Here is a 48,598-nt window from a genome sequence, read left to right as displayed (position 1 = left end):
TGCACGCGCTGGCCGGTCGGCTGGCCGGACTGCGGGTCGCGCGGGATGATCACTTCGTGGTTGAAGCCCTGGACCATCACCTGGTCCTCGTGGCCTTCCTGGTAGGTGTTGCCGACCGAATCCTCGGTGAAGGCGCCGGCGGTGATCAGGCCCTGCTTGGTGCCGGTGATGGACATATAGGCGGGGGTTGCCATGGATGCTCTCCTTGCGTGAGTAGGAAATCCCGCGGGTTGGACCACCCCTCGGGCAACTTCACCTAACAATTCTCATGCCAGTGTTTTAACTATCCTTATAAATCAAACGCATCCGACGGATAATTGTTATCCATGTCTCGTTTTGAATGAAAAATAACAAGTGAATTGAGCAAGAAGTTGCGCAGTGCTGTGCAACTTTTTGCGCAGTAGTGTCCAGGCCAGTATTTTCAAGGGCTGTGGGCTGTTATTGGGGATGTTTCTTGGTTTTCATTGTGCAACTTCTTGCACAATCGCTATTACGCTCTAAATCAGCTGTTGGTCCGCTTGGAAGGCCTATGTTTCGAGGCTCTCCAGAGGAATCCACTGTTGTCTGCCTTATTTTTTATAAATTGTTAACTACCTGTTTTGGTAGGGTTTTCCAAATGGCCATCAATGTCGTTATGATGGCTATAGCCAAGCCGTAAAGGGCATGGACGCAGACGCCTGACGTTTGGCTGAAAATCTTTCATTGATTCGTATCAATGAATAGGAAAATTCCCAAAGAGGGAATGTCCTGTTGCTTGCCAGTTTTTATGTTGTTTTCATGGAAAAGGCAAAGAGCTCTTCAGACTATTGGGATTTTCGTTCGGTTTTTATGCCAACTAGTTGAATTGTTAAGATATTCATTGGCGCACATGGTGTGCATTGAAGGGTTAGGATGACCTATTCGAGCAAGCTCTCCTCGCATTATCTGGAACTCGCGGAACAGCCGATTTCAAAGGATGTCTTTGCGGGTGAGGATGTGCGTTTTTCCAGCGAATACGAGGCGCTGGAAAATGAGCTGGGTAAGGCGCTCTCGCTCCATGAGAACGGCCAGACCGACTGGTTGAAAATCCTGGAAAACAGCGAAGCGCTGCTTCGTGCCCAATCCAAGGACCTGCGTGTTGCAGCCTGGTTGACCTGGGCCCTCTACCAACGGGAATCCTTTCCCGGTTTGCTGGCCGGACTGGGATTGCTGGAACGTCTGTGCAGCCGGCATTGGGTCGAGATCCATCCGCTCAAGGCGCGCACTCGCGCCGCGGCCATTGCCTGGCTGGTGCCCCGGCTGGAGCAGGCGCTGAACGAAAACGTACCGATCAAGGAGCAACTCCCCCTGTTCCGGCGTCTCGCCGAGCACCTGGAAAAACTCGATACCGCGCTGACCGCGCAACTGGGCGACGACGCGCCCTTGTTGCTGCCGATCAGCCGACGCCTTTCGGGCATGCTCCAGCGCGCCGCCGACAACCAGCCCGAACCTGGCGTGGTCGGCGCCGTGGTGGCCCAGGTCAAGCAGGCGGCCAGCCAGTTGCTGGCGCCGGGTGCGCCCATCGACAACGAGCGCGACGCCCACAAGGCCATGCGCGCCCAGCAGGAGGCCGCACGCCCCCTGTGCGCCTGGTGGCTGAAGCAGAAAGCCACCGATCTGCGCGCGCTGCGCCTCAACCGGACGATGCTCTGGCTGCCCATCGAGTCCATGCCCGAGCGCAATGCCGAACAGGTCACTGCGCTAAGGGGAGTGCCGGCGGACAAGCTGAAAAGCTACCAGGAGCGTTTCGCCCAGGGCCTGTACGCCGATCTCCTGGTGGAGCTGGAGGCGAGCCTGGCACGGGCGCCGTTCTGGTTCGACGGCCAGCGCCTGGTCTGGGAGTGCCTGCAAGGGCTCAACGCCGAGCAGGCGATGCGGGAAGTCGAAATGCATTTCGCCTTGCTCCTGCAGCGTCTGCCGGGGCTGGTGGAGCTGCGTTTCCACGACGGCAGCGCATTCGCCGATGCGGCCACCCGTGGCTGGATCAGCGCCCATGTCATGCCCCATCTCCAGAACGACAGTGCGCCGCGCAAGGTCGAGACCGTGGCCCTGCAGGCCGAATGGGACGTCGCCCTGGACGAGGTCCAGCCGGTGTTGCGCAAGGACGGCCTGAAGGCGGCGGTACAGGTGTTGAAGCAGGGCATGAAGCGCGCCCACGGCGGGCGAGCCCGGTTCTTCTGGCAACTGAGCCTCGCGCGACTGTGCTTCCTGGCGAAGAAGTACGAGCTGGCCAAGACCCAGCTGGAGAGCCTCGACCATCAGTTGCACGAATCGGGATTGCACGCCTGGGAGCCCGATCTGGCGCTGGATGTACTGCACCTGCTGCATAGCTGCTGCGAGCTGTTGCCGCAGAACCACGCCGTGCGAGAACGCAAGGAAGACATTTATCGCAGGCTGTGCCACCTCGATCTCGAGGTGGTGCTCGAATAGGGCTTCGCGCCCTCAATTCTCAAGGAGAAAAAGCCATGGCCAAAGAAGGCTCGGTAGCCCCAAAGGAACGCATCAACGTCACCTTCAAGCCCGCCACCGGCGGTGCCCAGGAAGAAATCGAACTGCCGTTGAAGCTACTGGCGATCGGCGATTACACCCAGCGCGCGGATGAGCGCAAGGTGGAGGACCGCAAGCCGATCGGCATCGACAAGATGACCTTCGACGAGGTCCTGGCCAAGCAGGAGCTGGGGCTGACGCTGAGCGTACCCAATCGTCTCCAGGAGGAGGGCGGCAGCGACGAGCTGGCGGTGGGGCTGCAGATCAACTCGATGAAGGACTTCAACCCGGCCAGCATCGTCGAGCAGGTGCCCGAGCTGAAGAAGCTGATGGAGTTGCGCGATGCGCTGGTGGCCCTCAAGGGCCCGCTGGGCAACGCCCCGGCGTTCCGCAAGGCCATCGAAAGCGTACTCGCCGACGACGAGTCCCGTAGCCGTGTGCTGGGCGAGCTGGGGCTGAGCGCCGCCCCCTCCCAGGACGCCTGAGCCACCCCTAGCCAAGGAAGCAGATACATGAGCACCAGTGCCGCACAGCAAGGCCGGAACCAGAACGGCGAATACAACATTCTCGACAGCATCATCGCCGAGACCCGCCTGAGCCCGGACGACGAGGCCTACGACATCGCCAAGCGCGGCGTCTCCGCCTTCATCGAGGAATTGCTCAAGCCGCAGAACGACGGCGAGCCGGTGAAGAAGGCGATGGTCGACCGGATGATCGCCGAGATCGATGCCAAGCTCAGCACGCAGATGGACGAGATCCTCCATCATCCCGATTTCCAGGCGCTGGAGTCGGCCTGGCGCGGCCTGCAACTGCTGGTCGACCGCACCAACTTCCGCGAGAACATCAAGATCGAGATTCTCAGCGTTTCCAAGCAGGACCTGCTGGACGATTTCGAGGACTCGCCCGAGGTGATGCAGTCCGGCCTGTACAAGCACATCTACACCGCCGAATACGGCCAGTTCGGTGGCCAGCCGGTCGGCGCCATCATCGCCAACTACTACATGTCGCCCAGTTCGCCTGACGTCAAGCTGATGCAATACGTCTCCAGCGTGGCCTGCATGGCCCATGCGCCGTTCGTGGCGGCCGCCGGTCCGAAGTTCTTCGGCCTGGAAAGCTTCACCGGCCTGCCGGACCTGAAGGACCTGAAGGATCATTTCGAAGGCCCGCAGTTCGCCAAGTGGCAGAGCTTCCGCCAGTCCGAGGATTCCCGCTACGTGGCGCTGACCGTACCGCGCTTCCTGCTGCGCACGCCCTACGATCCGGAAGAGAATCCGGTCAAGTCGTTCGCCTACAAGGAGACCGTGGCCAACAGCCACGAGCATTACCTGTGGGGCAACACCGCCTATGCCTTCGGCACCAAGCTGACCGACAGCTTCGCCAAGTATCGCTGGTGCCCGAACATCATCGGGCCGCAGAGCGGCGGTGCGGTGGAGGACCTGCCTTTGCACCACTTCGAGAGCATGGGCGAGATCGAGACCAAGATCCCCACCGAGGTGCTGGTGTCCGATCGCCGCGAGTACGAACTGGCCGAGGAAGGCTTCATTTCCCTGACCATGCGCAAGGGCAGCGACAACGCCGCGTTCTTCTCCGCCAGCTCGGTGCAGAAGCCGAAGTTCTTCGGCATCAGCGCCGAAGGCAAGGCCGCGGAGCTGAACTACAAGCTCGGCACCCAGCTGCCGTACATGATGATCGTCAACCGCCTGGCCCATTACCTGAAGGTCCTGCAACGCGAACAGCTTGGATCGTGGAAGGAGCGTACCGACCTCGAACTGGAGCTGAACAAGTGGATCCGCCAGTACGTCGCCGACCAGGAAAACCCCAGCGCCGAAGTACGCGGCCGTCGCCCGCTGCGCGCTGCGCAGATCATCGTCAGCGACGTCGAGGGCGAGCCGGGCTGGTACCGCGTCAGCCTGAACGTGCGCCCGCACTTCAAGTACATGGGGGCGGACTTCACCCTGTCGCTGGTCGGCAAGCTGGACAAAGAGTAAGCGGAGCTTTCCATGACCGGATACGGCAGCCTGTTCGAGCGCCTGAACGGCGACGCGGATAAGCGCGTCGGCTGGAGCCGCGAGGTTTCCGCCATGGCGTCGGTGGCTGCCCATCTGGGCAAGATGCTCAGCACCCGGGCGGGCAGCGTGCAGACGCTGTCCGACTACGGGTTGCCCGATCTCAACGACATGCGCCTGAGCCTGCACGACTCCCTGAGCCAGGCCCGCTCGGCCATCGAAGGTTTCATCGAGGCTTACGAACCGCGCTTGAGCGACGTGCGTGTCGTTTCCCTGCCACGCGACAACGACCAGCTCCGCCTGGCCTTCAGCATCGAAGGGTTGCTGGAGGTGGAAGGTTTCAAGCGCCAGGTGAGTTTTTCCGCATGCCTGGATGGCAGCGGCCAAGTGACGGTCAGCTAAGGAGGTTTCGATGTCCGGCAAACCCGCAGCCCGCGTTTCCGATCCTACCGCTTGTCCGCTCCCCGGGCATGGCAGCAATCCCATCGTCGTCGGTTCCGCCGACGTGTTCTTCGACGGCCTCGCGGCGGCCCGCCAGGGTGACGCCTCGGCCTGGCGCTGTACCGCTTCGATGCCTGGTTCGTCCATGAGGTCTTCTGAGATGGGCGCGAATCGGGTCGATTACGGAAAGACAACGGACACCGTGGGTTTCCGATCTTCAGGCCAGAAATGTCATTGCGGTTTTGGCGGCAGCGGTCAGACGACTGCCATCAGTGAAACGATATCCAGCAGGTAAGCCGTGTCCTTCAATCATTACTACCAGAGCGAACTCACCGCACTGCGCCAGCTGGGGCGCCGTTTCGCCGAGCGTAGCCCGGCCCTGGCCCCGTTTCTCGGACAGGTCGGACGCGATCCGGATGTCGAGCGCCTGCTCGAGGGCTTTGCCTTCCTGACCGGGCGGTTGCGGCAGAAGCTGGACGACGAGTTGCCGGAACTCAGCCACTCGATGATGCACCTGCTGTGGCCGAACTATATGCGCCCGCTGCCGGCTTTCAGCATTCTCCAGTTCGACCCCCTGACCCGCCCGGGCGGGGCGCTGCGCGTGGAGCGCGATACGCCGGTCGAGAGCCGGCCGGTGGGCGAGGTCGCCTGTCGCTTCCGTACCTGCTACGCCACCGAAGTCCTGCCGCTGGTGCTGGAGGCGCTCAACTATTCGGTGACCGGCGAGGGTGCGCTGCTCGGCCTGCGCCTGGCGGTGAACTGCGACGGGCATCTCGGCGAGCTGGGCCTGAGTCGGCTGCGCCTGCACCTGGCCGGCGAGCGCTACATCAGCCAGATGCTCTATCTGTGCCTGCTGCGCAACCTGGAGAGCATCCAACTGATTCCGCTGGACGCCCATGGGCGGCCACTGGATGGCGTGGCCGGCAAGCCGATGTCGTTCCGCCTGACGGGCGAGCGGGTGCAGCCGGTGGGGTTCGCCGAAGACGAGGCGTTGATTCCCTATCCGCTGAATACCTTCCGTGGCTATCGCTACCTGCAGGAATACTTCGCGTTCCAGGACAAGTTCCTGTTCGTCGACGTGGATGGCCTTGACCTGCTCGGCGCTCTGCCCGAGGAAACCCTCAAGCAGGTCCGCGGCCTTGAGTTGCGCTTCGATATCCGCAAGAGCGGCATCCAGCGCCTGCACCCGACGCTGGAGAACGTCAAGCTGTACTGTACGCCGGTGGCCAACCTGTTCCGCCACGATGCGCTGCCGATCCGCCTCGACGGCAAGCAGGACGAGTACCTGCTGATGCCGGCCGAATACAGCCTGGAGGACTGCGGGGTGTTCTCGGTAGAGGGCGTCACCGGCTGGCGGCCGGGCGGGCTCGGCTACCAGGCCTACGTGCCGTTCGAGTCCTTCGAGCACGATCCCAGCTTCGACGTTCCCGAAGCACGGCCCCACTACAGCGTCCGGCAACGTACCTCGTTGCTGCACGATGGCCTGGACACCTACCTGAGCTTCGGCATCCGCCATCCCGAGCAGATCGAGACGCTGTCGGTGGAACTGACCTGCACCAACCAGAACCTGCCCCAACGGCTGCGCCTGGGCGATATCTGCGTCGCCTGCGAAGGCACGCCGGAGTTCCTCGGTTTCCGCAATATCACCCCGGCGACGCCGAGCTATGCGCCGCCGCTGAACCGCGATTTCCTCTGGAAACTGATCAGCAACATGTCGCTCAACTACCTGTCGCTGGCCAACGTCGACGCGCTCAAGGTGATCCTCGAAACCTACGACCTGCCGCGCTACTACGACCAGCATGCGGCGAAGGTCAGCAAGCGCCTGCTGGGCGGGCTCAAGGCGGTCCGCCACGAGCATGTCGACCGCCTGCATCGGGGCCTGCCGCTGCGCGGCTTGCGTACCGAGCTGACGATCGATCCGGAAGGCTACATCGGCGAGGGCGACCTGTTCGTGTTCGCTTCGGTTCTGAACGAATTTTTCGCGCTTTACGCCAGCATCAACTCCTACCACGAGTTGCGGGTGAGGAGCACACAGGGAGACGTGTACCAATGGAAACCGCGCATGGGTTTGCAGCCCCTGCTGTAAGCGCGCTGGCCCGGGGCATTCGCGAGTACTCGCTGTTCCAGGCGGTCCTGCTGGTCATGGATCGCCTGCGCGAGGAACATCCCGGCCTGGGAGACGAGGCGCTCTACGATCAGTTGGAATTCCAGGCCAATCCTAGCCTCGGCTTCCCGGGCAGCGATGTCGATCGGGTGGAGTTCTTCGAAGAGCGCGGCATGCTGCGGGCGCGGCTGCGTTTCAACCTGATCGGCTTGTTCGGTGCCAGTTCGCCGTTGCCGGCGTTCTACAGCGAACAGGCCCTGGGCGACAGCGAGGAGGGCAATCCTACGCGGAACTTCCTCGATCTCTTCCATCACCGCCTGCATCGGCTGCTGTTGCCGATCTGGCGCAAGTACCGTTACCGGGTGAGCTTCCAGAGCGGCGCGAGCGATGCGTTCTCCGCTCAGTTGTTCGCCCTCGTCGGATTGGGCGGGGAAGAGATCCGCAAGGCCAGGGAACTGAACTGGAAACGCCTGCTGCCCTACCTGGGCCTGCTCAGCCTGCGGGCGCACTCGGCGGCCTTGATCGAGTCGGTGCTGCGCTACTACTTCAAGCATGCCGAACTGGTCGCCGAGCAGTGTATCGAACGGCGCGTCGCGATCCTCGAAGAGCAGCGCAACCGACTCGGCCTGTTCAACAGCCAGCTTGGCGAAGACGCGGTGCTGGGCGAACGGGTCCGCGACCGCAGCGGCAAGTTCCGCATTCATATCCGCCAGCTCGACTGGCAGCGCTTCCACGAGTTCCTGCCGATCGGTCCCGGCTACCAGCCGCTTTGCGCGCTGGTCCGCTTCACCCTGCGCGACCCGCTCGACTACGACATCCGGCTGGTCTTGCGCCACGAGGAAATCCGCGAGTTCCGCATCGGCGCGCAGAACGCCTGCCGCCTTGGCTGGACCAGCTGGCTGGGCCGGGAGCGCGCCGATGGCGTGGTGACGCTGGGCAGCAAGATTCATTAAGGATGGATGAGCATGATCAACGTAGACCTGCAACAACTGATTCAGGCGCTGGATGCCGACACCCGGCGCGACCTCGAAGGCTCGGCCGAGCGCTGCGTAGCCCGTGGCGGCAGCAAGGTACTGGTGGAGGACCTGTTGCTGGGCCTGCTGGAGCGTCCCCAGGGACTGCTGGCGCGCGCCCTGCAGGATGCCGCGGTGGACGCTGGCGAACTCAACGCCGCGTTGCAAGCGCGGGGCGAGCACAGCGCCTCGCGCAATCCGGTGTTCGCGCCCGAGCTGGTGCAGTGGCTGCAGGATGCGCTGTTGCTGGCCAACCTCGAACTGGGCCGTAGCCAGATCGACCAGGCGGCATTGATCCTGGCCCTGCTACGCAACCCGTTGCGCTATGCCGGCAGCCGCTACCAGCCGCTGCTGGCGCGGCTCGACATCGAGCGGTTGAAGGATTTCGCGCTCTCGCAGCCGCTGGAGGGCGCGCCCAGCGGCAAGCCGGGCGGTGGCGAGTCCCTGTTGCAGCGTTTCACCCACAACCTTACCCAGCAGGCGCGCGACGGCAAGCTCGATCCGGTGCTCTGTCGCGACGGGGCTATTCGCCAGATGGTCGACATCCTGGCCCGTCGGCGGAAAAACAACCCCATCGTGGTCGGCGAGGCTGGCGTCGGCAAGACCGCCATCGTCGAAGGCCTGGCCTCGCGGATCGCCGCAGGGGAAGTGCCGCTGGCGCTGAGGGACGTCGAGCTGTTGTCCCTCGACATGGGCCTGTTGCAGGCCGGTGCCAGCGTGAAGGGCGAGTTCGAGCGGCGCCTGAAAGGCGTCATCGACGAAGTGAAGGCAGCGCTCAGGCCGACCATCCTGTTCATCGACGAGGCCCATACGCTGATCGGCGCGGGCGGTCAGGCCGGCGGCTCGGATGCCGCCAACCTGCTCAAGCCGGCCCTGGCTCGTGGCGAGTTGCGCACCATCGCGGCGACGACCTGGGCCGAATACAAGAAGTATTTCGAGAAGGACCCGGCGCTGGCCCGGCGCTTCCAGCCCGTGCAGTTGCATGAGCCGAGCGTTGCCGAGGCGGTGACGATCCTGCGTGGCCTGGCCCGGGTTTACGAGGAAAGCCACGGTATCTACCTGCGCGACGACGCGGTGGTGGCCGCCGCCGAACTGTCCGCCCGCTACCTGGCGGGTCGCCAGTTGCCGGACAAGGCCGTCGACGTCCTCGACACCGCCTGTGCGCGGGTGCGCATCAGCCTGGCGGCGGCGCCGGAGAGTCTCGAGCGCCTGCGCGGCGAGCTGGCCGAAGGCGAGCGCCAGCGCCAGGCCCTGCGCCGCGATGCCGAGGCAGGCCTGCCGATCGACCACGATGCCCTGCAGGCGCTGGAGGAGCGCCTGGCCCAGGTGGAAAGCGAGCGGCACGTACAGGAGGACCAGTGGAGCCGCCAGCGCGAACTCGCCGAGCGCCTGCTCGCCCTGCGCCAGCAATTGGCCAGGGCCCGCGAGGCGAACCGGGAAGAGCAGGGCGGCGAGGCGGACGCGGAGACTTTCCCGGCCGACCAGCATGGCGGTGTCGAAGCCCTGGAAAAGGCCCTTCACGAAACCCGCCAGGCACTCGCCGATGCCCAGGCCCAGGGGCGGCTGGTCAGCTTCGAGGTCTGCCCGCGCCTGGTTGCCGAGGTGATCGGCGCCTGGACCGGCGTACCGGTGGAACAACTGGCGCGGGAACACAACGCCAAGGTGGTGGGGTTCGCCGACGACCTGCGGACGCGGATCCGTGGCCAGGAACAGGCGGTCAGCGCCCTGGACCGCGCGATGCGCGCCACCGCGGCCGGGCTGAACAAGCCCGATGCGCCGGTCGGCGTGTTCCTGCTGGTGGGCCCGAGCGGGGTGGGCAAGACCGAGACCGCGCTGGCGCTGGCCGACCTGCTGTATGGCGGCGAGCGTTTCATCACCACCATCAACATGTCCGAGTTCCAGGAGAAGCACACCGTCTCGCGCCTGATCGGCGCGCCGCCCGGCTATGTCGGCTATGGCGAGGGTGGCATGCTCACCGAGGCGGTACGCCAGAAGCCCTATTCGGTGATATTGCTGGACGAGGTGGAGAAGGCCGATCCGGACGTGCTCAACCTGTTCTACCAGATCTTCGACAAGGGCGTGGCCAACGATGGCGAAGGGCGCGAGATCGATTTCCGCAATACCTTGATCCTGATGACCTCCAACCTCGCCAGCGAGCACATCGCCGCGCTTTGCCAGGACGGCGCGCGGCCTTCCGCCGAACTCCTGGAGGAAACCATCCGGCCGGCGCTCAGCCGGCATTTCAAGCCGGCGCTGCTGGCGCGCATGCGCGTGGTGCCTTACTACCCGGTGGGCGGCCCGGTACTGCGCGAGCTGATCGAGATCAAGCTGGAACGCCTCGGCGAGCGTCTGGCCCGCCGTCAACTGGCTTTCGACTACAGCCAGGCGCTGGTGGACCACCTGGCCGTGCGTTGCACCCAGAGCGACAGCGGCGCACGGTTGATCGACCACCTGCTGGACACGCACCTGCTGCCGCTGGTGGCCGACCGTTTGCTGGAAGCGATGGCGCGCGACGAGCGTCTCGAGCGGGTCCATGCGACGCTGGGCGAGCACGGCCGCGTGCTCTGCGAGTTCGCCTGAGGTGGGTGCGATGTTCAGCCGCGTACCGCAACCCCTGGCCTTCGCCGAAGCCCTGCTCGCTCAGTTCGGCGCGCTGTCGCGGGAAACCGACATCGCGGCCCTGCTGGGCGGTTTCGCACGCGCAGTCGGCGAACTCAGCGGCTGCGAGCTGAGCCAGCTGTATCTGCTCGACCAGACCCATACCGCGCTCACCCTCAACGCCGAATGCCGGGACGGCCTGTTGCAGGCGCTGGAGCCGTCGAGCCTGCCGGCGGACTACACCGGCGAGCAGTTGCTGCAGTTCGCCCTGTGCCAGAACCGCGTGGTCAGTCTCGTCGACCTGCCGTCGCGGCTGCACGAGACCGGCTTCCTGCCGGCAGGGGAGCAGCCCTGGCTGTCCCTGCTCTGCGTTCCGCTGGTGAGCCCGGAGAAAACGGTCGAGGGCATGGTGGTCTGCGCTACCCGGCGCCCACTGGACCTGCAGGGATTCGCCCATCCACTGGGCCAGCTGGGCGCGTTCGTGCTGGCCCAGCTGCATCTGCTGCAACGCCTCTCGCAACCCTCCGGCGAGCCGCAGGGACCGTCCAGCGCACCGGTGGTCAGCGGCTACGGGCTGATCGGCAGGAGCGCGGCGATGCGTGAGACCTGCCGCCTGATCAGCAAGGTCCTGCACAACCCCTATACCGTGTTGCTGCAGGGCGAGACCGGCACCGGCAAGGAGGTGGTCGCACGGGCGATCCACGAGTACGGCCCGCGGCGTGCACAGGCGTTCGTGGTGCAGAACTGCGCGGCGTTTCCGGAAAACCTGCTGGAAAGCGAGCTGTTCGGCTACCGCAAGGGCGCCTTTACCGGTGCCGAGCGCGATCGTCCCGGGTTGTTCGATGCCGCGGATGGCGGGACCCTGCTGCTCGACGAAATCGGCGACATGCCCCTGTCGCTCCAGGCCAAGCTGTTGCGCGTGTTGCAGGAAGGCGAGATTCGCCCGCTCGGCGGCAACGACACGCACAAGGTCGATGTACGCATCATCGCCGCTACCCACCGTGACCTCGCCCTGCTGGTACGCGATGGCAAGTTCCGCGAAGACCTCTACTACCGGCTGGCGCAGTTTCCCATCGAGTTGCCGCCGTTGCGCCAGCGCGAGGGCGACGCCCTCGAACTGGCCCGGCATTTCGCTGAGCGCGCCTGCGTGTTCCTGCGCCGCGCGCCGCTGGGCTGGTCCGCGGAAGCGCTGGAACTGCTCGACGGCTATGGCTTTCCCGGCAACGTTCGGGAACTGAAGGGACTGGTGGAATGCGCGGTACTGCTCTGCGAAGGCGATGTGCTGCTGGCCGAACACTTTTCCCTGCGCGCGCCCCCGGAAGCGGAGGCGCCGCTCAAGCTGCGCGAGCACCTGGAGCAGATCGAGCGCGACCTGCTGCTCGCCTGCCTGCGCAGGAACGCTGGCAACCAGACCCTCGCCGCACGCGAACTGGGCCTGCCGCGCCGAACCCTGATCTATCGCATGGGACGCCTGAACGTTCATTTCGGCGATCCCCGGACCTGAAGCCCATGATCGAGATTTCCTTCCATCCAGCCCTGCCGGGCGCGCGCCTGGAGCGCGGCGTCCGCGGCCCTTCCATGGAGACTCCCTGATGCCTGTTCGTCACTGGCCCGCCGTGCTTCTGGCCCTGGCCGTCCTCTGCGGCCTCGCCGGTTGCAGCGGCAACTACAAATTCAACGACGGCGACTATCGCCCGCTTGGCGATCCGCAGGCGATCAATCGCGGCAAGTGACCGCAAGGAGCGATCTCATGGAACTGGTATTGGAAATGCTCAGCGCCAAGCAATTCGTACCGACGGAGCTGTGCAGCAAGACCTTCGGCAGGAACGGCGGCCTCATCGGCCGCGGCGGTGAGTGCGACTGGGCGATTCCCGATCGCAAGCGGCACCTGTCCAAGCAGCATGCGCGGGTCAGCTATCGCAACGGCGCGTTCTACCTGACCGACACCAGCAGCAACGGCATCCGCGCCGGCAACGGCAGCCGCCTGCCGCATGGCGAGCCGCAGCGCATCGAGCAGGACAGCGTCTTCCTGCTCGGCGACTTCGAGATCCGCGCGCGGCTGCTGCGCGAGCCCGACGAGTTCGCCATGGACGTCGGGCGGCCGCAGCCGGCGGGCAGCATCATTCCGGACGATGCCTTCCTGGCCCTCGATCCGTTGCAGGCGCTCGACCAGGACGGTGCAGATGCCTACGAACTCGACGACCTGAGCGCGATCGCCCAGCCCAGCCAGGAGGCCGGGGCGCGTGCGGACTACGCGCGGATCGACATGGAAAGCCTGGTCGTACCGGAGCTGGTGCCCGCCCCGGCGGCTCCGCAGGAACCCGTGGACAGTCCGCGTCCGGGTCGCGACGAAGCCTTCTGGCAGCGTTTCGGCCAGGCCCTGGGAGTGGACCTCGAAGGCCTCGACGGCGCTGCGCGCGAAGCGCTGGCGATCAACGCCGCCGGTTTGCTGCGGCAGTGCATCGGCGGCTTGCAGCAGAGCCTGCGGACCCGCAGCGAACTGAAGAACGAACTGCGCCTGTCGCTGAGCACGTTGCGCGATACCGGCAAGAATCCCTTGCGCTTCAGCGCCGATGCCGGCGAGGCGCTGGGTCATCTGCTACGGGATGGCAAGCCTGGCCAGTTGAGTGGCGAACAGGCCGTCGCACGCAGTTTCCGCGACCTCCAGGCGCACCAGGTGGCGCTGCTCGGCGCCAGCCGGGCGGCGGTGCGCGCGACCCTCGAGCATTTCTCGCCGCAGCAACTGACCCTGCGTTTCGAGCGCGACGGCCGCCGGCCGTTGCTGGCCACCTCGGGCAGCCGCTGGCGTGCCTACGGTCGCTACCACCAGTCGCTATGCCAGGACGACGACTGGAGCGAGCGCCTGCTGGCACGTGATTTCGCCCAGGCCTACGAAGAGCAGGTTCGCCTGATTTCCACCCTCTACACCGAGCACCAAGGATGATCGCCATGTCTCGTCGCCCGATTCCGCCAGCCAGGGCGCTGGCCATGCTCGCCGTCCTGGCGCTGCTGGCCGGCTGTTCCACGCTGTCGCCGTATTCCAGACTGACCAAGCTCGACCTCGCCCTGAGCGCCGGCGAGCGGGTCAATCCCGACCTCAATGGCCGGCCGTCGCCGGTGGTAGTGCGGCTGTTCGAGCTGAAGCACCCGGTGGCGTTCGAGAACGCCGACTTCTTCAGCCTCTACGAACGTCCCAAGGAGACCCTGGACCCCGACCTGGTGACCAGCGAGGAGCTGGAGCTGCGTCCCGGCGAGCGGGTCGAACTCAAGCTCAGCGTGGAGGAGGGGAGCCGCTACGTGGGCGTGCTCGCCGCCTACCGCGATCTCGGCGAGGCAAGCTGGCGCTACGTGGTGCCGGTCACGGCGAAAGAGCTGACCCGGGTAGAGCTGAAGCTGGGCCGGAAGGGCATCCTGAATGCCGGCGAATTGCTCGGCAAGGCGGGTGACGCGCGATGAACGTGCACAAGATCGTCTGGCAGGAAGGCATGCTGCTGCGCCCGCAGCACCTGCAACACAACGACCGCTACTACGACAACCAGATGAAGGCCCGGACCCAGTTGCTGGGCAGCTACAACTGGGGCTTCCTCGCCCTGGAGCTGGACCGCCAGTTCCTCAACATGGGCAAGCTGGTGATCAGCCAGGCCTCCGGCGTACTGCCCGACGGCAGCCTGTTCGAACTCGGCGGCAACACCGAGCCGCTCGCCCTCGACGTGCTGCCCAATACCTCGAACGTGCCGATCTACCTGGCCCTGCCGCTGGTCACCGGCAACCACATCGAGGCGCGCCGGCCGGAGCAGGCCGAGGTCCTGGCGCGCTATACCGCCTACGACCTGGAGGTGGCGGACTCCAACGCCGGCGAGGATTCCATGGTGCAGGTCAGCTGCGCGCGGCCGGATTTTCGCCTGCTGCTCGGCGAGCAGCAGAGCGACCAGGCCTACGTCAAACTGAAGGTGGCGGTGGTGCTGGATACCACGCCGGACGGGGTGATCAGCCTCGATCCCGACTTCGTGCCGAGCTACCTCCATGCCCACGCATCCGCCTACCTGCTGTCCTGCCTGAAGGAAGTGATCAGCATGCTCGGCCATCGCGGCGACACCATCGCCGAGCGTATCCGGTCCAATGGCAAGGTCGGCGGCGCGGAGGTCGGCGATTTCATGATGCTGCAACTGATCAATCGCACCGAGTTGCTGCTGCGCCACTACCTGGGATTGGAGCAGGTGCATCCGGAGCAGTTGTACCGGGTGCTGCTGACCATGCTCGGCGACCTCGCCACCTTCGGCAGCGAGAGCAAGCGTCCGCGCCTGGACAGCCGTTACCAGCACAGCGACCAGGGCGCCAGCTTCCGCAGGCTGATGGAGGCGATCCGCCAGGTCCTGTCGATGGTGCTCGAGCAGCATGCCATCGAACTGCCTCTCCAGGCCCGCCAGTACGGCATTCTGGTCTCGCCCCTGCACGACCACAAGCTGCTCGGCAGCGCCTCGTTCGTCCTCGCTGCCAGTGCCAATTGCGAGTCGGAGGAACTGCGCCAGCGCCTGCCCGCGCATCTCAAGGTGGGTGCGGTCGAGCACATTCGCCAGTTGGTCAACCTGCACCTGCCGGGGATCCGGGTCAAGCCGCTGCCGGTGGCGCCGCGGCAGATCCCGTTCCACTCCAACAAGACCTATTTCATTCTCGAACCCAACGCCGAGGACATGACCCAGCTGGAGCGCTCCGGCGGTTTCGCGTTCCACGTATCCGGCGAGTTCTCCGAGCTTGAACTGAAATTCTGGGCCATCAGGAACTGAACATGATCAAGGAAAGGGAATACCACGAGGACGAGAAGACCGTCCTCCTCGATCACCAGGGACAGGTACCGGCCCAGGGGCCGCTGACCGATTTCGCCGAACCGCCGCGCTTCGAGCAGCTCGAGGAGCGGATGATCTACGCGGCGCGCCTGCGTCCGGGCGAGGCCTTCAACGTCAGCCTGAACCCGCTGGTGGCGGCGGCTTCCGAACTGCTTTCGGAAGTGGTCCGGCTCAAGCACAGCAGCGTGCTGGAGAACCTTGCGGCGCTCAAGGAGCGGTTGACCTCCGCCATGAAGCTCTTCGAATTCCGCGCGGTGCAGGATGGCGTGGAAAACAGCCAGGTCATGGCGGCGCGCTACGTGCTGTGCACGGTGGTCGACGAGGCGGTGGTGACCACCCCGTGGGGCAACGAAAGCGAATGGTCGAAGATCAGCCTGCTGAGCAGCTTCCATAACGAGACCTTCGGCGGCGAGAAGTTCTTCCAGTTGCTCGACCGGCTGTCGAAGAACCCGGTCAAGCATCTGCCGATGCTGGAGCTGATGTACCTCTGCCTGGCCCTAGGCTTCGAGGGCAAGTACCGGGTGATGGCCCGCGGCGTGCTCGACCTGGACGGTATTTCCGATGCGCTCTACCGGCAGATCCGCCAGTTGCGCGGCGACGTGCCGCGCGAACTGTCGCCGCACTGGCAGGGGCTCAGCGACCAGCGTCGCGGCCTGGTGCGGATCGTGCCCTGGTGGATGGTGGCGCTGTTCACCCTGGTCTGCCTGGTGGTGATGTATTCGGGATTCGCCTGGGTTCTCGGCGAGCAACGCGACACGGTGCTGCAGCCTTACCAGTCGCTCGATGCGGCGGCAGGACAGCCCGGTTCGTAAACACAGGGACGCGAAATGAAAAACTTCTTCAAGAAAGTCGGCGCCTTCCTGCGCAAGACGTGGGTCTGGACGCTGCTGCTGGTACTCCTGGCGACATTGCTGGTGTGGTTCGTCGGGCCACTGCTGGCGGTCGCCGACTACAAGTTCTGGGAAAGCCCGACCTCGCGGTTGCTGAGCATCAGTCTGATGTTCCTGGTCTGGGGGCTGGCGATGGTCTTCGTCAGCTGGCGCGCCGGAGTGCGGCGCAAGGCCGTCGAGGACAGCGACGAGGGCCAGGAGCGCCTGCGCCGCGACGGTCTGATCGAAGACGAACAGAAGGAATTGCGCAGCCGCTTCAAGGATGCCTTGCGCACCCTGAAGACCTCCAGCCTGTACCGCGGCCGCAGCGAGCGCTGGCGCAACGAGCTGCCCTGGTACCTGCTGATCGGCCCGCAGGGAAGCGGCAAGACCAGCCTTCTGGACTTTTCCGGACTGGAATTCCCGATCAACCGGATCGACCGCAAGCTGACCCGCGATACCGCCGGCACGCGCTACTGCGACTGGTACTTCGCCGACCACGGCGTCCTGATCGACACCGCCGGGCGCTACCTGACCCAAGCCGACGGCGAGGTCGACGGGGGCGCCTGGGCGACCCTGCTCGGCCTATTGCGCAAGCGCCGCCGCGCACGGCCGTTGAATGGCGTGATGGTGTCGATTCCGGTGGAGACGTTGCTCAGCGACGACGAGATGGCGCTGGATACGCTGGCTCGCCAGGTGCGCGCGCGCTTGCAGGAAATCCAGCAGACCCTGCACCTCGACCTGCCGGTCTACCTGGTGCTGAGCAAGGCCGACCAGTTGCTCGGCTTCGACGAGTTCTTCGACCAGTTGAGCCGCGAGGAGAGCGACCAGGTTCTGGGCACCAGCTTCGGCAAGGAGCAGAACGGCACCGATGTGACGGTCCTGCGCCAGGCGTTCGAGGACCTCCTGCGACGCCTGAACAGCCAGGTGATCATGCGCATCCACCAGGAGCGCGATACCCTGCGTCGCGGTCGCATCCTCGACTTCCCGCACCAGCTTGGCCAGATCGGCGAGCGGTTGTGCCTGTTCGTCGAACTCGCCTTCACCGGCAACCGCTACCAGCGCGCCAGCCGCCTGCGCGGTTTCTACCTGACCAGCGCGCCGCACCTGGCCCAGCAGCTGGACGAGGACACCGCCGGCATCGGCGCCAACCTGGGGATCGCCAGCGGCCTGCTGCCGACCCTGCGCAACGGGCGCTCGCGCTTCATCCATCACCTGCTGAGCCAGGTGATCTTCCCCGAGGCCAACCTGGCAGGTCTCGATCGCCGCGAACGCACGCGCATCCACTGGGGCCAGCGCGCCCTGTACGTCGGTTCGCTGGCGCTCCTTCTGCTATTCGGCCTGCTCTGGGCTGGCGGTTTCTCGGCCAACCACGAGCGCCTGGAGCGGGTCCGCGAGCTGGCGCAGCAATGGACCCAGCAGCGCCAGGCGCTTGGCGAGCGCGATGACGCCATGGCGGCGCTGAAGACGCTGGATAGCAGCTATGCGGCGACCACCGTGTTTCCGCCCAAAGGCGAAGTCTCGCTGCACGAGCGCGCCGGGCTGTACCAGGGCAACGAGGTCAACCCGTCGCTGGCCGCTGCCTATCGCCGCGAGCTGGAGACGCAACTGCTGCCGCGCGTGGCGCGGATGCTCGAAGCGCAGATCCGCGGCAACATGCAGAATCGCGAACGCCTGCTCAACAGCCTGCGGGCCTACCTGATGCTGAATCTGCGCGAGCGCCGCGAGAACGGATGGCTCAAGGACTGGGTGGCTACCGACTGGTCGCAGCGCTATGCCGGCAACGGCACGGTGCAGAATGGCCTGAACACGCATTTCGCCCGTCTGCTCGAGCAACCGTTCAGCTATCCGCTGAACGAGACCCTGGTGGCCCAGGCGCGCCAGGTGCTGCGCAGCGAGTCCCTGGCCAACGTGGTCTACCGGGTGCTGCGCGAACAGGCGCGAAGCCTGCCCGAGTATCGCTTCGGCCAGCACCTGGGGCCGCAGGCCGGTCTGTTCGTCGGCACCGACTACGTGATCCCGGGGTTCTACACCCAGCAGGGCTACCAGCAGTACTTCGTGGTCCAGGGCGCCAGCCTGGTCAACGACATCCTTCGCGACAACTGGGTCCTAGGCGAGGGCAGCGGGATCAGCGACATGGACCTGCGGCGCCTGATGGTCGAACTCGAGCAGTTGTATTTCCGCGACTACGCGAACTTCTGGAGCGAGGCGGTCGGACGCCTGGGCCTGCTGCCGTTCAACGATGCCGGCGAGGGCGCCGACCAGGTTTCCGGGCTGCTCGCCGCCAACTCGCCGATCCTCCAGTTGTTGCTGGAGGTCCGTGAGAACACCCGTTTCCCGGTCCTGGCGGAGAGCGCCGAGGCGCTGGCAGAGGCCAGCGACAAGGCCGCGGAAAAGGGCGGCAAGCTGGGCAAGGCGGCCGCCGCGGCGGCCGTCAAGGCCAGGGACGCGTTGGCGAAGAACCTGCCGGATACCGCGAAGAAGTCCCTGCAACGCCGCTTCGAGCCCCTGCATCGCCTGCTCGACGATAACAACGGCCCGGCGGCCGACCTCACCCCGCTGTTGCAGGCGCTCAACGAGTTGCAGTTGCAACTCGCCGGACTGGCGCGCGCCAGCCAGCCGGAGCAGGCGGCTTTCGACATGGCGAAGAGCCGCATGGGCGGCCAGCGCGATGCCCTGAGCAACCTGCGCAACGCCTCCGCGCGACTGCCGCGACCGCTCGGCGGATGGTTCAGCGTGCTGGCCGAAGACGCCTGGCGGCTGGTCCTCGGCGATGCCTACCTGTACCTCAACCAGCGCTACCAGAGCGAGCTGTACGGTTTCTACAGCAAGGCGATCAACAAGCGCTACCCGTTCAACGCGCACAGCGCCAGCGATGTCGCCGTCAGCGATTTCCGCGAGTTCTTCAAGGCGCAGGGCGTCGCCGAACGCTTCTTCGAAACCTACATGCGGCCCTTCGTCAGCGGCGACCCGGGCAGCTACCGCCTGCGCAGCGTGGACGGCTACAGCCTGCCGATGTCCAAGGTCTATCTCGACCAGATGGGCACGGCCCAGGTGATCCGCCAGAGCTTCTTCGCCGAGAACCCGGCCGAGCCACAGGTGCGCTTCCGCCTGGAGCCCTATACCCTCGATCCTGGCGTCAGCCGCGCCGAGTTCCGTTTCGACGGTCAGTCCATGGAGTACCGCCACGGCCCGATCGTGCCGATGTCGTTCAAGTGGCCCAGCGACGCCGACGGCGGCCGCACCAGCCTGGTGCTGGAGAAGATGGCCGGACGACCGGTGGGAATCGAACGCAATACCGGGCCCTGGTCTCTGTTCAGGCTGTTCGACCTGATGCAGACCGAGTACCTCAGCGGGCGTGACGTGATGGTGCTCAAGGCCGACCTGGGCGGCCTGCGCGCCAACTACCTGCTGCTCGCCCAGCGCACGCCGAATCCGTTCGATCTCGCGGTCCTGCGCAGCTTCCGCATGCCGGTGCAGCTCTGATGCAACGCACCGAGGCCTGGCGCAGCGCGGCGCGCACGGATCGCGGCAAGGTCCGCGCGCGCAACGAGGATGCCTTCCTGGACTGCCCGGATCGCGGGCTCTGGGCGGTCGCCGATGGCATGGGCGGGCACCAGGCCGGCGACCTGGCCAGCCGGATGATCGTCACCAGCCTGGCGGAACTGCCGGCCCGGGCGGGATTCGACGAGCGCCTGAACGCGATGCGCCAGTGCCTGCACTGGCTCAACCGGCGCCTGGGCGAGGAACTCACCCTCAGCGCCGAACGCGGCGACAGGATCATCGGCAGTACGGTGGTGGCGCTGGTCGTGGAGGGGTCGCGGGCGGCCTGCGTGTGGGTCGGCGACAGCCGCTGCTACCTGTGGCGCGGCCAGCGGCTGTACCAGCTGTCCCGCGACCACTCGCTGTTGCAGCGACTGGTCGACGAACGGCGGATGGATATCGAGCAGGCCCGCGCCTATCCCTCGGCGCGCGCGCTGACCCGTGCCGTCGGCGCCAGCGAACAACTGGTGCTGGACGTGCTGGAACTGGAGGTGCATCCCGGTGACGTCTTCCTGCTCTGCAGCGACGGACTCTACGAAGAGCTGAGCGCCGATGCACTGGGCCGCGCGTTGAGCCTGGCATCGCCGCAGGTGGCGGTGGAGCGGCTGTTCGACGGCGCCTTGAGCGGCGCCGCGCGGGACAACCTGACGGCCGTGGTGATCCGCCAATGAACGAACCGCTGTCGTCGCTGGAGCTGCTGCCGGAGGAGGAGGGCGGCGCGAACCTGACCTATTTCGCCTTCGCCGCCCCGACCGCCTCGGCGCCGGACCTGCCGGCGGTGTTGCCCGGTCCGCTGCCGGACGTTCTTTCCGGGCGCTACCGTCTGGAGCGGATGCTCGGCGCCGGCGGCATGGGCACGGTATACCGTGCCCGGGACCTGCTCCATGAGCAGTTCGGCGACCCGGCGCCGCTGGTAGCGTTGAAGCTGCTCAACGAATCGGTCGCCGAGTCACCCGACGCCAGCGCCTTGCTCTATAGCGAGTTCGCCCTGACCCGGCGCTTGCGCCATCCGAACGTCGTGCGTCTGTTCACCTTCGACGTCGACACCGCCTGCCAGCGCGCCTACATCGTCATGGAACTCATGCCTGGCCTGCCGCTCGATCGCCTGCTCTGCGAGCGTCCCGAAGGCCTGCCCTGGTCCGAGTTGAGCGCGATCGCCCGGCCGTTGCTGGACGCCCTGGCCTATGTCCACGAACAAGGGGTGCTGCATGGCGACCTGAAGCCGAGCAACGTGATGCTCGGCGAGGAGGGCGTGCGGCTCTTCGACTTCGGCCTCGGCCAGGCGCAGGCAGGCATCCTGGACGGCCTGCCGCAGCTCAGCCGGGGCCGCATCGACGCCTGGACCCCGGGCTACGCCGCTCCCGAACTGCTCGAGGGTGCGCCGTTGTCGCCGGCAGCCGACCTGTATGCGCTGGCCTGCGTCCTCTACGAACTGGCCGACGGTCGCCATCCGTTCCGCCGCCTGCCCTCGAACCAGGCCCGGGAGCAGGGGCTGGAGCGCCAGCTGCGCGCGCCCGGACACCTGCCTCGGCGCTGCTGGCCGGCGCTGCGTACCGCCCTGAGCCTCGATCCCGAACGGCGCTGCATCGGCGTCCGCGAATTGCAGGAAGCGCTGGGCGCGCGGCGTTCCTGGCTGGCCGGCGTTCTTGCCCGTTGAGCCGGCGGCGCTCGGTTTGCATGGCCTCTACGGCCGCACTCCGCAAGCGCTCTGCAGGGCGATACGGTTGCCTTCGCTGTCCCTGATCTCGGCGATGAACACGCCGTCGCCAAGCGGCGTCTTCGGGAAGAGGATTTCGCTGCCTTCGCTGAGGGCCCGGGCAAGGACGGCATCCAGGTCCGCGACATTCAGGTAGATGATCGCCCCATGTAGCGTAGGCACGTAGACGTCGCCCTCGGCGAGTGCGCCGCTGGCACCGTCACGGCCTTCCTCGAAGGGGAAATGCGCCATTCTGCTTCCGTGCAGGGTGGCTACCTCGCCGAACGCCACTCCGAACACCGAGGCGTAGAAACGCATCGCCCTCTCCAGGTCGGACACCGGTATTTCCACGTGCGCGATCAGGTTCATTTCCTTCCTGTCCTGTCGGGACCACTGGTGACGCCGCTTTCCGGCGACGATGGCGGATGTTCAGCCGCGCGAAACCGAGCGGATCGAGCGGGCATGCCGCCGCGAGGGGGGCGAATGAATTCATGCGAAATTCATTAACATCTTGTCCCGCTTGACCGGCGTCAATACCCGTACTGCGTCACAAAAATACCCTGGCCCCAGGCCGTTCGGAAAGGCCGTTCGCTGTTCGCTTGGGGGAAGTCATCATGGCGCATCTGGTCTGGCAGGATGACCTGAATACCGGTATTCAGGTCATCGACAATCAACACAAACGCATCGTCGAGATGATCAATCACCTGCACGACGCCCAGCAAGGCAAGGAACACGCGGCGATCGCCGAGGTGATCGAGGAGCTGGTGGACTACACGCTGTCGCACTTCGCCTTCGAGGAAACCCTGATGGAGGATGCCGGCTACCAGTTTTCCCGGGCGCACAAGAAGATCCACGAGCTGTTCATCCGCCGGGTCTCCGAATACCGGGTGCGCTTCCAGGCCGGCGAGGATGTCGGCGATGAACTCAAGGGCTTGCTCTCGCGCTGGCTGTTCAACCACATCCGCAACGACGACGCCGGATATGTGGATGCGGTACGCCACAGCATGTCCGAACTGGTCAAGGACAAGAGCGAGGGCGGTTGGTTGTCGCGCTCGATGAAGCGCTTCTTCGGCTGATCGCCGGGGAAGGAAACGCAAAACCGGCCCAGTGGGGCCGGTTCTTTCGCCAGCGGACCTGGCCTCAGCGGATCAGGCTGAGGAATTCGCTGCGGGTGGCTGCGTTGTCGCGGAATTCGCCGAGCATCACCGAAGTGACCATGGACGAGTTCTGCTTCTCCACGCCGCGCATCATCATGCACATGTGCTGGGCCTGGATCACCACCGCGACGCCGAGGGCGCCGGTGACCTGCTGGACCGCCTCGGCGATCTGCCGGCTCATGTTCTCCTGGATCTGCAGGCGGCGGGCGTACATGTCGACGATCCGCGCGACCTTCGACAGGCCGAGCACCTTGCCGTTCGGGATATAGGCCACGTGGGCCTTGCCGATGAAGGGCAGCAGGTGGTGCTCGCAGAGCGAGTACAGCTCGATGTCCTTGACCAATACCATTTCGCTGTTATCGGAGCTGAACAGGGCACCGTTGACGACTTCTTCCAGGCTCTGTTGGTAGCCGCGGCACAGGTACTTCATGGCCTTGGCGGCACGCTTGGGCGTGTCCAGCAGACCTTCGCGGTTAACGTCCTCGCCGAGCTGGGTGAGGATCGAGGAGTAGTGTTGTTCCAGGGACATGGGCGTTCCAGTCAGACGATTACCAGCGCGGAGGGTAGGACGTCGCCGGGCCGCTGGCAAGACTCGGCGCTTGCCGGCTACTCGTCGCGGCCTTCGAGCATGGTCCTGCGCAGCATCACGTAGACCGAGCCGGTGCCGCCGTGGCGTGGCAGGCAGGAGGTGAAACCGAGCACCTGCGGGTGCTGGCGCAACCAGGTATTGACGTGGCTTTTCACCAGCGGGCTGCGTCCGTCCTTGCGCGCGGCCTTGCCATGGGTCACGCGCACGCAGCGGATTTCCAGGCGGGTGGCCTCGGCAAGGAAGTCCCATAGCGTCTGCCGGGCCTTCTCCACGCTCATGCCGTGCAGGTCGAGGCTACCGTCGAAGGGCACCAGGCCCTGCTTGAGCTTGCGCAACTGGCTTTCCTGGACGCCGTCGCGGGCCCAGGACAGCTCGTCCTCGGGGCCGACGTCGATGACGAACTGGTCGGACAGGCCGTCGACGCGGATTTCGTCGTTGCGCACGCAGGCATTGAGCTGGCGCTGCTTGAGTTGCTGGCGGTCGTTGCGAGGTTTGCCGGTATCGGCTCGATCGACCGAGATGCGCTTGACGCCGCGCATCTCGCTCTTGAACAGGGAAAAGTCGTCGTCTTGCATGGGAGCCTCCGCGAAGCGGCGCAGTTTACCGGATCGGCCGCACGCCGGCAGCCCGCTCAGTCGCGCTTTTTCATCAGGTTCGGCGACAGGCTCAGGTCGCTGTTGCGGCGGCTGCGACGGCGGCTGAAACGCCAGAAGAACACGCCGAGGCAGAGCGACAGCAGGCCAAGGGCCAGCAATACGCCGCCGGCGGCGGGTTCGATATGCAGCATGCCGACAGCCGGCTGGCGGCCGATCAAGGCCGAGGTGCCGGCCAGCGACAGCAGCACGCCCAGGCTCGCCACCAGGGCCGCGAACGCCGCCGCCAGGCGCCAGCGCCAGACTCTCGGCCGGCGCGGGCGCAGCCGGCGCGCATCGAAACTATCGGACAGCTTCATCCCGACTTCCTCGTGTGTCATCGGGGCTAGGACCGGAACCTTCCGGCCGGGTTCCCGGATTCCCGGGAGCCGTGGGCAAACCGTGCGCCGCTCGTCTTCTCGCCGCAAGCCATGGCCCTGCAGGCAGACTAGTCCTCCGCAGGGCGGGGCGGGAGGGCGGCTGGATGGGCGGTCAGAGCAGGTCCCGGGCCTGGGCGACGATCGCCGCGAAGTTGTCGCCGAGGGCGGCGATCTCGGCGCGTTGCAGGTCCGCGGCGCTCAGGACCCCGCCGTTCAGGGTGGGTATGTCGCGGGTGGCGCAGGCGCTGTCGGCGAGGGTGCAGCGGTAGCCGTAGTCCTTGGCCGCGCGCACGGTGGTGCTGACGCTGGAATGGGTCATGAAACCGCAGACGATCAGGTCGAGACGGCCGTGGTTCTGCAGCAGGTCGTGCAGCTCGGTGCCGGAGAAGGCATTGGGCAGGCGTTTCTCCACGACCTTTTCCCCGGCTTCCGGTTGCAGTTCCGGGAGGAACTGGCCGCGCGGACCCTGCGGATCGAACAGGCCACCCTGGATACCCAGGTGGCGCACATGCACGATGGGCGTACCGTTGGCGCGGGCTGCCTGCACCAGCACGCCGATTTCCGCGGCGGCAGCGTCCAGGCCTGGCAGGCTCAGGGCGCCGCTGCGGTACTCTTCCTGGGCATCGATGATCAGCAAGGTGCTCTGCCGAAGGGGGGCTGGCGGGTAGCCGCGTCCGCTGATCTGCAAAAGGGTGAGCGGATGAGGCATGTCACTACTCCTGAGAAGGCACATGCCTTTCATTCTGGCCCCTATCGGCGAGCCTGTGAACCTTTGCCGCATGCGCACTAAAGTGGTATGGACTTCCCGCGCTGGAGGCCAGCTCCGGCGCGATCGGCTAGAATGTCGCCCTTTTGTGCGTTGCGAGGAGCAATTCCGTCATGTCCGAGTCCCGTCTGCTCACCCTGCGCGACTACATCCGCTGGGCTGTCAGCCGTTTCCACGCCGCCGGCCTGTTCTTCGGTCACGGCACCGACAATGCCTGGGACGAGGCGCGCCACCTGGTTCTGGGCTCCCTGCACCTTCCCTGGGAAATTTCTGACAGCTACCTGGATTGCCGCCTGGAAGACGATGAACGCGCCGAGTTGGCGGAGATCCTCCGGCGGCGCATCGAGGAACGGATTCCGGCGGCCTACCTGCTGGGCGAAGCCTGGTTCTGCGGGATTCCCTTCAGCGTCGACGAACGCGTGCTGGTGCCGCGCTCGCCTATCGCCGAACTTATCGAACAGCGCTTCGCGCCCTGGCTGCCGGCCGAGCCGGCGCGAATCCTCGACCTCTGCACCGGTTCCGGCTGCATCGGCATCGCCTGCGCCTATGCGTTCGAGCAGGCGGAGGTGGTGCTCGCCGACCTGTCCTTCGATGCGCTGGAGGTGGCCAACGTCAATATCGAGCGCCACGACCTCGGCGAGCGGGTCTACACCGTCCAGGGCGACGGTTTCGCCGGGCTTCCCGGCCAGCGCTTCGACCTGATCGTGTCCAATCCGCCCTACGTGGATGCCGAGGATTTCGCCGACATGCCGGCGGAGTTCCATCATGAGCCTGAACTCGGCCTGGCCTGCGGCGACGACGGCCTGGACCTGGTGCGACGGATGCTCGCCGAGGCGGCCGACCACCTCAGCGAGAAAGGCCTGCTGATCGTCGAGGTGGGCAACAGCGAGGTCCATGTGCAGGCGCTGTATCCGGAAGTGGACTTCACCTGGCTGGAGTTCGAGCACGGCGGCCACGGGGTGTTCATGCTGTCCGCCGCGCAGTGCCGCGAGCACCGGGAACTGTTCCGTTCGCGCTTGGAAAAGTGATCGGAGGCGGCTGGTGCCGCCGGTTCAGTGAGTGGCGATCCAGATCAGCAGGCCGGCCTGGAACACCGCGAAGGCGGTCAGGCAGGCGATGGTGAAGCGCAAGCTGGTGTCGTCGCGGCGGTAGTGGTTGATGCGCTGTTCCAGTTGGCGGATCTCCGCATCCTGGGCCTGCAGGGTCTGCTCGGCCTGTTCCAGCATCGCCGCGGCGTCCAGCAGCGGCACGATCTGCACCTTGTCCTTGTGCCAATCGCTGTGCAGCTCGCTGACCCGGCCGGCGCTGTAGCGGGCCTTGAGCAACCGCTGGTCCTCATAGCTGACGTCGAAGCCCTGGGCGCGGATGAAATGGTCGCGGCGCAGGCGTGCGTCTTCGGTCAGGCCATCCTTCAGCGCCAGTGCGCCGCCTTCCACCTTGTAGTGGGCCCAGCGTCGTTGCGCCCAGGCGATCGCCTGGGCCAGCAGGAAACGGCCCAGCCCGCGGTTCAAGGGTTCAAGGCTGAGCCCGGCGTCCGAGCCGAAACGCACTTCCTTGTTGCGATGATCGGCCCAGACCTCCAGCAGGTTCTGCTCCTTGCGCAGCATCAGGCCTGGCACCTGGATGCTCAGGCGCAGCAGGCTCTGGTCCGCGCTGTGCCGTTCGACCCTGCCGAGCTGGACGAAGCGCAGGGGGCGGGCGCCGGTCGCGCGGTCGGTGGGCAGCGGCGCCAGGCGGAGCAGGCGGAAATGCTCCGGCGCCAGTTCGGCCCAGGGGTGCGGCGGTTTCTTCTCGGCTTCTTCTGCGGCCGGTTGGGTATCGCTATCGATCATCGGACATCCTCTGGCCGGCCGCCTTCACGGGCCGGCTTTCAGAACTTGTCGGCGCGGGAAGCGATTTCTGTAGCGGCTCAGCGGCCTTTTTCCGCGTCTGCGCCGCGCAGGATGAAGCGGCTGACCGCCTCGACCAGTTGCCGGGCCAGCGGCAGGTTCGGGTCGTTGTAGGCGGAAAGCTGCTGCAGACCGGTGCTCGGGGCGATCCGCAGGATGTGGTTCATGCCGTCGATGAGCACCAGTTGCGAGTCGGGCTTGGCCCGCTGGAGCGCCTTGGCGTCGGCGACGCCGACCTGGATGTCATTGCGGCCCTGGACGATCAGGGTCGGGATGCGCAGGCGGCCGAACGCGCGGGCCGGGTCTTCGCGGAACAGCGAGATCAGGTACGGCTGCACGCTGGGTCGGAGCAGGCTGGAGAGCGCCGGCGGGATATCGCTGCGGGTCTCGCCGGCCTTCAGCGAAGCCAGCACCGAGTCGGCCTGGCGCAGTTGCGCCGGCGGCAGGCGACCGCGCAGTTGCTCGCGCAACACCCGGTCGATGGGTTGGCCGCTGCCGGCGATGGCGATCAATTCCTCGGCCGGCGTGCGAGGCGCCGCCAGGCTGGCGATCAGCGCGCCTTCGCTATGGCCGACCAGGATCAGCCGGGAGAAGCGCGGGTCGCGGGCCAGCCGCTCGCTCCAGGCGACCACGTCGTCGACATAGGCGCCGACGCTGAGGTCTTCCTCGCGCGGCGCCGCCGCCAGGCTGCGGGCGACTCCCCGCTTGTCGTAGCGCACGCTGGCGATTCCGCGTTCGGCCAGGGCCTCGGCGAGACGCAGCAGGTAGCGGTTGTTGCCGCCGAAGGGGTTGTTGCCGTCGCGGTCGGTGGGACCGGAGCCGGCGACCAGCAGGACCACCGGCGGCGGCACGGCGCTGCGCGGCAGCAGCAAGGAGCCGCGCAGCACGCCGTGCCCGGTGTCCAGGTCGTAGGGGCGGTGCAGGATGCTGTTGGGAGCGGCGTGGGCCAGGCTGGCGAGCAGGCAGAACAGGGCGAGGAGGGCGCGCGGCATGGAGGTCTTCATGGGCCGATGATAGCGCTTTGATCGCGTCCTCCGGGGAAGGTTCGCAGGCCCGTCCTTGACGGGTATACTCCGCTGTCTTTCCCTCTCGTCCTCACGCGGAGCCTCGCATGTCCGGCAACACCTACGGCAAGCTCTTCACCGTCACCACCGCAGGCGAAAGCCACGGCCCGGCGCTGGTCGCCATCGTCGATGGGTGCCCCCCGGGGCTGGAACTGTCCGCCCGGGACCTGCAACGCGACCTCGACCGGCGCAAGCCCGGCACCAGCCGGCACACCACCCAGCGCCAGGAAGCCGACGAGGTGGAGATTCTTTCCGGGGTGTTCGAGGGCAAGACCACCGGCACGCCGATCGGCCTGCTGATCCGCAACACCGACCAGAAGTCCAAGGACTACTCGGCGATCAAGGACCTGTTCCGCCCGGCCCACGCCGACTACACCTACCACCACAAGTACGGCGTGCGCGACTACCGCGGCGGCGGCCGTTCCTCGGCGCGCGAGACCGCCATGCGCGTGGCCGCCGGGGCTATTGCCAAGAAATACCTGGCGGGCCTGGGCATCCAGGTGCGCGGCTACATGAGCCAGCTCGGGCCGATCGAGATTCCGTTCAGGAGCTGGGACAGCGTCGAGCAGAATGCCTTCTTCAGCCCCGACCCGGACAAGGTGCCGGAGCTGGAGGCCTACATGGACCAGTTGCGCCGCGACCAGGATTCGGTCGGGGCGAAGATCACCGTGGTCGCCGAAGGCGTGCCGCCGGGCCTGGGCGAGCCGATCTTCGACCGCCTGGACGCCGAACTGGCGCATGCGCTGATGAGCATCAACGCGGTGAAGGGCGTGGAGATCGGCGCCGGCTTCGCCAGCATCGCCCAGCGCGGCACCGAGCACCGCGACGAACTGACCCCGCAAGGCTTCCTGTCGAACAATGCCGGCGGCATCCTCGGCGGGATCTCCTCCGGCCAGCCGATCGTCGCCCACCTGGCGCTGAAGCCGACCTCCAGCATCACCACTCCCGGGCGCTCGATCGATACCGCCGGCGAGCCGGTGGACATGATCACCAAGGGCCGTCACGACCCGTGCGTCGGCATCCGCGCCACGCCGATCGCCGAGGCGATGATGGCCATCGTCCTGCTCGACCAGTTGCTGCGCCAGCGTGGGCAGAACGCCGACGTGCGCGTCGACACGCCGGTCCTGCCGCAGCTGTGAGGGCTGTGGCAGGCCGCGGTGCGGGACGGGTGAACGGCGGATCGTGACCAGCGCGGTTCCCTACTGGCGCCTGTCCAGCTTCTATTTCTTCTATTTCAGCCTGCTCGGCGCCACGGCGCCGTTCCTCGCCTTGTATTTCCATCACCTGGGCTTCCCCAGCCCGCGCATCGGCGAGCTGGTGGCGATTCCCATGCTGATGCGTTGCGTCGCGCCCAACCTGTGGGGCTGGCTGGGCGACCGCAGCGGCCAGCGCCTGGCCATCGTGCGCTTCGGCGCGGTATGCACAGCGCTGGGCTTCTCGCTGATCTTCGTCAGCCACAGCTACGCCTGGCTGGCCTTGGTGATGGCGTTGCACGCGTTCTTCTGGCACGCCGTGCTGCCGCAGTTCGAGGTCATCACCCTGGCCCACCTGCGCGAGCGCAGCGCCAGCTACAGCCGGATTCGCCTGTGGGGCTCGATCGGTTTCATCTGCACCGTGGTCGGTCTCGGCGCGCTGTTCGAGCGCCTGAGCCTGGATGTCTACCCGGCGACGCTGCTGGGTATCATGCTCGGCATCGTGCTGTGCAGCTGGTGGGTGCCCAACGCCCAGCCGGCCCATCGCGAACCACGCGAAGGCGAGGGCGGCTTCCTCGCCCAGTTGCGCCAGCCGGGCGTGCTGGCGTTCTACCTGTGCGTGTGCCTGATGCAGCTGTCCCATGGGCCGTACTACACCTTCCTGACCCTGCACCTGGAATCACTGGGCTACAGCCGGGCGCTGATCGGTCTGCTCTGGGCGCTGGGGGTGGTCGCCGAGGTCATGTTGTTCCTCGCCATGCCACGCCTGCTGCAACGTTTCAGCCTGCGCCAGGTGCTGGCCGCGAGCTTCCTGCTGGCGTCGCTGCGCTGGCTGCTTCTCGGCAACCTGGCCGACAGCCTGGCGCTGCTGGTCTTTGCCCAGACGCTGCATGCCGCCACCTTCGGCAGTTTTCATGCGGCTGCCATCCATTTCGTGCAGCGTAGCTTCGGCCCGCGCCAGCAGGGTCAGGGCCAGGCCCTGTATGCTGCGCTGGCCGGTACCGGCGGAGCCCTGGGCGCGCTGTATTCCGGCTATAGCTGGAACAGCCTGGGCCCTGCCTGGACCTTCGCCATCGCCAGCCTGGCAGCCTTGCTGGCAGCCGCTATCATCAGTACCCGTTTGCAAGAGGTGCGGGCATGAACGACAACCGTGAACAGCTGACCCAGCAGATCATCGACGCCGGCCGGTTCCTCTACGGCCGCGGCTGGTCGCCGGCAACCAGCAGCAACTACTCCGCGCGCCTGGACGAACAGCGCGCGCTGCTCACCGTCTCGGGCAAGCACAAGGGCCAGTTGGGCTTCGACGACGTGCTGGTCACCGACCTGGCCGGCAACAGCCTGGAACCGGGCAAGAAACCCTCGGCGGAGACCCTCCTGCACACCCAGCTGTATGCCTGGAACCCGGCGATCGGCGCGGTGCTGCATACCCACTCGGTGAATGCCACCGTGCTTTCCCGCCTGGTTCGCGGCGACCGCCTGGTGCTGCAGGACTACGAACTGCAGAAGGCCTTCGCCGGGGTCACCACCCACGAAGGCCAGGTCGAGGTGCCGATCTTCGACAACGACCAGGACATCGCCCGCCTGGCCAGCCGCGTGCAGCCCTGGCTGGAGGTGCATCCGCACTGCCCGGGGTATTTGATCCGCGGCCACGGGCTGTACACTTGGGGCGCGCGCATGAGCGATGCCCTGCGTCAGGTGGAAGCTTTCGAGTTTCTGTTCGAGTGTGAACTGAAAGTACTGAGTCTGAGCCGATGAGCAGCCTTACCGTCTATCACGAGAACCAGCCGGAGCAGCCGCTGAAGCTGCTGACCCATGCCGAGGACATCGCTTCGACCCTGGCCGAGGTCGGCGTCCGTTTCGAACGCTGGGAAGCCGCCGCGCCGATCGCCGCCGGCGCCAGCCAGGACGAGGTGATCGCCGCCTACGCCCACGAGATCGAGCGGCTCAAGCGCGAGCGCGGCTACATCACCGTGGACGTGGTCAGCCTGAACAGCGACCACCCGCAGAAGGCCGAATTGCGCGCCAAGTTCCTCGACGAGCACCGCCATGGCGAAGACGAGGTGCGCTTCTTCGTCGCCGGGCGCGGCCTGTTCGTCCTGCATATCGAGGAGCATGTCTACGCCGTGCTCTGCGAGCGCAACGACCTGATCTCGGTGCCGGCCGGCACCCGCCATTGGTTCGACATGGGCGAGCACCCGCATTTTGTCGCCGTGCGCCTGTTCAACAACCCGGAGGGCTGGGTCGCCCAGTTCACCGGCGACGACATCGCCAGCCGCTTCCCCCTGCTGGAAGACTGAGCGAGGCACCGTCCCATCCGTCACCATCCGCGCCCCCGGTCCTGCCGGGGGCGGTTTCATCCGGAGTCCGCATGACCATCAAAGCCATCCTCACCGACATCGAAGGCACCACCAGCGCGGTCAGCTTCGTTTTCGACGTGCTGTTTCCCTATGCCGCCCGGCACCTGCCGGACTTCGTCCGCGAACACGCCGGGGAGCCCGAGGTAGCCGCGCAACTGGCGGCGGTGCGTGCCGAGAGCGGTGAGGCGGACGCCGATGTCGAGCGGGCGATCGCGATCCTCCTGCAATGGATCGCCGAGGACCGCAAGGCGACGCCGCTGAAGGCCCTGCAAGGCATGGTCTGGGCCCAGGGCTACCGCGACGGTCAATTGAAGGGCCACGTCTACCCGGACGCGGTGCAGGCGCTGCGCGAGTGGAAGGCCCGTGGGCTGGACCTGTACGTCTATTCCTCCGGCTCGATCCAGGCGCAGAAGCTGATCTTCGGCTGTTCCGAGGCCGGCGACCTGGGCCCGCTGTTTTCCGGCTACTTCGACACTACCAGCGGGCCGAAGCGGGAAAGCGCCTCCTATGCGCGGATCGCCGGGGCCATCGGCCTGCCGGCCGCGGAAATCCTTTTCCTTTCCGACGTGGTGCAGGAGCTGGATGCCGCGCGCGACGCGGGCATGCGCACGCTCGGCCTGGCCCGCGAAGGCGGCAGCCTGGACGGCCATCCGACGGTGGCCAGCTTCGCCGACATCCTCGTGGAGTGAGCGCGCCGGCTATCCTGAGGGAACACTCTTGCTCGGGAGCATCGCGCCATGGGTTCCACCCTCAGCGGGCTGATCAGCCTGGTCATCCTGGCCCTGGATATCTGGGCCATCGTCAACATCCTGAAAAGCGCTGCGGAAACCGGGATGAAGATCATCTGGGTCCTGGTGATCATCGTCCTGCCGGTGCTCGGCCTGATCATCTGGGCCATCGCCGGCCCGCGCGGCAACGTCAGGCTGTAGCCTCCCGCCGCGGCGCTAGCCGCCTGCGGCGTAGTGGTGCCACAGGTGGATGGCGGCGTAGGCGCGCCAAGGCCGCCAGGCCTCGGCGCGGGCCTTGAGGCTGCGCGCATCGATGCCTTGCGGCCCCCAGACCGTGGATTTCAGCAGGCCGAGGTCGGCGGCGGGGAAGGCGTCGGCTTCGCCCATGGCACGCAGGGCTATGTATTCGGCGGTCCAGGGGCCGATGCCGGGCAACGCGCAGAGGCGCTCCACCAGCGCCTCGGGGCCGTCCGCCAGGTCCAGGCTCAGCTCTCCCGAGGCGATCGCCGCGGCGAAGCGTTGCAGCGTCTGTACCCGCTTGCCGGGCATGCCGATGCCGTCGAGGTTGGCTTGCGCCAGCGCGGCGGGTGTCGGGAACAGGTGGCTGATGCCGTCGTAGCCGAGATTTTCCAGCGGCTCGCCGAGGCGCTGGATCAGGCGCCCGGTGATGGTCACCGCGGCCTTCACCGTGACCTGCTGGCCGACGATGGCGCGCACCGCCTGTTCGAAGGGGTCGAAGGCCACCGGCAGGCGCAGCCCCGGATTGGCGGCCACCAGCGGGCCGAGCAGGGGATCCCCGGCGAAATGCCGGGCGATGGTGGCCGGGTCGCTGTCCAGGTCGAACATCCGGCGGACCCGTGCCTCGAGTTCGGCGGCCAGGGCATGGGCGGACGGGCTGAGGCTCAGCGCCAGGACCTGGCGTTCCGCCAGCGGTCGCACCTCGAACCAGGCCGGGCGGCCGTTGGCCCGGAAGCTGCGGGCATAGTGGTCGTCGCCCAGGCTTTCGACACCGGCGAGCAGGCGCAGGGCGAAATGCTGGTGGAACTGGCGCCATTCCCAGGGCGACTGGTAGGGCAGGTGCAGGACGAGGGGAGAGGTAGGCTGGCTCATGGGCAGACGATACCTGTCCGGCGCAGCCGGCGCCATCCGCCGGCGGGGTTCGACCTGTCATTGCCGCCAGCGTAGAATGCGCGCCTTTCTTCGCGGCGCGGGCAAGTCCCGCTGCCAGATTGCAGCCTTACCAGGGAGATCCCGGCCCATGAGCGATTATCAGGAAACTCTGTACCAGGGCTACGGCCAGCGCTTCAGCATCGACAACATGCTGCATGAGGTGCGCACCGAGCACCAGCACCTGGTGATTTTCGAAAACGCCCGGATGGGCCGGGTGATGGCGCTCGACGGAGTGATCCAGACCACCGAGGCCGACGAGTTCATCTACCACGAGATGCTCACCCACGTGCCGATTCTCGCCCACGGCGCGGCCCGGCGCGTGTTGATCATCGGCGGTGGCGACGGCGGCATGCTGCGCGAGGTGGCCAAGCACAAGAGCGTCGAGCGGATCACCATGGTCGAGATCGACGGCACCGTGGTTGACATGTGTAAGGAGTTCCTGCCCAACCACTCCCAGGGCGCCTTCGACGACCCGCGGCTGAACCTGGTGATCGACGACGGCATGCGCTTCGTGGCTACCACGGAAGAACGCTTCGACGTGATCATCTCCGACTCCACCGACCCGATCGGCCCTGGCGAGGTGCTGTTCTCCGAGAACTTCTACCAGGCCTGCCGGCGCTGCCTGAACGAGGGCGGCATCCTGGTCACCCAGAACGGCACGCCGTTCATGCAACTGGAGGAAGTGCGCACCACCGCCGCACGTACCGACGGGCTGTTCGCCGACTGGCATTTCTACCAGGCGGCGGTGCCGACCTATATCGGCGGCGCCATGACCTTCGCCTGGGGCTCGACTCGCGAAGGCCTGCGTCGCCTTCCGCTGGAAACGCTGCGCCAGCGCTTCCGCGACAGCGGCATCGCCACCCGCTACTACAACGCCGATATCCACCTGGGCGCGTTTGCTCTGCCGCAGTATGTGCTGCAGGCCATCGGCAAGCAGGACAACGACTGACGCTTCACCAAGAAGGGCCGCAAGGCCCTTTTTCATGCGTCGCTCCGACATCCCCTGTTACTGCCAGCTAACATTTTTTTCACAATCGATCCGGGAAAATCTGCGCGCTTTTTTCCGTTGCCATGGCTATAAATGGCAGTTTTGTCCTTGAGTGCATCGAATGCTGACCAAACGATTGCGCCAGAGCGGCGTAGTAGTCTCCTGCCTGCTCGGTAGCGTCCTCTTCATCGCCCTGGCCTTCCTCGGCTGGCAACGTTTCGCCCCGGCGGCCATCGTATCCGGCTGGACCTACCGGGTAGTGCTCGAGGACATTCCCCACGTCAGCGCCCTGGCCCGCGACCCGGACGGCCTGCTTTACGTGAGCCAGGAGTTGCAGGACGGCAAGGGCCTGGTGTTCCGCATCGCCGCCGATGGCAGCCGCGATACGGTGCTCGACGGGCTGTCCAAGCCCGACGGCATGGCCAGCTTCCGCGACGGCATCGCGATCAGCCAGGAGCAGGGCGCCTCGCCGGTGTTCTGGTGGCATGCCCAGCAGGCCCGGCCGCTGTTCGACGGCATCCAGGTGGAGGGCGTCGCCAGCGACGGCCGCTACCTGTACGCCGCCGAGGATCGCGACCTGGACGGGCGGATTCTCCGCTACGACCCGGAGACCGGCGGACTGACGGTACTGCGCGAGGGATTGCAGCGCTCCGAAGGGGTGGCCGCCTGCCCGGACGGAAGCGTCTTCTACACGGAAAAGAAACGTGGCCACGTCATGCGCCTGCATGAGGGGGCCGAGGACGAGGTGGTGCTGAACGGACTGAATGCACCGAGCTTTTTGCTGTGCGACAGCGAAGGCCTGTGGATCACCGAGGACTCGACGCATAACGCGCGAGCCTTGCTGCTGCCGCCCGACGGGCCGCTGCAGGTGATCGTACGGCGCCTGCGTTCCGCACAGTCCTTACTGCCCATCGGGCCCGGCCGCTACCTGCTGGCCGAGCAGGGGCGGGACCGCATTCTCGAAATCGAACGACAGAAGAGCGAATTGTAAACATGGACCAAACGGAAGTCCGAACCACCCAATCGCCCCCACGGCTGTTCCAGCCCACCATCCGCAGCCACCTGGCGTTCACCGCGCTCAGCGCGCTGGTGCTGCTGGTCATGTTCAGCCTGCTGCGCCTGGCCTTGCTGATCTACAACCGCGAACTGATCGGCGCGACCCCGGCGAGCACCTTCCTCGAGGCGTTCGGCAACGGCGTGCGTTTCGACCTGCGGGTCGTCGTCTATGCCGTGGCGCCGCTGGTGCTGTCGCTGTTCGCGGTACGCGCGATGGCCGCTCGCGGCCTGTTCCGTACATGGTTGACGCTGTTCGCCAGCATCACCCTGTTCCTCGGCGTACTCGAACTGGACTTCTACCGCGAGTTCCACCAGCGCCTGAACAGCCTGGTCTTCCAGTACATGTCGGAAGACCCGAAGACCGTCATGAGCATGCTCTGGTACGGCTTCCCGGTGGTCCGCTACCTGCTGGCCTGGGCCTTCGCCACCTGGGTGCTGTACCGGGTGTTCAAGGCCATCGACCTGGCGACCCGCCCGAGCCAGCGCAAGCCGCGCGAAGACAGCGTGATCGCCCGGCCGAGCGCTGCCGCGCCCTGGTACGTGCGCGGCGTGGTGCTGTTCCTCTGCGTGCTGGTCTGCGTCCTCGCCGCCCGCGGCACCCTGCGCCAGGGCCCGCCGCTGCGCTGGGGCGATGCCTTCACCACCGAATCCATGTTCGCCAACCAGTTGGGCCTGAACGGCACCCTGACCCTGGTCAAGGCGGCCAAGGAGCGCTTCTCCGAAGACCGCGCGAACATCTGGAAGGCCACCCTGGACGACAAGGTCGCCCTGGAGACCACCCGGCAGATGTTGCTGACCCCCAACGACAAGCTGGTGGACGCCGATGAGGCCGCGGTGCGCCGCGAGTTCACCCCGCCGGCGGCGAATACCCTGCCGATCCGCAACGTGGTGGTGGTCCTGCTGGAAAGCTTCGCCGGCCACTATGTCGGCGCCCTGGGCGCGCCGGGCAACATCACGCCGTATTTCGACAAGTTGTCGAAGGAAGGCCTGCTGTTCACCCAGTTCTTCTCCAACGGCACCCATACCCACCAGGGCATGTTCGCCACCATGGCCTGCTTCCCCAACCTGCCGGGCTTCGAATACCTGATGCAAACCCCGGAGGGCGGCCACAAGTTCTCTGGCCTGCCGCAGTTGCTCAGCGCCCGCCAGTACGAGGACGTCTACGTCTACAACGGCGATTTCGCCTGGGACAACCAGTCCGGCTTCTTCAGCAACCAGGGCATGACCACCTTCATCGGCCGCAACGACTATGTCGACCCGGTGTTCTCCGATCCGACCTGGGGCGTCTCCGACCAGGACATGTTCGCCCGTGGCAACGAGGAACTGGACAAGCTGGCGAGCACCGGCAAGCCGTTCTATGCGCTGTTGCAGAGCCTCTCCAACCACGTGCCCTATGCGTTGCCGAAGGACCTGCCGGTGGAGCGCGTGACCGGCTACGGTTCGCTCGACGAGCACCTGACCGCCATGCGCTATTCCGACTGGGCGCTGGGCCAGTTCTTCGAGAAGGCGAAGAAGTCGCCGTACTACAAGGACACCCTTTTCGTGGTGGTCGGCGACCATGGCTTCGGCAGCCCCGAGCAGCTCACCGAGATGGACCTGCACCGCTTCAACGTGCCGCTGCTGCTGATCGCCCCCGGCATCCAGGAGAAGTTCGGTACCCACCTGCCGACCGTCGGTACCCAGGTCGACATCGTGCCGACCATCATGGGCCTGCTCGGCGGCGAGACCGTCCACCAGTGCTGGGGCCGCGACCTGCTGAACCTGCCGGAAGGCGACAAGGGCTTCGGCGTGATCAAGCCGTCGGGCAGCGAGCAGAACGTCGCCATCGTCTCCGGCAACCGCATCCTGGTGCGGCCGAAGGACGGTGACGTGCGCGTCTACGATTACCAGCTGGGCGGCGATGCCAAGGCGGTGATCACCAAGGACGTGCCGGACCAGGCCGAGCTGCAGAAGAAGCTGGAGTCGTTCATCCAGACCGCGACCAAGAGCCTGCTGGAGAATACCGCGGGCGTGGTACATGGGATCCCGGACAAGGACTGACCCGTAGCAAGCATGTGAAAGGGGCCTTCGGGCCCCTTTTTTTCGGCGCCAGGTCGCAGCGTCTTGCGTTGCCGGTGCCGAGGCGGCCACCCTGCCCGATAGCGTTCAGGGTGTATCCGTCTGCTGGCTTTCCAGCCAGCGCAGGACTTCGGCGGTGGCCTGGATCAGGTCCGCCGGTATGTACTGGTCGACATTGCCGTCGCGCAGCAGCGCCCGTGCCAGCGGAACTCGTTGCAGCACCGGGATTCCTTCTTCCTCGGCGATGCGCCGGACCCGCAGGGCCAGGGCGTCGGTGTGCTTCAGGGTGATCAGCGGCAGGGGTGTTTCGCCGCGTCGATAGCGTATGCCGATGGCGACGTGGGTCGGGTTGGCGACGATCACCGAGGAACGCCGGACATCCGCGCGCAGGTTGCTCGATTGCAGTTCCTGATGGAATTGCCGGCGCTTGCTCTTGATCTCCGGGCTGCCCTCCATCTCCTTGTACTCGCGCTTCACTTCGTCCTTGCTCATGCGCAACTGCTTGTAGTGCTGGTGGCGTTCGAAGGCGTAGTCGGCGACGGCAATCGCCAGGAAGCCGACCGCGCAGACCAGCATCAGTTGCCTGAGCATCAGCCCGCTCACCGGTGCCACGCAGTCCAGCCCGCAGGCGGGAATCCGCAGGAGGCTGGCCAGGTTGCCCTGCAAGGTCAGCCAGACCAGCAGGGAGAGCAGGGCGACCTTCAGGGTCGACTTGAGGAACTCCACCAGGCTCCGGATCGAGAAGATCTTCTTCGCGCCCTCCACCGGGTTGATCTTCTTCAGGTCCGGCTTGACGCTGTCGAGGCTGAGCAGGAAGCCGTACTGGCCGACATGGCTGAGCACCACCACCAGCGCCGCGACCAGCAGGACCGGCGCCAGCAGGTAGAGGAGTTCCTGGAGAAGGTTCTCCAGGATGGTCTCCAGCGCCTGGCGAAACGGCAGGTCGATGTACTCGGCGGGCAGCAGGAGCAGCTTGCCGAGATGCTCCAGGTAGTAGTCGGAAAAGCCCATCAGCAGCGCCACCAGCGACAGGATCAACGCGCTGGAGACAATTTCCTTGCTCTTCACCACCTGGCCCTGCCGGCGGGCGTCGCGCAGCTTCTTCGCCGTGGGCTGCTCGGTCTTCTCGGCGCTCATGGCGTCTCCAGCACGGGACGCAGCAGGCGCAGCGGGTCGACGGCGAGCAGCAGGGCATCGTAGGCGTGCTCCATGAGGATGCCCAGGTAGAGCACCAGCAGCAGGCTGGCGACCAGGCTCTTGATCGGCATGGCGAGGATGAACACGTTCAGCGACGGGGCGAAGCGGCTGACCAGCGCCAGGCCGAACTCGGCGAGGAACATGGCGATCAGCAGCGGCGCGGCGAACAGCGCGCAGAGCATCAGCATCTGCGAGAACTGCGCGTAGAAGAATGCCACCCATTGGCTGCCGAACTGCGGGAAGAAACTGCTCACCGGCCAACTGGCATAGCTCCTGAACAGCGAGCCGACCAGCGCGAGGAAGGCGCCGCCGGAGAAGAACAGGGTGATCAGCGTCTGCGTCAGCAGCAGCCCGGTGGGGCTGGTCTGGCTGCCCAGGCTGGGGTTGAGGGTCGAGGCGAGTGCCGCGCCACGCTGGTTGTCGATGATGAAGCCGGTCGCTTCCATGGCCCAGAAGGGAATGGTGGCGACGAAGCCGATGAGCAGGCCGAGCAGCACTTCCTTGCCGATCAGCAGGGCGATGTCCAGCGCGCCGAGGGCCGGCGGCAGGCTGCCGGCGACGATCGGGTAGGCGAACAGCGCCAGCGAGCAGGCCACGCCGTTGCGCACCAGGCCGCCGCCCAGGGTCTGCTTGGCCAGCACCGGCAGGACCACGAAGCAACTGATGATCCGCGGCAGCAGCAGGCTGTAGGTCAGCAGCAGTTGCTGCAGGTCCTGGACGCTCATCGCACCAGCGGCACCTTCAGCAGGGTCATTTCGGCGAAACGGTACAGCTCGCCGCCCAGCCAGCCGCTGGTGGCGAACAGTACCACCACCACGGCCACCAGCTTGGCGACGAAGCCGAGGGTCTGCTCCTGGATCTGGGTGAGTGCCTGGACCAGCGATACCAGGGTGCCGATCAGGGCCGCGACCAGTACCGGCGGCAGCGACAGGACCAGCACCAGCCACAGGGTCTGGTTGGTGAAGTGGAGGATGTCGGCGCTGCTCATGGTCAGCCTCCGTAGCTGATGACCAGGCCGTGGGTCAGCCGCGCCCAGCCGTCGAGGAGGACGAACAGGAGCAGCTTGAACGGCAGGGAAATGGTCATCGGCGACACCATCATCATGCCCATCGCCAGGAGGATGTTGGAGATGATCAGGTCGATGGCGATGAAGGGCAGGTAGATCAGGAAGCCGATCTCGAACGCACGGGTCAGTTCGCTGACGGTGAAGGCCGGCAGCAGGATCAGCAGGCTGTCCGGGTCGAGCCGCTCGGCGTATTCGCTGGGCCAGACCTGGCGGGTGCTTTCCATGAAGAAGGTGTGTTCGCGCTCCTGGATCTGCCGCTTGAGGAAGTTCCGGTAGGGCGCCATGCCCTCGTCGAGAAAGCGTTCCACCGATGCCGAGTCGCTCAGGCTGACGTCGTGGTTGCGCAGGTAGTCGCGGGTGGCGAAGCCGACCGGTGCCATCACGTACAGGCTGAGGATGATCGCCAGCCCGTACATCGCCATGTTCGGCGGAATCTGCTGGACGCCCAGAGCGTTGCGCAGCAGCGAGAAGACCACGGTCATCTTGATGAAGGAGGTCGCCATCACCGCGATGAACGGGACCAGCGCGAGCAGGGCCAGGCCGAGGATCAGGCCGAGCTCGTCGGGCAACTGGATCATGCTTCGTCGTGTCCGAACAGGCGGGTTACGCGCACCCCGAGCCGGTCCTGGAGCCTGACCAGTTCGCCGATACCGAGGCAGCGCTGGTTGGCGAGGATGCGCACTTCGCCGTCCAGGGCACAGTCGAGATCGAGCAGCGAGCCTGGCTGCAGGGTGGAGAGGGTATGCAGGTCCAGGGTGCGGCGGCCGACCTCGAAGCTGACCGGGATCGGCAGTTGGTCGAGTTCGTGCAGGTCCTCGCTGTCGGCGAGGGAGGGGATGTCGTGCATGTCGAGCAGTTCCAGTTGCGTGGAGTGGAGTTGGCAGCGCGCCCAGGGGCGTCCTTCGAGAACCCCCAGCAGCGCTGCGTCGGGGCGATGGCCGGCAGGCAGCAGCAACAGGTCGCCGGGCTCCAGGGTGCGCAGCTCGCCGGCGTCCAGCGGCAGGCCGGGCCATTGCAGCGACAGGCGCAGCGGTATGGCCAGGCGTTGCGTCGAGGGGCGCGGCGGCAGGCGTGCCAGCAGCGTCGCGGGATCGCCGTCGAGCCAGAGCGCCAGGCGCTGGTCGTCGCGTTCCAGGCTCAGGCGCAGGCCCATCGCAGCGCGTGGTTGCGCCGGGCTCAGGCCGTACCAGACCAGGCCGGGAAAGACGTTGCCTTCGCGCTCCAGCAAGGCCAGTTGCAGGGCCGCCGGCAGGCTGGCGAAGGCTGCCTCCTGCAGGTTCGGCGCGAGCCAGCGGGCCAGCGCCGGAGCCTGGCAGAGAAAGCGCAGGGGCAGGCCGTCCCACGCCAGGCTCAGTTCGAGATCGACGTCGGGGGCGGCCTGGGCGATGTCCAGGCGCGCTTGCAAAGCGTTGCCGACATAGTGGCGACGGCAACGTGCGAGACGTCGCTGGAGATCCAGTTCGGCGCGGCTGGCGAGCGGCAGGTCGAGGTCCGTACCGTTCATTCGGCTTGCCACTCTTCATGCAGGTAGCGACGTTGCCGCGAGCGCTGGCCGCTGTCCTGCTGCTGATTGAAGGTGAGTTGCACCGGTTGTTCCGGATGCAGCCGTTGCAGGCGTTCGAGCAACTCGCCACGGGCTTGCTGGAGCAGCGCCAGGCTGCCGGGGCTGGCACTGATCTCGATCTGCAACTGGCCATGGCCATGCAGGACCTGCACCTCCACGGCGCCGAGCTGGGGCAGTTGCACCTGCAGGCGCGCCGCATGGCTTTCGGCTGCGCTGGCGACCTGGATGCGCCCCTGCACGGCATCGAGCAGGCGCGCGAGATCGGCCAGCGGCAGTGGCCGGCTCCCGCTCGATGCCAGCAGGCGTGCCAGCAGGCGGTCGCCGGGGGTTTGCATGGCAGGCAGTGGCACAGGCGCTTGGTCGTCGGGGGGCAGTGCGGATGGATCGGTTTCTCCGGGTTGCCGACGCTCCTCTCCGCGGCCTTCGCCGCCCGCTGTCGGCGCGGGCGGCGAAGCCTGGGCACTGGCCTGCGCCGTGGGCGCGACCTCGGCTGCGGCTTTCGCCGGGAAGCCGGGGCCGGGCTGCGGCCGCTCATGCGTCCGACCTGCGATTTGCGGGTGGGAGGACACCGGCACCAGCGGCGGTTCGTCGACCGGAGGCGCCGAAACGCTGGCCGGCTCCCGGGCTTGCGTGGACGCCGCGACGCGCGCGGAGACCGCCGGCGCTTGCCGTGCTACCGATCCGGACGGCGACACTGTTGGCGTTGGCGTTGGCGTTGGCGTTGGCGTTGGCGTTGGCGTTGGCGTTGGCGTTGCGTCCGCGGCAACTGGCACGGGGGCTTGCCGAGTGGTCGGCGGCCGGTCGGCGGCAGGCGCCGCGGGCTGGTCGGCGAGAGGCGTCGAGGTCGGCGCGTCGGCTGTCGCGGCGGGCTCTTCGGCCTCTGTCGTTTCGTCGCCCTTGTCGAACGGTGGCCTGGGCGCCGGCGGTCGGTGCGCGGGCAGGGCCTGTTCGAAGGCGATCTGCTGCGCGCGCAGCGGCGGAAGGGGGGCAGGGGTGTCGGACGACACGAGCGGAGCCGTATCCACGGCGTTCAGCTTGAGCATGGCCAGGTCTCGTGGCGGGTGAATTCTTCCAGTTCGCCTTCCTCGCTGCGTTCGCGCAGCCCCTGGCGCTCGGCGTCGACGTGGCGCTCCAGTTCGGCGAACTTCTCCAGTTGCCGCTGGCGTTCCAGCAGTTCTCGCCGGCACTGCCGCAGGCGCTCGCGCTCCCCTTCGAGGCGCTGCGCGGCCTCGGCGCAGTCCTGTTCCAGGCCGGCTTCCTTTTCCCGCAGCAGCCCTACCTGCTGCTGCCAGGCTTCCAGGCGCCGGCGGTCGAGCATGGCCGCCTGGCAGGCGAGAAACAGCCGTTGCTCTTCGGCCAGTCGCCAGTCGCGGTAGTCCCGTTGTGCCGCCTGGCGCTCGGTGTGTTCCTGCGCCGCGGCGCGAACCCGTAGCAATTGGCGGCCCTGGGCGCGCTCGGCCCGGTCCAGGCGCAGGCGTCGGACGCGCAACAGCAGCGCCAGGCTCATGCGCAGAGGCTCCGCAACTGCGCGCAGGCCTGTGCGTAATCGCTGGTTTCGTGGGTACCCTGGCGCAGCCACTGGCGGATCGCCCCGATCTTCTCGATGGCCTGGTCGGCTTCGCTGTCCTGGCCTTTCTGGTATTCGCCGATCTTCAGCAGCAACTCGACTTCCTCGTACTTCGCCAGCCATTCGCGCAAGCGTCCGGCCGCATGGCGCTGATCGTCGTCGACGATCTGGTTCATGACCCGGCTCACCGAGTGCAGCACGTCGATGGCCGGATAGTGGTTGGCGGCGGCCAGCTTGCGCGACAGCACGATGTGCCCGTCGAGAATCGAGCGGGTCTCGTCGGCCACCGGCTCGCTCATGTCGTCGCCTTCCACCAGCACGGTGTAGAGCGCGGTGATCGAGCCCCGCTCGGATTGCCCGGCACGCTCCATCAAGCGTGGCAGCGCGGCGAACACCGATGGCGGATAGCCGCGGCGGGTGGGCGGTTCACCGGCCGCCAGGCCGATTTCGCGCTGGGCCCTGGCGAAGCGGGTCAGCGAGTCCATCAGCAGCAGGACGCGGCGTCCCTGGTCGCGGAAATACTCGGCGATGCTGGTGGCGACGAAACCGGCCTTGGCGCGCTCCATCGCCGGTCGGTCGGAAGTGGCGACCACCAGCACCGAGCGGCGCAGCCCCTGTTCGCCGAGGTCGCTTTCGATGAACTCGCGGACTTCGCGACCGCGCTCGCCGACCAGGGCGAGTACCGTCACATCCACCTCGGCATTGCGCACCAGGCTGGCCAGCAGGGTGCTCTTGCCGCCGCCGGCGGCAGCGAAAATGCCCATGCGCTGGCCTTCGCCGCAGGTCAGCAGGCCGTCGATGGCGCGCACACCCAGCGATAGCGGCCGCTCTATCAGGCGCCGGCTCATCGGCGGCGGGGCATCCCGGTAGACCGGATACCAGGCCGCCGGCTCGGCCGGCGGGCTGCCGTCGAAGGGGCGGCCGAGGCCGTCGAGCACCTGCCCGAGCAGGTGCTCGCCAACCGCCACGCGATGCATGCCGCCGGTAGGGCTGACCTCGGTGTTGGAGGAAACCCCGAGCATCTCGCCGAGCGGGGTGAGCAGCGCCTGGTGCTGCTGGAAGCCGATGACCTCGGCGAGCAGCGCCAGGCTCTGGTCGGGATTGCGCAACTGGCAGAGTTCGCCGATGCGCACGCCGGGCACCACGGCCTTGAGCAGGGTTCCGGTGACCTGGGTGACCCGCCCGCGGATCTGGATCGGCCGGCAGCCTTCGATGGCGTGGCGCATCCGGACGATGAGAGGAGAGAGAGGCGCGGGCATGGCGGATCGGTTCGGCTGGAGTCGGCGCGCACTATAGAGAAAGCCTCGCGCGACGAATTTCAGTGCCAGCCGGGAGTTTTTAGAAATCGGTTGCCGCCGCGGCTAAAAAAAACCGGCCGATATTGGCATCGGCGGCACCGGGCCGGTTCCTATACTGCGCCGCCTTTGCAGACCAGGAACCACAGCCACGATGGACATCCTCCAGAGTTCCTCCGCCGCGCCCCTCGCGCCGCGGGAAGCGGCCAACGCCCCCGCGCAGCAGGCTGGCGGCAGCTTTCAGGGCGAGCGCGTCCACTACGTTTCCGTTTCGCAGTCGCTGGCCGATGCCGCGGAAGAGCTGACCTTCGCCTTTTCCGAGCGCGCCGAGAAATCCCTGGCCAAGCGCCGCCTGAGCGACGCCCATGCGCGCCTGAGCGAAGTCCAGGCCATGCTGCAGGAGTACTGGAAGCGCATTCCGGACCTGGAAAGCCAGCAGAAGCTCGAGGCGCTGATCGCCCACCTGGGCAGCGGCCAACTGAGCAGCCTGGCGCAGCTCAGTGCTTACCTGGAGGGCTTCTCCAGCGAGATCAGCCAGCGCTTCCTGGCGCTGTCGCGGGCGCGCGACGTCCTGGCCGGGCGGCCGGAGGCGCGGGCGATGCTGGCGCTGGTCGACCAGGCGTTGCTGCGGATGGCCGACGAGCAGGGCCTGGAGATCGAACTCGGCCTGCGCATCGAGCCGCTGGCCGCCGAGGCTTCCGCCGCCGGTGTCGGCGATATCCAGGCGCTGCGCGATACCTACCGTGACGCGGTACTCGACTACCGGGGCCTGTCGGCGGCCTGGCAGGACATCCAGGCGCGCTTCGCCGCGACGCCGCTGGAGCGGGTCGTGGCCTTCCTGCAGAAAGCCCTGAGCGCCGACCTGGACAGTCAGTCGAGCCGGCTCGATCCGGTGAAGCTGGAGCGGGTCATGAGCGACATGCACAAGCTGCGCGTGCTCGGCGGCCTGGCGGAGCAGGTGGGGGCGCTCTGGCAGGTGCTGGTGACAGGGGAGCGGGGCCATGGCATACGGGCCTTCTGAATTGACCGGCGCAGTCATCGCCTTGCTCGAGAAGCGCTGGGTCGGCGTCGCCGAGGTGCAGGCGTTGCTCGAGCCGTTGCCGCTGGCCGACGTCGCCCGGCAGATCCATTTCTTCCGCGAACTGAAGCGTCTCTACCGCCTGTTGCCGGTCGAAGTGTTCGGCGACGACGAGCAGCGCCAGAATCTTTTGAATGCCTGCCAGATGGCACTCGACCTGGCGATCGAGCGCGAAGAGGAGCAGCAGCATGGACTGGGTTGAGCTGGCCGTCGCGCAGTTCTGCCAGGACCTGCGGGTGAGCGTACCGGCGCCGCTGGCGCGCGTGGTGCAACTGGATTTCGAGGACAGCGGCACCTTGCAGCTGGAACGCCATGGCGAACAGTTGTCGCTCTGGCTGGCCTGTGACCTGGCCTGGCACCAGGCCTATCGCGGCACCCTGCGGGCGTTGCGCCTGTGCCATGCGCGCGCGGCCGGGAGCCTGCCGCTGCGTTGCGCCTGGAGCGGCGAATCGCGCCTGCTGCTGTGCATCACCCTGGAAGCCCGGCAGGTCGGCATCCCGACGCTGCACCAGGCCTTGCAGGCGCTGCGCTCGGCGCGCAGCGAAGTGCTCGCCGCATGAGCCGGGTCGGTGCCTGGCACATCGGCATCGAACGGCTCGACCTGGCGCATGCCGAGCCGTTCGCGCCGCCCCTGCCGGAGCGCCATCTGCTGGCGCCCGACGGCCGGCCGGTGGAGACCCACGTCGCCAGCCTGTATCCCGCGCAGCAGGCGCAACAGCGCCTGTTCGACTACGCCCGGCCCCAGCTGGAGTTCCACGGCCTGCTGCGCCCCGGCGACTTCCGCCAGGCGCTGCGCGATCTCCGCCTGGCCCTCACGCTGCCCGGCCAGCCCGCCCTGCAGGCCGCGGCCTGCCTGCTCGGCGAGCGCGACGAAGACGAGCGACTGCTGCAAATGGCCCTGAACCTGTTGCACAAGGTATGAATCGATGACGTTGAAACCGACGCAACAGCGCCTGTTGCTGATGCTGGGCTGGTTGCACCTGCAATGCGGCCAACCGCGACGCGCCCAGGTGTTGCTGGAGGCTTTGCTGAGCGTTGCGCCGGAGCGCCGCGACGGGCGCCGCGCCTTGCTCCTGGCGTTGCTCCAGCAAGGCCTCGGCGAGCCCGCCGTGCGCCTGTGCCGGCAGTTGCAGGAGGAGGGCGAGGAGGAGCCCGGTCTGTGGCGTTGCCTGAGCCGTGCCGAACAGCTCGCCGGGCGTCTCGACGCGGCGCGTGCCGCGCACGCCCGGGCGCTGGAGCTGGAGGCGCGGGAATGAACGACCTGAGCGGGCTTCTCGGCCGGGTCGGCGAGCGCAAGGACATCCTGCTGGTGGTGTTGCTGCTGGCGGTGGTGTTCATGATGGTGCTGCCGTTGCCACCGCTGCTGCTGGACATCCTCATCGCCGTCAACATCACCATCTCCGTGGTCCTGCTGATGATGTCGGTGTACATCGGCTCGCCGTTGCAGTTCTCGGTGTTCCCGGCGGTGCTGCTGATCACCACGCTGTTCCGCCTGGCGCTGTCGGTGAGCACCACGCGGATGATCCTGCTGCAGGCCGACGCGGGGCAGATCGTCAACACCTTCGGCAGCTTCGTGGTCGGCGGCAACCTGGTGGTGGGCATCATCATCTTCCTGATCATCACCATCGTGCAGTTCCTGGTGATCACCAAGGGTGCCGAGCGGGTCGCCGAGGTCAGCGCGCGCTTTTCCCTGGATGCCATGCCGGGCAAGCAGATGAGCATCGACGGCGACATGCGTGCCGGCGTGATCGATGTCAACGAGGCGCGGGCGCGGCGCGCGGTGATCGAAAAGGAAAGCCAGATGTTCGGCTCCATGGACGGCGCGATGAAGTTCGTCAAGGGCGACGCCATCGCCGGGCTGATCATCATCGTCGTCAACATCCTCGGCGGCATCGCCATCGGCGTCACGCAGAAGGGCCTGAGCACCGCCGACGCGCTGCAACTGTACGCGGTGCTGACCGTCGGCGATGGCATGGTCTCGCAGGTGCCGGCGTTGCTGATCGCCATCACCGCCGGGATCATCGTCACCCGGGTGTCTTCCGACGAGTCGGCGGACCTCGGCAGCGACATCGGCGAACAGGTGGTGGCGCAGCCCAAGGCGCTGCTGATCGGCGGCCTGTTGCTGGTACTGTTCGGCCTGATTCCCGGTTTCCCGACCCTGACCTTCCTGGCTCTCGCGCTGCTGGTCGGCGGCGGCGGCTACTTCATGCTCTGGCGCCAGCGGGTCCAGGCCAGCGCCGGTTCCCGCGACCTGCCGGCGCTGCTCGCGCAGGGCGCCGGAGCGCCATCGGCCAAGGCGCGCGGCAAGGCTGGCGGCGGCAAGCCGAAGGCCGGGCGTCTCGCCGAGCAGGAAGAATTCGCCCTCACCGTGCCGTTGCTGATCGACGTCGATGCCAGCCTCCAGGAACGTCTCGAGGCGATGTCGCTGAACGAGGAGCTGGTGCGGGTACGACGCGCGCTGTACCTGGATTTCGGCGTGCCGTTCCCGGGTATCCACTTGCGCTTCAACGAAGCGATGGGCGATGGCGAATACCTGGTGCAGCTACAGGAGGTCCCGGTCGCGCGCGGGTGCCTGCGGCCGGGCTGGTTGCTGGTGCGCGAACGCGCCGGGCAGCTGGAGCTGCTCGCGGTCCCCCACGAGCCGGCGGAGCTGCAGGTGCCGGGAGAGGAAGCGAGCTGGGTGGAGCAGGCGCACCAGGATCGCCTGGAGCGTTCCGGCTGTGCCTGCCTGGGCCTGGAGCAGGTGCTCACCTGGCACCTGTCCCATGTGCTGCGGGAGTACGCCGAGGATTTCATCGGCATCCAGGAGACGCGCTACCTGCTGGAGCAGATGGAGCAGGGTTACGGCGAGCTGGTGAAGGAGGCGCAGCGGATCGTTCCCCTGCAGCGGATGACCGAGATTCTCCAGCGCCTGGTCGGCGAGGACATCTCGATCCGCAACATGCGGGCGATCCTCGAGGCGATGGTGGAGTGGGGGCAGAAGGAGAAGGACGTGGTGCAGCTCACCGAGTACATCCGCAGCAGCCTCAAGCGCTACATCTGCTACAAGTACTCCAGCGGCAACAACATCCTTCCCGCCTATCTGCTGGACCAGGCGGTGGAGGAGCAGATCCGCGGCGGCATCCGCCAGACCAGCGCCGGCAGCTACCTGGCCCTCGACCCGGCGATAACCCAGGCCTTCCTCG

At 66.6% G+C, this 48,598-nt stretch carries 50 protein-coding genes and 1 pseudogene (1 of these 51 running past the window's edge); 34 read left to right on the top strand and 17 right to left on the bottom strand.

The features are described from left to right. Nucleotides 1-194 (bottom strand): type VI secretion system tube protein TssD (gene tssD / locus AC4OR5_RS16670; RefSeq protein ID WP_128663642.1); only part of this gene is annotated, 194 nt, incomplete at its 3' end. A gap of 697 nt (nt 195-891) precedes the next feature. Between tssD and tssA the strand changes: the two genes are divergently transcribed. The 17 genes and pseudogenes from tssA (at nt 892) to AC4OR5_RS16585 (ending at nt 21,580) form a co-directional block, all read left to right on the top strand. Then, nucleotides 892-2,448, top strand: a complete 1,557-nt coding sequence (gene tssA / locus AC4OR5_RS16665) for a type VI secretion system protein TssA (RefSeq protein ID WP_003097814.1) — start codon at nt 892-894, stop codon at nt 2,446-2,448. A gap of 35 nt (nt 2,449-2,483) precedes the next feature. Beyond that, nucleotides 2,484-2,990 (top strand): type VI secretion system contractile sheath small subunit, encoded by a 507-nt coding sequence (gene tssB / locus AC4OR5_RS16660; protein ID WP_003114607.1) that lies wholly within the window; start codon nt 2,484-2,486, stop codon nt 2,988-2,990. A gap of 27 nt (nt 2,991-3,017) precedes the next feature. After that, complete coding sequence (tssC, locus tag AC4OR5_RS16655; RefSeq protein WP_003087596.1) at nt 3,018-4,493, top strand: type VI secretion system contractile sheath large subunit; 1,476 nt, start codon at nt 3,018-3,020, stop codon at nt 4,491-4,493. A 12-nt stretch (nt 4,494-4,505) separates the two neighbouring features. Then, nucleotides 4,506-4,913, top strand: coding sequence for a type VI secretion system baseplate subunit TssE (gene tssE / locus AC4OR5_RS16650; RefSeq protein ID WP_003110444.1), 408 nt, complete (start codon nt 4,506-4,508; stop codon nt 4,911-4,913). 10 nt (nt 4,914-4,923) lie between these two features. Further along, nucleotides 4,924-5,091, top strand: a pseudogene (locus AC4OR5_RS16645) (PAAR domain-containing protein); the annotation flags it as partial. Nucleotides 5,092-5,250: 159 nt separating this feature from the next. Further along, complete coding sequence (tssF, locus tag AC4OR5_RS16640; protein WP_033944239.1) at nt 5,251-7,038, top strand: type VI secretion system baseplate subunit TssF; 1,788 nt, start codon at nt 5,251-5,253, stop codon at nt 7,036-7,038. Next, on the top strand, nt 7,002-8,009 hold the full coding sequence (tssG, locus tag AC4OR5_RS16635; protein WP_003110442.1) for a type VI secretion system baseplate subunit TssG: 1,008 nt from the start codon (nt 7,002-7,004) through the stop codon (nt 8,007-8,009). Before tssF ends, tssG begins: the two co-directional genes overlap by 37 nt. A gap of 6 nt (nt 8,010-8,015) precedes the next feature. After that, nucleotides 8,016-10,649, top strand: coding sequence for a type VI secretion system ATPase TssH (gene tssH, locus AC4OR5_RS16630; RefSeq protein WP_079992439.1), 2,634 nt, complete (start codon nt 8,016-8,018; stop codon nt 10,647-10,649). Between the two features lie 10 nt (nt 10,650-10,659). After that, entirely contained in the window at nt 10,660-12,171 is a 1,512-nt protein-coding gene (locus AC4OR5_RS16625) for a sigma-54 interaction domain-containing protein (protein WP_023126212.1), read from the top strand. Nucleotides 12,172-12,259: 88 nt separating this feature from the next. Further along, a complete protein-coding gene (locus tag AC4OR5_RS16620; protein WP_023435730.1) occupies nt 12,260-12,400 on the top strand; it encodes a hypothetical protein in 141 nt (46 codons plus the stop codon). 17 nt (nt 12,401-12,417) lie between these two features. Further along, nucleotides 12,418-13,611, top strand: coding sequence for a type VI secretion system-associated FHA domain protein TagH (tagH, locus tag AC4OR5_RS16615; RefSeq protein ID WP_043512905.1), 1,194 nt, complete (start codon nt 12,418-12,420; stop codon nt 13,609-13,611). 5 nt (nt 13,612-13,616) lie between these two features. Next, entirely contained in the window at nt 13,617-14,123 is a 507-nt protein-coding gene (gene tssJ, locus AC4OR5_RS16610; RefSeq protein ID WP_003110438.1) for a type VI secretion system lipoprotein TssJ, read from the top strand. Further along, entirely contained in the window at nt 14,120-15,451 is a 1,332-nt protein-coding gene (tssK, locus tag AC4OR5_RS16605) for a type VI secretion system baseplate subunit TssK (RefSeq protein ID WP_058160711.1), read from the top strand. Before tssJ ends, tssK begins: the two co-directional genes overlap by 4 nt. Nucleotides 15,452-15,453: 2 nt before the next feature. Then, a complete protein-coding gene (icmH, locus tag AC4OR5_RS16600; protein ID WP_003120354.1) occupies nt 15,454-16,323 on the top strand; it encodes a type IVB secretion system protein IcmH/DotU in 870 nt (289 codons plus the stop codon). A gap of 15 nt (nt 16,324-16,338) precedes the next feature. Continuing rightward, nucleotides 16,339-19,866, top strand: coding sequence for a type VI secretion system membrane subunit TssM (gene tssM, locus AC4OR5_RS16595; RefSeq protein ID WP_058160709.1), 3,528 nt, complete (start codon nt 16,339-16,341; stop codon nt 19,864-19,866). Continuing rightward, a complete protein-coding gene (locus tag AC4OR5_RS16590; protein WP_003124843.1) occupies nt 19,866-20,594 on the top strand; it encodes a PP2C family protein-serine/threonine phosphatase in 729 nt (242 codons plus the stop codon). The genes tssM and AC4OR5_RS16590 overlap by 1 nt, the downstream gene beginning before the upstream one ends. Then, nucleotides 20,591-21,580, top strand: a complete 990-nt coding sequence (locus AC4OR5_RS16585; RefSeq protein WP_003087629.1) for a serine/threonine-protein kinase — start codon at nt 20,591-20,593, stop codon at nt 21,578-21,580. The genes AC4OR5_RS16590 and AC4OR5_RS16585 overlap by 4 nt, the downstream gene beginning before the upstream one ends. A 27-nt stretch (nt 21,581-21,607) precedes the next feature. Here the strand turns inward: AC4OR5_RS16585 and AC4OR5_RS16580 are convergent, their stop codons facing one another. After that, nucleotides 21,608-21,988 (bottom strand): VOC family protein, encoded by a 381-nt coding sequence (locus tag AC4OR5_RS16580; RefSeq protein ID WP_058160705.1) that lies wholly within the window; start codon nt 21,986-21,988, stop codon nt 21,608-21,610. Between the two features lie 245 nt (nt 21,989-22,233). Between AC4OR5_RS16580 and AC4OR5_RS16575 the strand changes: the two genes are divergently transcribed. Further along, nucleotides 22,234-22,695 carry a bacteriohemerythrin gene (locus AC4OR5_RS16575; protein WP_003087637.1) on the top strand — a complete coding sequence of 154 codons (462 nt, stop codon included), beginning with the start codon at nt 22,234-22,236 and terminating at the stop codon, nt 22,693-22,695. Between the two features lie 64 nt (nt 22,696-22,759). On the opposite strand, the gene folE is transcribed toward AC4OR5_RS16575, so the two are convergent. From folE to AC4OR5_RS16555, 4 genes are all read right to left on the bottom strand, one after another. Then, complete coding sequence (gene folE / locus AC4OR5_RS16570) at nt 22,760-23,305, bottom strand: GTP cyclohydrolase I FolE (protein ID WP_003087639.1); 546 nt, start codon at nt 23,303-23,305, stop codon at nt 22,760-22,762. Nucleotides 23,306-23,382: 77 nt separating this feature from the next. Next, entirely contained in the window at nt 23,383-23,940 is a 558-nt protein-coding gene (locus AC4OR5_RS16565; protein ID WP_058160703.1) for a Smr/MutS family protein, read from the bottom strand. A 56-nt stretch (nt 23,941-23,996) separates the two neighbouring features. Further along, a complete protein-coding gene (locus AC4OR5_RS16560) occupies nt 23,997-24,317 on the bottom strand; it encodes a hypothetical protein (protein ID WP_003087644.1) in 321 nt (106 codons plus the stop codon). A gap of 172 nt (nt 24,318-24,489) precedes the next feature. Continuing rightward, complete coding sequence (locus AC4OR5_RS16555) at nt 24,490-25,086, bottom strand: cysteine hydrolase family protein (protein WP_003110433.1); 597 nt, start codon at nt 25,084-25,086, stop codon at nt 24,490-24,492. Nucleotides 25,087-25,256: 170 nt separating this feature from the next. On the opposite strand from AC4OR5_RS16555, the gene prmB reads away from it, so the two are divergent. Then, complete coding sequence (gene prmB, locus AC4OR5_RS16550) at nt 25,257-26,171, top strand: 50S ribosomal protein L3 N(5)-glutamine methyltransferase (protein ID WP_003087648.1); 915 nt, start codon at nt 25,257-25,259, stop codon at nt 26,169-26,171. 24 nt (nt 26,172-26,195) lie between these two features. Here prmB and AC4OR5_RS16545 read toward each other — a convergent pair whose 3' ends face one another. Continuing rightward, entirely contained in the window at nt 26,196-26,975 is a 780-nt protein-coding gene (locus tag AC4OR5_RS16545) for a hypothetical protein (RefSeq protein WP_003087649.1), read from the bottom strand. A gap of 77 nt (nt 26,976-27,052) precedes the next feature. Then, nucleotides 27,053-28,036, bottom strand: a complete 984-nt coding sequence (locus tag AC4OR5_RS16540) for an alpha/beta hydrolase (protein ID WP_003132885.1) — start codon at nt 28,034-28,036, stop codon at nt 27,053-27,055. Between the two features lie 107 nt (nt 28,037-28,143). On the opposite strand from AC4OR5_RS16540, the gene aroC reads away from it, so the two are divergent. The 6 genes from aroC (at nt 28,144) to AC4OR5_RS16510 (ending at nt 32,575) form a co-directional block, all read left to right on the top strand. Further along, on the top strand, nt 28,144-29,235 hold the full coding sequence (gene aroC, locus AC4OR5_RS16535) for a chorismate synthase (protein WP_003087653.1): 1,092 nt from the start codon (nt 28,144-28,146) through the stop codon (nt 29,233-29,235). 43 nt (nt 29,236-29,278) lie between these two features. Next, nucleotides 29,279-30,430 (top strand): MFS transporter, encoded by a 1,152-nt coding sequence (locus tag AC4OR5_RS16530; protein WP_003087654.1) that lies wholly within the window; start codon nt 29,279-29,281, stop codon nt 30,428-30,430. Next, on the top strand, nt 30,427-31,044 hold the full coding sequence (locus tag AC4OR5_RS16525) for a methylthioribulose 1-phosphate dehydratase (protein WP_058160701.1): 618 nt from the start codon (nt 30,427-30,429) through the stop codon (nt 31,042-31,044). Before AC4OR5_RS16530 ends, AC4OR5_RS16525 begins: the two co-directional genes overlap by 4 nt. Beyond that, complete coding sequence (locus AC4OR5_RS16520; RefSeq protein ID WP_003087656.1) at nt 31,041-31,586, top strand: 1,2-dihydroxy-3-keto-5-methylthiopentene dioxygenase; 546 nt, start codon at nt 31,041-31,043, stop codon at nt 31,584-31,586. Before AC4OR5_RS16525 ends, AC4OR5_RS16520 begins: the two co-directional genes overlap by 4 nt. A gap of 71 nt (nt 31,587-31,657) precedes the next feature. Beyond that, nucleotides 31,658-32,335 (top strand): acireductone synthase, encoded by a 678-nt coding sequence (mtnC, locus tag AC4OR5_RS16515; RefSeq protein ID WP_058160699.1) that lies wholly within the window; start codon nt 31,658-31,660, stop codon nt 32,333-32,335. 48 nt (nt 32,336-32,383) lie between these two features. Further along, nucleotides 32,384-32,575 carry a PLDc N-terminal domain-containing protein gene (locus tag AC4OR5_RS16510; RefSeq protein WP_003103184.1) on the top strand — a complete coding sequence of 64 codons (192 nt, stop codon included), beginning with the start codon at nt 32,384-32,386 and terminating at the stop codon, nt 32,573-32,575. Between the two features lie 15 nt (nt 32,576-32,590). Here AC4OR5_RS16510 and AC4OR5_RS16505 read toward each other — a convergent pair whose 3' ends face one another. Beyond that, nucleotides 32,591-33,484 carry a DNA-3-methyladenine glycosylase family protein gene (locus AC4OR5_RS16505; RefSeq protein WP_058160697.1) on the bottom strand — a complete coding sequence of 298 codons (894 nt, stop codon included), beginning with the start codon at nt 33,482-33,484 and terminating at the stop codon, nt 32,591-32,593. A gap of 148 nt (nt 33,485-33,632) precedes the next feature. On the opposite strand from AC4OR5_RS16505, the gene speE reads away from it, so the two are divergent. From speE to AC4OR5_RS16490, 3 genes are all read left to right on the top strand, one after another. Further along, a complete protein-coding gene (speE, locus tag AC4OR5_RS16500; protein WP_003103196.1) occupies nt 33,633-34,493 on the top strand; it encodes a polyamine aminopropyltransferase in 861 nt (286 codons plus the stop codon). Nucleotides 34,494-34,653: 160 nt separating this feature from the next. Beyond that, on the top strand, nt 34,654-35,523 hold the full coding sequence (locus AC4OR5_RS16495; protein WP_058160695.1) for an NHL repeat-containing protein: 870 nt from the start codon (nt 34,654-34,656) through the stop codon (nt 35,521-35,523). Between the two features lie 2 nt (nt 35,524-35,525). Further along, nucleotides 35,526-37,628, top strand: coding sequence for an LTA synthase family protein (locus tag AC4OR5_RS16490; RefSeq protein ID WP_003122869.1), 2,103 nt, complete (start codon nt 35,526-35,528; stop codon nt 37,626-37,628). 105 nt (nt 37,629-37,733) lie between these two features. Here AC4OR5_RS16490 and pscU read toward each other — a convergent pair whose 3' ends face one another. The 8 genes from pscU to pscN are packed head-to-tail and all read right to left on the bottom strand — an operon-like array spanning nt 37,734 to nt 44,299. Continuing rightward, nucleotides 37,734-38,783 carry a SctU family type III secretion system export apparatus subunit PscU gene (pscU, locus tag AC4OR5_RS16485; protein WP_003087668.1) on the bottom strand — a complete coding sequence of 350 codons (1,050 nt, stop codon included), beginning with the start codon at nt 38,781-38,783 and terminating at the stop codon, nt 37,734-37,736. Then, entirely contained in the window at nt 38,780-39,568 is a 789-nt protein-coding gene (gene pscT / locus AC4OR5_RS16480) for a SctT family type III secretion system export apparatus subunit PscT (protein ID WP_003132884.1), read from the bottom strand. Before pscT ends, pscU begins: the two co-directional genes overlap by 4 nt. Next, entirely contained in the window at nt 39,565-39,831 is a 267-nt protein-coding gene (pscS, locus tag AC4OR5_RS16475) for a SctS family type III secretion system export apparatus subunit PscS (RefSeq protein ID WP_003087672.1), read from the bottom strand. The genes pscT and pscS overlap by 4 nt, the downstream gene beginning before the upstream one ends. Before the next feature lie 2 nt (nt 39,832-39,833). Then, complete coding sequence (gene pscR / locus AC4OR5_RS16470) at nt 39,834-40,487, bottom strand: SctR family type III secretion system export apparatus subunit PscR (RefSeq protein ID WP_003087674.1); 654 nt, start codon at nt 40,485-40,487, stop codon at nt 39,834-39,836. Then, on the bottom strand, nt 40,484-41,413 hold the full coding sequence (gene pscQ / locus AC4OR5_RS16465; RefSeq protein WP_058160693.1) for a SctQ family type III secretion system cytoplasmic ring protein PscQ: 930 nt from the start codon (nt 41,411-41,413) through the stop codon (nt 40,484-40,486). The genes pscR and pscQ overlap by 4 nt, the downstream gene beginning before the upstream one ends. Continuing rightward, entirely contained in the window at nt 41,410-42,516 is a 1,107-nt protein-coding gene (pscP, locus tag AC4OR5_RS16460) for a type III secretion system needle length determinant PscP (RefSeq protein ID WP_073651162.1), read from the bottom strand. The genes pscQ and pscP overlap by 4 nt, the downstream gene beginning before the upstream one ends. Then, nucleotides 42,504-42,980: a type III secretion system central stalk protein PscO gene (gene pscO, locus AC4OR5_RS16455; protein WP_003087688.1), complete on the bottom strand. Its 477-nt coding sequence runs from the start codon at nt 42,978-42,980 to the stop codon at nt 42,504-42,506. Before pscO ends, pscP begins: the two co-directional genes overlap by 13 nt. Further along, nucleotides 42,977-44,299: a SctN family type III secretion system ATPase PscN gene (gene pscN, locus AC4OR5_RS16450; RefSeq protein ID WP_019371912.1), complete on the bottom strand. Its 1,323-nt coding sequence runs from the start codon at nt 44,297-44,299 to the stop codon at nt 42,977-42,979. Before pscN ends, pscO begins: the two co-directional genes overlap by 4 nt. Before the next feature lie 190 nt (nt 44,300-44,489). Here pscN and popN point away from each other — a divergent pair, with 190 nt between their 5' ends. The 6 genes in view from popN to pcrD are tightly spaced (at most 4 nt apart) and all read left to right on the top strand, a layout consistent with a single transcriptional unit that may run on beyond the window. Further along, entirely contained in the window at nt 44,490-45,356 is an 867-nt protein-coding gene (gene popN, locus AC4OR5_RS16445) for a SctW family type III secretion system gatekeeper subunit PopN (protein ID WP_003087692.1), read from the top strand. Further along, complete coding sequence (pcr1, locus tag AC4OR5_RS16440; protein WP_003087693.1) at nt 45,337-45,615, top strand: Acr1 family type III secretion system gatekeeper subunit Pcr1; 279 nt, start codon at nt 45,337-45,339, stop codon at nt 45,613-45,615. Before popN ends, pcr1 begins: the two co-directional genes overlap by 20 nt. Then, the gene (gene sycN / locus AC4OR5_RS16435; RefSeq protein ID WP_003087694.1) at nt 45,602-45,973 is read left to right on the top strand and encodes a type III secretion chaperone SycN; all 372 of its coding nucleotides are present in this window, start codon (nt 45,602-45,604) and stop codon (nt 45,971-45,973) included. Before pcr1 ends, sycN begins: the two co-directional genes overlap by 14 nt. After that, nucleotides 45,970-46,335: a type III secretion system protein PscX gene (gene pscX / locus AC4OR5_RS16430; protein WP_003140044.1), complete on the top strand. Its 366-nt coding sequence runs from the start codon at nt 45,970-45,972 to the stop codon at nt 46,333-46,335. The genes sycN and pscX overlap by 4 nt, the downstream gene beginning before the upstream one ends. Before the next feature lie 4 nt (nt 46,336-46,339). Next, complete coding sequence (gene pscY, locus AC4OR5_RS16425) at nt 46,340-46,669, top strand: type III secretion system chaperone PscY (RefSeq protein WP_003122863.1); 330 nt, start codon at nt 46,340-46,342, stop codon at nt 46,667-46,669. Then, nucleotides 46,666-48,598 carry the 5' portion of a SctV family type III secretion system export apparatus subunit PcrD gene (pcrD, locus tag AC4OR5_RS16420; protein ID WP_058160691.1) on the top strand. The gene runs 188 nt beyond the window's last position, so the window shows 1,933 of its 2,121 coding nt (coding positions 1-1,933); the start codon lies at nt 46,666-46,668; its stop codon lies off the right edge, out of view. The genes pscY and pcrD overlap by 4 nt, the downstream gene beginning before the upstream one ends.

This window comes from Pseudomonas sp. YA1, from assembly GCF_058680555.1.
This window is presented reverse-complemented; position numbering and strand designations above follow the sequence as displayed.

Excerpts from the sequence above, each read along its gene's own strand:
- AC4OR5_RS16495 (WP_058160695.1), top strand. The coding sequence starts at position 34,654 with ATGCTGACCAAACGATTGCGCCAGAGCGGCGTAGTAGTCTCCTGCCTG.
- mtnC (WP_058160699.1), top strand. The coding sequence starts at position 31,658 with ATGACCATCAAAGCCATCCTCACCGACATCGAAGGCACCACCAGCGCG.
- pscQ (WP_058160693.1), bottom strand. The coding sequence starts at position 41,413 with ATGAACGGTACGGACCTCGACCTGCCGCTCGCCAGCCGCGCCGAACTG.
- tssM (WP_058160709.1), top strand. The coding sequence starts at position 16,339 with ATGAAAAACTTCTTCAAGAAAGTCGGCGCCTTCCTGCGCAAGACGTGG.
- AC4OR5_RS16525 (WP_058160701.1), top strand. The coding sequence starts at position 30,427 with ATGAACGACAACCGTGAACAGCTGACCCAGCAGATCATCGACGCCGGC.
- folE (WP_003087639.1), bottom strand. The coding sequence starts at position 23,305 with ATGTCCCTGGAACAACACTACTCCTCGATCCTCACCCAGCTCGGCGAG.
- icmH (WP_003120354.1), top strand. The coding sequence starts at position 15,454 with ATGATCAAGGAAAGGGAATACCACGAGGACGAGAAGACCGTCCTCCTC.
- AC4OR5_RS16590 (WP_003124843.1), top strand. The coding sequence starts at position 19,866 with ATGCAACGCACCGAGGCCTGGCGCAGCGCGGCGCGCACGGATCGCGGC.
- AC4OR5_RS16555 (WP_003110433.1), bottom strand. The coding sequence starts at position 25,086 with ATGCCTCATCCGCTCACCCTTTTGCAGATCAGCGGACGCGGCTACCCG.
- pscP (WP_073651162.1), bottom strand. The coding sequence starts at position 42,516 with ATGCTCAAGCTGAACGCCGTGGATACGGCTCCGCTCGTGTCGTCCGAC.
- AC4OR5_RS16520 (WP_003087656.1), top strand. The coding sequence starts at position 31,041 with ATGAGCAGCCTTACCGTCTATCACGAGAACCAGCCGGAGCAGCCGCTG.
- AC4OR5_RS16510 (WP_003103184.1), top strand. The coding sequence starts at position 32,384 with ATGGGTTCCACCCTCAGCGGGCTGATCAGCCTGGTCATCCTGGCCCTG.
- AC4OR5_RS16625 (WP_023126212.1), top strand. The coding sequence starts at position 10,660 with ATGTTCAGCCGCGTACCGCAACCCCTGGCCTTCGCCGAAGCCCTGCTC.
- tssH (WP_079992439.1), top strand. The coding sequence starts at position 8,016 with ATGAGCATGATCAACGTAGACCTGCAACAACTGATTCAGGCGCTGGAT.
- pscY (WP_003122863.1), top strand. The coding sequence starts at position 46,340 with ATGACGTTGAAACCGACGCAACAGCGCCTGTTGCTGATGCTGGGCTGG.
- tssG (WP_003110442.1), top strand. The coding sequence starts at position 7,002 with ATGGAAACCGCGCATGGGTTTGCAGCCCCTGCTGTAAGCGCGCTGGCC.
- AC4OR5_RS16620 (WP_023435730.1), top strand. The coding sequence starts at position 12,260 with ATGCCTGTTCGTCACTGGCCCGCCGTGCTTCTGGCCCTGGCCGTCCTC.
- AC4OR5_RS16575 (WP_003087637.1), top strand. The coding sequence starts at position 22,234 with ATGGCGCATCTGGTCTGGCAGGATGACCTGAATACCGGTATTCAGGTC.
- tssC (WP_003087596.1), top strand. The coding sequence starts at position 3,018 with ATGAGCACCAGTGCCGCACAGCAAGGCCGGAACCAGAACGGCGAATAC.
- AC4OR5_RS16490 (WP_003122869.1), top strand. The coding sequence starts at position 35,526 with ATGGACCAAACGGAAGTCCGAACCACCCAATCGCCCCCACGGCTGTTC.
- pscO (WP_003087688.1), bottom strand. The coding sequence starts at position 42,980 with ATGAGCCTGGCGCTGCTGTTGCGCGTCCGACGCCTGCGCCTGGACCGG.
- tssB (WP_003114607.1), top strand. The coding sequence starts at position 2,484 with ATGGCCAAAGAAGGCTCGGTAGCCCCAAAGGAACGCATCAACGTCACC.
- pscN (WP_019371912.1), bottom strand. The coding sequence starts at position 44,299 with ATGCCCGCGCCTCTCTCTCCTCTCATCGTCCGGATGCGCCACGCCATC.
- pscS (WP_003087672.1), bottom strand. The coding sequence starts at position 39,831 with ATGAGCAGCGCCGACATCCTCCACTTCACCAACCAGACCCTGTGGCTG.
- pscX (WP_003140044.1), top strand. The coding sequence starts at position 45,970 with ATGAGCCGGGTCGGTGCCTGGCACATCGGCATCGAACGGCTCGACCTG.
- tssA (WP_003097814.1), top strand. The coding sequence starts at position 892 with ATGACCTATTCGAGCAAGCTCTCCTCGCATTATCTGGAACTCGCGGAA.
- AC4OR5_RS16560 (WP_003087644.1), bottom strand. The coding sequence starts at position 24,317 with ATGAAGCTGTCCGATAGTTTCGATGCGCGCCGGCTGCGCCCGCGCCGG.
- tagH (WP_043512905.1), top strand. The coding sequence starts at position 12,418 with ATGGAACTGGTATTGGAAATGCTCAGCGCCAAGCAATTCGTACCGACG.
- tssK (WP_058160711.1), top strand. The coding sequence starts at position 14,120 with ATGAACGTGCACAAGATCGTCTGGCAGGAAGGCATGCTGCTGCGCCCG.
- pscU (WP_003087668.1), bottom strand. The coding sequence starts at position 38,783 with ATGAGCGCCGAGAAGACCGAGCAGCCCACGGCGAAGAAGCTGCGCGAC.
- tssJ (WP_003110438.1), top strand. The coding sequence starts at position 13,617 with ATGTCTCGTCGCCCGATTCCGCCAGCCAGGGCGCTGGCCATGCTCGCC.
- AC4OR5_RS16540 (WP_003132885.1), bottom strand. The coding sequence starts at position 28,036 with ATGAAGACCTCCATGCCGCGCGCCCTCCTCGCCCTGTTCTGCCTGCTC.
- prmB (WP_003087648.1), top strand. The coding sequence starts at position 25,257 with ATGTCCGAGTCCCGTCTGCTCACCCTGCGCGACTACATCCGCTGGGCT.
- AC4OR5_RS16545 (WP_003087649.1), bottom strand. The coding sequence starts at position 26,975 with ATGATCGATAGCGATACCCAACCGGCCGCAGAAGAAGCCGAGAAGAAA.
- AC4OR5_RS16585 (WP_003087629.1), top strand. The coding sequence starts at position 20,591 with ATGAACGAACCGCTGTCGTCGCTGGAGCTGCTGCCGGAGGAGGAGGGC.
- AC4OR5_RS16565 (WP_058160703.1), bottom strand. The coding sequence starts at position 23,940 with ATGCAAGACGACGACTTTTCCCTGTTCAAGAGCGAGATGCGCGGCGTC.
- AC4OR5_RS16505 (WP_058160697.1), bottom strand. The coding sequence starts at position 33,484 with ATGAGCCAGCCTACCTCTCCCCTCGTCCTGCACCTGCCCTACCAGTCG.
- pscR (WP_003087674.1), bottom strand. The coding sequence starts at position 40,487 with ATGATCCAGTTGCCCGACGAGCTCGGCCTGATCCTCGGCCTGGCCCTG.
- sycN (WP_003087694.1), top strand. The coding sequence starts at position 45,602 with ATGGACTGGGTTGAGCTGGCCGTCGCGCAGTTCTGCCAGGACCTGCGG.
- aroC (WP_003087653.1), top strand. The coding sequence starts at position 28,144 with ATGTCCGGCAACACCTACGGCAAGCTCTTCACCGTCACCACCGCAGGC.
- speE (WP_003103196.1), top strand. The coding sequence starts at position 33,633 with ATGAGCGATTATCAGGAAACTCTGTACCAGGGCTACGGCCAGCGCTTC.
- pscT (WP_003132884.1), bottom strand. The coding sequence starts at position 39,568 with ATGAGCGTCCAGGACCTGCAGCAACTGCTGCTGACCTACAGCCTGCTG.
- AC4OR5_RS16580 (WP_058160705.1), bottom strand. The coding sequence starts at position 21,988 with ATGAACCTGATCGCGCACGTGGAAATACCGGTGTCCGACCTGGAGAGG.
- pcr1 (WP_003087693.1), top strand. The coding sequence starts at position 45,337 with ATGGCATACGGGCCTTCTGAATTGACCGGCGCAGTCATCGCCTTGCTC.
- tssE (WP_003110444.1), top strand. The coding sequence starts at position 4,506 with ATGACCGGATACGGCAGCCTGTTCGAGCGCCTGAACGGCGACGCGGAT.
- popN (WP_003087692.1), top strand. The coding sequence starts at position 44,490 with ATGGACATCCTCCAGAGTTCCTCCGCCGCGCCCCTCGCGCCGCGGGAA.